Source organism: Aquabacter sp. (assembly GCF_965279295.1).
Classification (GTDB): domain Bacteria; phylum Pseudomonadota; class Alphaproteobacteria; order Rhizobiales; family Xanthobacteraceae; genus Aquabacter.
On record NZ_CBDIHQ010000016.1, the window covers coordinates 414,317 to 470,368 of the forward strand.

The following is a 56,052-nucleotide window of genomic DNA, read 5'->3' on the forward strand; positions in this document are numbered from 1 at the left end:
GATCGGTGCGTCCGCCGGGCACGGTCCAGGCCGCCGCACCGTCCACGCGGCTGCTTTCGGTGCAGAAGTCCCTGGCCCGCCTCGGCTACGGCCCCATCAAGCTTGACGGACAGCCGGGCACGGAGACCCGCCTCGCCATCCAGCGGTTCGAGCGCGATCGCAACCTGCCCATTACCGGCGATCTCAGCGACCGCATGGTGCAGGAGTTGGCGACCGTTTCCGGGACGCCGATCAACTGATGCGGCTCAAGAGCGCGATCTTCGTCTCGGCCATCGTGCGGACCGCCAATGGGGCAGGCGCGTTCGCGGCCGTGCGCCGGCGCGGCGCAGAGGAGGCCGGCACAGTCTTCATCAAGGTGAGCACGCAGGACGGTCTCGCGACGCTTTACGGACCGGCCCCGCAAAGCGATTTCGATGAATCCTTTCCATCCGACCGCCGTTTCCGCGTCCTGGTCGCCACCGGAAGCACCGAGGCGGACTGCGAGGCGCGCATGGTCAAGGAGATGCGGTTCGATCCCGACCTGTGGTTCGTGGAGATCGAGGACCGCCAGGGTCGCCACTTCATCGATCTGATCGCGGACTAAATTGCCGCACCGCAAACGAGGCTTAAGCTCTAGGAAACTATATTCGTGCCATTAGCGTTCTTATCGCACGGCTCTCATATGAGGGAGAGGGTGATGGGCACGGTTGTTGCTTTTCCCGTTGAGCGGTTCTCACGTCCGGCTGGCATGCCACCGGAAGGGATCTGCGCGCGAATTTTCATTCTTCCAGTGATCCGCATCGAGCGGCATGAGGTTGCGGGCGCTTCGGTGGCCGGTGCGGTATCAGCGGCGCCTGTTGCCACCAATCGCCCAGTGACGGGTACGCCGCGGCGCCTTCTCCCCTGATTATCAGGTGGAGGGTGTGCAGCTTGCTGCTTCCAGTTGGCGGCGGATGGTTGTCCGCGTGTCGCCATATCGCGCGTAGGCGCGGATCAGGACGATGCCCTTTTCCTTGGGCGATTCCACCACGAGCCGATCGGCTGCGGTGATTTCTTCATCCTCGGGCAAAGCCGCCCGCTGGTTGGGAGAGAGCAAGTCCAACTCGATCACGCGCCCCGCCGCCTGATCGCTCAGCGCATAGAAGGGCACGCCGCCCGCCGTGTAGAACGAGACGGACGTATAGTCCGCCGTCGCCGGCACCCGCACCCGCAGCGGACGCTCCGAGAGATCATACAGACAAACCGCACTGACGAATGCCGGGTCGGTCATGGGCAAAATCATGTCCGTGGGCGTGGCATCCGGGAGCAGCGTGAGCTGGTTCGGCTTGGCGATCTCGGACAGGCGGAGATAGGCGCTGCGCTGCGCCAGATCCGGCATCGCGAGTATGGACACCAGATGGGTGATGCCTGCGAGTACGACGATGCAGGCGAGCGGCAGCAGCACCGCCTCCGGCATGGCGGCGGGCAGGCGGCTGATCGCGCGCCGCAGCCGCCGCCACACAGGGGCCCGCCCGGTGCGGGGCAGCGTGGAGCGGCGGCGCCAAAAGAAGGGCCCCCAAGAGACGCGTGACCAAGAGAACGGGGAGCGCGAAGACGCGCGTTGCGTGCGGCCTGGGCTGTTGGTGCGAACGCTCATGGGCACCGCTCCGTGACGATGCGCGGAAGCTGCGAACTCTCGCCCGTGGCCGAGGAGAAGCTGAACGGCGCATCATAGAGCCGCAGCGCCACCTTCACCCGGCCGCGTCCGCCCGAGGGCACCCAATTGCCCGGCTGCGCGCGCGGGGCGAACACCACGTCGATGTCCCCGTCCGGCCGGTAGACCAGTTCGTTGCTGGTGAAGCCGTGCCGTTCCGCTTCGTTTGGAATGAGGTGGCCGTCTTCATCGGTGAGCGTGATGGTCCAGATCCGGGCCTGGGGCAGGCTGCCTGCAATACGGATGTCGCAGCGCCCGTCCAGCGGGGCGCCGGCACTGTCCTGGGCGGCGAGGAAGAGAAGCCCGTCCGCCAGTTCCAGCGGCAGTTCGCCGGATCGGCTGAAGGCGGCGCGCGCGTAGGGGTCGGCCTGCGGTGTGCCGGAGCGGGGCCAGCCTTGCCACGCGCCCGACCGCACCGCATCCATGCCGCGCGAGTGGGTGACGGCGAAATAGGTCGCGCCGAGACCGAGGGCGGCGGCGGACGCAAGCGTGAAGGCGAGGGGCAGGAGGCGCACGGCTTGCGGTCAATTTGCCTGGAGAGGGGCGGAAATCGCGGCGGTCGGCCCTGTCGGTGTGGCGGGCATGGGCGCGGCCTCCTTGAACAGGCGCTCCAGGCGTCCCAGCCGGTCGGCGGCGCGGGGAGACAGGGTGATGGGCCGCTCGGTGGATTCGAGACCGGGAACATCGAGGGGGGCGGGGGCCTCGTCCAGCTTGGGCGCGGGCTGGTTGCCGATGCCGGGGATGTATTTCGGCTCGATGCCCTGGTGGGCATAGGCCATCACCTTCTGCCACGTCATCGCCGGCAGGGTGCCGCCGGTCATGCGATTGAGCGAGGTATAGTCGTCGTTGCCGAACCAGACGCCGCCGACATAATTGCCGGTGAACGCCATGAACCAGGCGTCACGATAGGCATTCGTGGTGCCGGTCTTGCCTGCGACCTTGACGTTGGGCAGCCGCGCCCGGCGCCCGGTGCCGTTCTCGATCACGTTGTTCAGCATGGGGTTGATCATGTCGATGACCGAGGGCGGGATCACCTGCACCGGGCGGGGTGCGTCGCGGTCGAACCGCCAGAGCACATCGCCGTTGGCGATGCGCATTTCCACCACCGCATGGGGATAGACGCTCTTGCCGCCGTTCGCGAACACCGAATAGGCCGTGACCATATCCACCACCGTCACCTCGGCGGCGCCGAGCGGCAGGGGCGCGCTGGGGGTGAGGGTGGAGGAGATGCCCATCTTGTGGGCCAGCTCGATGATCTTGGCGCGGCCGAACCGCTCCGCCAGCCGCACCGCCACCGTGTTCAGCGAATGCTGAAGGGCGGTCGTGAGGGTAATGGAGCCCATGTAGCTGCGGCCGTAATTCTGCGGGCACCAGTTGCCGAGGCAAATCGGCGCGTCCTGGACGATGGTGTTGGGCTTGTAGCCGTTCATCAGGGCGACCGTGTAGACGAACGGCTTGAAGGAGGACCCGGGCTGGCGCAGCGCATCGGTGGCGCGGTTGAACTGGCTCTCGCCATAGTCGCGCCCGCCCACCATGGCGCGCACCGTACCGTTGGGTTCCATGATGACGATGGCGCCCTGGCTCGCCTTATAATCCTTGCCGAACTGGCGCAGCGACTGGTCGAGCGCCGCCTCCGCCACCTTCTGGATGTTGGGATCAAGGCCGGTGCGCACCAGGAAGCTGCGCTCGCTGACGCTTTTGGGCAGGTTCTCGACCAGCTTGCGAACCTCCAAGAAGGCGTAGTCGAGATAATAGTCCGGCACCGCCATGTCGCGCCGGTCGATCGGGGTGGCGGGATTGCGCCGCGCGCCGAACACCTGACCCTCGGTCATGAAGCCGGCATCCACCAGATTGTCGAGCACCGTGGAGGCGCGCGAGCGGGCGGCCGGCAGGTTGACGTGGGGCGCGAATTTGGTCGGCGCCTTGAACAGGCCCGCCAGCATGGCGGCTTCTGCGAGGTTCACTTCCCGCACCGACTTGCCGAAATAATATTTCGCCGCCGCATCGACCCCGTAGGCGCCGCCGCCGAGGTAGGCGCGGTCGAGATAGAGCTTGAAGATCTGGCTCTTGGTCAGCCGGCTTTCCAGCCAGAGCGCGAGGAAGGCTTCCTTGACCTTGCGCTCGATGGTCCGCTCATTGGAGAGGAACAGGTTCTTGGCCAACTGCTGGGAGAGCGAAGAACCGCCCTGGCGCACCCCGCCGGCCCGCGCATTGGTCACCACTGCGCGCATGGTGCCTGCGACGTCGATGCCGAAATGCTCGTAGAAGCGCCGGTCCTCGGTGGCGAGAACGGCCTTCAAGAGATAATCGGGGAAGTCCTCCAGCGGCACCGTGTCGTTCTGCTTCACCCCGCGCTCGCCCAGCACATTGCCGTAGCGGTCCAGGAAAGTGACGGCGAGTTCGGTGCGCTTCAGCCAATCGTCCGAGGTCTCGCGGAACGCCGGCAGGGCGAGGGCGAGCAAAGCGATGGCGCCCACCGTGCCGAGGGTGAAGCCCTCCGAGCCCATGCCCACCAGAAAGCGCCGCCAGCCGGAGAGCGAGAAGCGTTCCATGAAGGCGGAATAGGACGACGCCACGCGGGCGATGAAGGTGCCGGCCCGGTACAGGGTGCTGTCGATGCGTGCGTCCGCGTCCAGCCACGCATTGCGCAGCCGGCTTTTAGGCCGGGGTGCCTCGGACAGGGGGGGCTCGCTCTCGCTCACAGTGCCGGCCGGTCTCATGCTTCGGAAGCCGGGCATGTCCATGGACGCGCACCGGGGCAAAAACGCGGCAGGGCCGGTTCAGGTCCACATATAGCCTGTCACACGTCACCCGGCGAGAGGGCGCACTTCCCGCCATCGTGATCGCGGTTTAGGAAAGCTTATGTCCGACCTTCCCTTCTGGCGTCGCAAGACCCTGTCCGAGATGACCGCCCCGGAATGGGAGAGCCTGTGCGACGGCTGCGGGCGCTGCTGCCTCGTGAAGCTGGAGGACGAAGACACCAGCGCCATCGCCTACACCGACGTCGCCTGCCGCCTGCTCGACGTGGGGGCCTGCCGCTGCGGCGATTACGAGAACCGTCAAGCGAAGGTGCCGGACTGCGTGCGCCTCACCCCTGAGGCCGTCGACACCATCTCCTGGCTTCCCCCGACCTGCGGCTATCGCCTGGTCGCGGACGGCAAGGACCTGCCCTGGTGGCACCCCCTGGTCTCCGGCTCCCCCGAAACCGTCCATACCGCCGGCATCTCGGTGCGCGGACGGGTGGCCGGGCTCGAAGGGGCGTTCGGCCTGTTTGAGCTGGTGGACCAGATCGTCTCCTGGCCGGTGAAATGGCCGAAAGGCGCGAAGGGGCGGGTGAGGAAGGGGTGAGGATTAATTAGGAATATTGACCTAGGATTTATTTCTGATACTCTGCTGTCCGGCTTTGTCATCACCGGACGCATTTCATGTCGTGGACATCTGACGACCTCGAGTTTTTCAGACGAGCAAGGTGGGAGCTCGATAAAGTAACCACCGAGTTCAGGCTTCTCCGCGCTCATATCAGGCGGAAGGCCGGCTATGATCCCAATCAACCGCGGATTCCTGTCGGAACCCCAGGTGGCGGAAGGTGGAGCGGCGAGGGTGGGAATTATATCCTGCTCGCGCAGAATACGCCGCGTGGCCCCCGGCCCGGAAACACCGCTGCTCGATGGCCCAATGCAACGCCCGGCCAACAAGCGGAATTGGTTGCTGCCCAAGCACGGGCTGATGCGGCTATTGCGCGGGTGCGAGAGCGCCTGCCGAATTGGCAACCAACACCTAGTTTTTATGAGACAATTAACGGTGCAGTTTCCGCTAATCGGGCGATGGCCGCTGAGGCGGAATCTTATCTAAGACTTCTTCAAGATATTGGAATTGGACCAGGGCGATATGCTGATGGCTATTACATAGTGCGCCGTCCTGGGTATAATTATTCGGTGGAAGAAATAAATATAAATAACAGAAATGGATATGAAGGAGGGTGTCACACTTGCGGTGTTCGGGAGCCGGGAACGAAAAATAGAAACTGGATTCACGATCACCAAGACCCTACATCCCTTAATATATTGGGAAAAGAGCAAAGGGTATACCCTCAGTGCGCCGCATGCAGTGCACGCCAAGGAGGGTGGATTCGCCAAAATAAGGATAGAAATAAATGACTATTCAGAATATTAAAATGGCACCTCAAAATTCGATGTTCTTTATATCTGATATTCGCGGAGGTGAAGTTCCAGAATATGTAGATGGAAAATTTATACTATATAATAATTCGACTATAATGGTTCGGTGTCTTTCGAATGTCGATGGGGAGACCGATTTAACTATCGGCGCAGCGAATAAGGTTAATGCTGGTTACTCGCCAGCGTTCGACGGCGTCCTCGATACGCCGAGCTTGGTCGTGGGGATTTCTACTGCGCGGGACGAGAATATACTTCGGTACGATGTTCAGGCGGTGAGGACGCGCGTTCGAGTGTGGGTCAATACGCCTGTTGAGCCAGACAGGATAATTTTTGGTTTTGGTTGAGGCGTAATGTGTTGCCGGGAACTTTGCCGCGCGCGCTTTTCCTCACCCACCCTCCGCAAACGCCCGGAACCCGCCATAGCTGGTGATGTCCTCGCAGCCGTCGATGCCGGCGGCTTCGCAGAGGAAGCCGGTGACGTCGCTGCCGTCCGCCAGCGTTACGCTGCCGAGGCCGAGGGGGGCGGGGATGCGGGCGAGGAGGCGGCCGACGCCGGCGAAGGGCAGGGACCACACCTCCGCCGCAAGAGCCGCGCCGCCGCTGGCGACGCGCACCACGCCCGGCCGTGCCACCGCGCCCTTGAGCAGCGACATGCGGTAGATCGGCGCCGTCTTCACGGGCGCCACGAGGCGGCCGCCGAGTTCCAGAAGCTCGCGGTTGAGGCCCATGCCTGAGAGATGCGCGCCGAACACGCATACGTCGAGCCGCCCTTCGCTTGAAGGGGCTGGCAAAGCCGGGGCTGGCGGAGCCGCTTCACCGCTGGCGCCGAGCGGCAGGTCGCCGGCGGCGACGAAGGCACGGGCGATGGAGGCGACCTCGGCGTCGCGCCCGAAGGGGGCGAGCAAGGTGATGCCATAGGGAATGCCGGATGCGGCGATGGCGGCTGGCACGGCGGTGCCGCACAGGTCCATCAGATTGACGAAGTTGGTGTAGGTGCCGTTGCGCGAATTGAGGCGGATGTTGTCCGCCAGAACCGCCTCCAGCGTATAGGCCGTGGGGGCGGTGGGCAGGATGATGGCGTCGAGGTCGGCGAGGATCGGCGCCGCCTTGGCCCGCAATTCGCGCAGCCGGTACATGGCGCGGAACGCATCGGCGGCGCTCGCCTTGGCGCCCGGCTCGGTGATGGCGCGGGTGACGGGGTGGACGCTGTCGGGGTCGCTGGTCAGCAGCTTCTCCGCGACGATCCAGCGCTCCGCCACCCAGGGGCCTTCGTAGAGCAGGCGGGCGGTTTCGGCGAAGGGGGCGTAATCGAAGGGCACGAGGTCGGCACCCATCGTCTTGAAGCGGGCGAGGGCGCCCTCATACGCTGCGGCGGCGTCGGTATCGCCGAAGAATTCCCGCTGATCCGGCGGCAGGAAGCCGAGGCGCGGCTTGGTGGCGAGCGTGGTGAGTTGGCTCAGCGGCAGATCGCGGGAGAAGGCATCGGCGGCGTCGAAGCCGGCTATCACATCCAGCACAGCCATGGCGTCGTCCACGGTGAGGGCAAACACCGAGATGCAGTCCAGCGACTTGCAGGCGGGCACGAGGCCGGTGTTGGGCACGAGGCCGAGGCTAGGCTTTATGCCGACGATGTTCTGAAGCATGGCGGGCACGCGGCCCGAGCCGGCGGTATCGGTGCCGAGCGCGATCGGGACGAGACCGGCCGACACCGCGCTCGCGGAGCCTGAGGAGGAGCCGCCCGGCACGAGGTCCGCATTAAAGGCGTTGCGCGGAATGCCGTAGGGCGAGCGGGTGCCGACGAGGCCGGTGGCAAACTGGTCGAGATTGGTCTTGCCGATGATCAGCGCGCCGGCCGCCTTCAGACGGGCCACGACGGTGGCGTCGGCGGTGGCGTCATAGGCGAAAGCCGGGCAGGCGGCGGTGGTGGGCAGGCCGGCGACGTCGATATTGTCCTTCACGGCCACCGGGATGCCGTAGAGCGGCAAAGACGTGTCGGCGGCCGCTTCGAGGGTGGCGGCGTCTGCCAGCACGTCGGCCTCGGGGCGCAGGGTGATGAAGATGGCAGGGTCGGCGTGGACCGCGATCCGCCGATAGGTCTCGCGCACGGTATCGCTCGGCGTGCGCCGGCCCTCACGATGGGCGGCGAGAAGCGTTGCGAGCGTGTCCATGGCGGCTCCTGAGGGGCGTTCGGCGGCTTAGCAGCCGCCAAGTGGCGTTTCCCTTCCCTAAGCACGAACCGCGCCAATGAGAGACGCGGCCTGAAAGCGGCAAGATATCCTGTGAGCGCTTGATTCAAGCGTGTGGAGCGGAGCGCTGCTGCTCATCCGCCGCCGTCAGCATGCCCGGAATTATGGATAAATTATCATCATGTGATTAATATATATGCACATATAGACGTGTTGCATGCATATGATGGCGTGTGTGAACGATGGCGGCCACCCCGCGCTACTATCGCCCGGGGGTGGCCGATGCGGGGAGATTGGAGGCGGCGCTCTCCGATGGCTGAGGGGTGCCACGACCGGAGAACATGACCGCCGCGCCGAGCGCGGCGGCGAAAATGACCGCGCCGATCATCAGGTTGAACGACCGGTTGGGTGAGGGGGTGGGCGACAGGCTCATGGCGCTTCCTCTTTGTTCATTACCTAACGTAATGTAACGCAGGGGAAGGCATTCTGCCAGCCGGTCGGCGCCCGGACTGGCCCGCTGGCCGCATCGCTGGACTTCAGTCGCGGAAGACGACGGTCTTATGGCCGTTCAGCAGCACCCGGTCTTCCAGGTGCCAGGAGAGGGCGCGGGCGAGCACGCGGCGCTCGATGTCGCGTCCCTTGCGCACCAGATCGTCCGGGCTGTCCTGGTGGCTGATGCGCTCCACGTCCTGCTCGATGATCGGGCCTTCATCGAGGTCGGAGGTGACGTAGTGGGCGGTGGCGCCCATCAGCTTCACGCCGCGCGCATGGGCCTGGTGATAGGGCTTCGCACCCTTGAAGCCGGGCAGGAACGAGTGGTGGATGTTGATGCACTTGCCCGAGAGCTTCGCCGACAGCCCGTCCGAGAGCACCTGCATGTAGCGCGCGAGCACGGCGACTTCCGCGCCGGATGCCTGGAAGACGCGCCACACTTCCGCTTCCTGCTCCATCTTGGTGGCCTTCGTGACCGGCAGGTGATGGAACGGGATGCCTTCAAAATCCAGGTGCGCGTAAGTCTCTCGGTCGTGGTTGGAGACGATGCCCGCGATTTCCATGGGGATTTCGCCGATCCGCCAGCGATAGAGCAGGTCGGCCAGGCAATGGTCGAACTTGGAGGCGAGCAGCAAGACGCGACGCTTCTCGGCCTTGTCGCGCAGGCTCCAGGTGAGGGAGAGCGACTGCGCGACCGCGCTGAAGCCGCTGCGGATGTCCTTGGCGCTCGCCTCACCCTGCACGACGTTGAACATGACACGCATGAAGAAGCGGCCGCTTTCAGTGTCGTCGAACTGCTGGGCCTCGAGGATGTTGCATCCCTTCTCGAACAGGAACGTCGAGACGCCCGCGACGATGCCGGGGCGGTTCGGGCAGGAAAGGGTGAGAATGAACTGGTCGGTGGGCGCGGTCATGAAGGGCTCGGGCAATGGAGGAAAGCTCAGGTAACGGGAGAAAGCGCGCGGCACGCCGCCGTCAACCTCGCCCGGTGCCCCTGATCTCGCAGCCGAACTCGGCGGCGCTGGCCGTGAGCGCGCGCAGGAAGGCGGGGCCGAACGAGCGCGGCACCGCGAAGCGATAGGCGGGGCTGTCGTTCAATTGCCAGAACAGCAGCGGAATCAGCGCCACCGAAGTCGTCGCCGCGTCGCCCGGCCCGAACACGCTCGGGTGCAGATCCACCGAGACGAGCTTGATCAGCGTGTCGACGACGCGTGGGCCGAAGATGTCGAGCACGAGGTTGCCATCGCTCTGGTCGGCGATGGCGGCGCTGTCGCCGAATGCCTCGTGAAGGTGGGTGAGCAAAAAGTCGGAGGACCCACCCTTCGCGGCCAGCCAGCGGCCGGGGCCGGTGCCGATGAAGGAGAGATCGCCCAGGAAGCTCACTTTGGGCGCATCGGCCAGCGCGATGCCGAAGCTTCCCATCGCCCCTGCGCTGATGCGCCCAACGGCGCCCTTGCGGGCGACGACAGTGGCGAGCGCAAGGCCGGTCAGCACCTGTGCCGTCACGCCAGGTGCGCCGTCGTGCCGCCCGTGGCGGCCTTCCGGCACCAGGTCGGTGACTTCGATTTCAGACAAGATCTCAGACACGCAGCCGCTCCCCTTCCGGATCGACGAAGGCGGGATCGCAGATTTCCACGGGAATGTCGCCGCCCCGCACCGGGTCATAGGCGCGCACCGTCTCGCCGATCCGCGCGCGCCCCCTGGCAATGAGCCCGAGGCCGATCCAATGGCCGAGCACCGGCGAGTAGGCGACCGAGGTCATGTAGCCCTCGTCATTGGCGGTGGTGGCACTGTGCCCGTGAGGCAGGAAATGCGCCCCCGCCCGCAGCCGGTCGCTCGGGTCCACTGGCTTGAAGCCGACGAGAATGGGCCGGTCCGCTTCGAGAAAGCCGGGCCGCTGGGCAAGGACCCGGCCGATGAAGTCCTTCTTGGTGGAGGCCATGCGGCCGAGGCCGAGATCGCGCGCCGAGGTCTGCCCGTTCAACTCATTGCCCGAGACGTGGCCCTTCTCGATCCGCATGACGCCCAGCGCCTCGGTGCCATAGGGCGTGATGCCATAGGGCGCGCCCGCCTTCATCAAGGCCCGCGTCAGTGCCACGCCGTGGCGGGCGGGCACCGCGATTTCGTACCCCAGTTCGCCGGAGAAAGAGACGCGGAAGATGCGCGCCTTGACGCCGCCGATCACATGCCCTTGGGCAACGCCCATGTAGGGCAGGGCGGCGTTGGAGATGTCCAGGCTCTCCACGACGCCCGCCAGCACGTCGCGAGCGCGCGGGCCGGCGATGGAAATCTGCGCCCATTGCTCGGAGACCGAGGCCATCTGCACGTCGAGTTCGGGCCACAGCACCTGAAGGCAGAATTCCAGATGCTGATAGACCTTCGCCGCGTTCGCGGTGGTGGTGGTCATCAGATAGTGGCTGGCGCCAAGGCGCGAGACGGTGCCATCGTCCATGACGATGCCGTCCTCGCGCAGCATCACCCCATAGCGCGCCTTGCCCACCGCGAGGGTGGAGAAGGTGTTGATATAGACCCGGTCGAGGAAGGCGCCGACATCCGGGCCCTGCAAGTCGATCTTGCCGAAGGTGGAAACGTCGATCAGCCCCACGCCTTCGCGGGTGGCTTGCACCTCGCGGTTCACGGTCTCCAGCCAGTCAGTTTCGCCCGGTTGCGGGAAATACTGCGCGCGCAGCCACAGGCCGGTCTCGACGAAGACTGCGCCGTTTTCGCGCGCCCAGGCATGGGTCGGCGTCGGGCGGGTGGCGCGGAAGTCCTTGCCGCGATGGTGGCCGGCGATGGCGCCGATGGCGACGGGCGTGTAGGGCGGGCGGAACAAAGTGGTCCCGGTCTGCCCCACGTCCTGGCCGGTGAGGGCGGCCATGATCGCAAGGCCGGTCACGTTCGAGGTGCGGCCCTGGTCGGTCGCCATGCCGAGCGTGGTGTAGCGCTTCAGCAATTCCACCGCGCGGAAGCCCTCGGCATGGGCGATGGCGATGTCCTTGGCGGTGACGTCGTTCTGGAAATCGACGAACGCCGCGCCCTTCGAGCCCTCCACATGCCAGAACGGCGTGATGGTGACGGGGTTGTCACGGCCCTGCGGCACGGGTGTCGCATACGCGGTGAAGCCGAGATCGGTGGCAGCCTCGGCGGCGCGCGCGGCGCCATCGGCAAGGCAGCGCGCCAGCGAGAATTCACCGGACGCGGCACCGGCCACGCTCATGCCGGGGGGCGGGGCGCCCGGCACGAAGCCGGCGATCTTGGCATCGTAAACCGGCTTTCCCCCGAAATGGCTGGTGAGGCCAAGATTGGGGCTCGACCCGCCGGAGATGGCGAGGATCTGCGTCGAAATGGTCTGCGTCGCGTTTCCGGTGCGCACCACGATCGCGGACAACAGCTTGCCGGATGTGGAGATCACCTGGCTGCCCAGGATCACCCGGATGCCGCGCTTCTGCGCCCGCTCCAACTGGATCGCCGGCACCTCGGGGCGGGTATCGACGATGGCGGCGATCGTCACGCCGGCATCCGAGATGTCCATGGCGGCGGACCAGGCATAGCCGTTGTTCGCGAACACCACCGCCGGTGTGCCCGCCGCCACGCCGTAGCGCACCGCATAGGTCCGCAGGGCCTGCACCGACATCACGCCCGGCCGGTCGTTGCCGCCGAACACGATGGGGCGATCGGTGGAGCCGGCGCAGAGGATCGCGCGCTTCGCGACGATCTTCCAGAAACGCTGGCGCGGCGTGAACGCGGCGGGCACGGCGAGATGATCTCCCACCCGCTCGATCGCGCCGTATGTGCCGCCGTCATAGGCCCCGAAAATCGTGGTACGGGGCATGAGGGTGACATTGGGGAGCGAAGCTAACTCCGCCTGCGTCTTGGCCACGAAGTCGAGGCCCGGCAAATCGTCGATGGAGCGATTCTCGGAATTGAGCCGCCCGCCCAGGCGGAAGTCCTCGTCGGCCAGGATCACCCGCGCGCCGCTGCGCCCCGCCACCAGCGCCGCCATGAGCCCGGTGGGACCCGAGCCGATGACCAGGAGATCGCAGAACGCGAATGCCTTTTCGTAGCTGTCCGGGTCCGGCGCATCCGCCGCGCGCCCGAGCCCCGCCGCGCGGCGGATCACCGGCTCGTAGAGCTTTTCCCACAGGGCGGCCGGCCACATGAAGGTCTTGTAGTAGAAGCCAGCGCCCAGGAACGGCGAGACTAGGCCGTTGACGGCCTGGAGATCGAACGCGAGCGAGGGCCAGCGGTTCTGGCTGGTGGCGTCGAGGCCGTCGTAAAGCTCCACCGTGGTGGCGCGGGTGTTGGGCTCGCGCCGCGCGCCGGAGCGCAGTTCGACGATGGCGTTTGGCTCCTCCGAACCGGCGGAGAACACCCCGCGCGGGCGATGGTATTTGAACGAGCGGCCCATCAGCCGGACGCCGTTGGCGAGCAAGGCGGACGCCAGCGTATCGCCGGCGTATCCGGTGTAGGGGCGCCCGTCGAACGAGAAGGCGAGGGGCTTGCGGCGGTCGATCTGGCCACCTTCCAGCAGGCGGCTCATGGCTGCGCTCCCTGCGTGAATTCTGCGCCTGCGATTTGGTGGGTGCGGGTGTCGCGCGTCACCACCAGCCAGCGGCGGCATCCCGCGCCATGATACCAAAGCTCGCGAAACGTCCCCGCCGGGTTGTCGCGCAGATAGACATAATCGTGGAACTGGTCGGCCGCGTCCGGCGCGGCTGGGTCGGGGCGCACGGGGGTCGCGTCTCCCAGATAAGAGAATTCGTGGGCATCGCGGAGGCCGCAATAGGGGCAGGGGAGGCGCATGGTTCTGGCCTTAACTCAGTGCAGGTTCGGCTGTGCGCCGACGCCTTTTTCATCGATGGCATGGCCGGTGCGGAAGCGGTCCAGCCGGTAGCCGGCGTTGAGCGCGTGGGGCGCATCCTTCGCCAGCGTCCAGGCGAAGCACCAGCCGGAGGCGGGCGTCGCCTTGAACCCCCCGTAGTTCCAACCGCAATTCAGGTAGAGGCCGGGAATGGGCGTGAGATCGATGATCGGCGAGCCGTCCATGGACATATCCATGACGCCGCCCCAGGAGCGCAGGGTGCGCAGCCGCCCGACCTGCGGCATGAGGGCCATGCCGGCCTCGCACACATCTTCCACCACCGGCAGGTTGCCGCGCTGGGCGTAGGAATTGTAGCCGTCGATGTCGCCGCCGAAGACCAGACCGCCCTTGTCCGACTGGCTGACATAGAAGTGTCCCATGCCGAAGGTTACGACGCCGGGCACCATGGGCTTCAGCCCCTCGGAGACGAAGGCGGTCAGCACATGGCTCTCGATCGGCAGGCGCATGTCGAGGTGCTTGGCTAGCCGAGAGGTTGAGCCGGCGACCGCCAGCCCCACCTTGCCCGCGCGGATCGGCCCGCGCGTGGTCTCGACGCCGACCACCGCGTCGCCCTCGCGGATGAAGCCGATGACCTCGCAATTCTGGATGATATCTACGCCCAACTGGTCGGCGGCGCGGGCATAGCCCCACACCACCGCGTCATGCCGGGCCGTGCCGCCGCGCTTCTGGTAAAGCGCGCCGTGGATGGGGAAGCGGGCGTTGCTATAATTCAGGAATGGCGCGATTGCCCGCACCTGGTCCCGGTCCAGCAGTTCGGAATCGGCGCCCGAGAGCCGCATGGCATTGCCGCGCCGCGCGAAGGCGTCGCGCTGGGCATCGGAATGGTACAGGTTCAGCACGCCGCGCTGGCTGACCATGGCGTTATAATTGAGGTCCTGCTCCAGGCCCTCCCACAGCTTCATCGACCATTCGTAGAACGGCTGGTTGCCGGGCAGGAGATAATTCGAGCGGATGATGGTGGTGTTCCGCCCGGCATTGCCGGAGCCGATATGCCCCTTCTCGATCACCGCGACGTTGCGGATGCCGTGTTCCTTGGCAAGGTAATAGGCGGTCGCGAGCCCATGTCCGCCGCCGCCGATCACCAAGACGTCGTAGGCCGGCTTGGGCTGTGCGTCGCGCCAGGCGGGCGTCCATGCGTTGGGCCCGGAGAAGGCCTTGGCGATAATGCTGAAGAGCGAATAGCGGCTGGGCATCGTTGGTTGCTCGACCCTTTCAGGCGGTGCGGCACGGGGCATTCTCCCCAAGCGGGGATTGGAAAGCCTGGATGACCACACCTATCCTCAATGCATAGCTCACCGCGAAAGAAGCCATGATATAAATCTTTCTTATAGTAGAGAGGGACCCTTCCCATGGCGCGCAGCGAGGCAATCCCGTTCGATCTCAGAACCCTGGAGGTCTTCCTCTCGGTCTGCGACGTGGGCTCCATGGCGGGGGCGGCGCGCCAGCTTGGTTTGACCCAGCCGGCGGTCTCCCAGGCTGTGGCGGAACTGGAGGGGCGGACCGGTACGGTGCTGTTCGACCGTTCCCAGCGGCCGCTCGGCCTCACGCCGGCGGGCGGCGTGCTGCGCCAGCGGGCGAGCGCGCTCATCACCGAAGCGCGGCAGATCGCGCCCATGCTGCGCGAGACCCAGAAGAGCCGATTGCCCCTGCTGCGGGTGGGGCTGGTTGATTCCCTCTCCCGCGCTCTTGCCGCGCCATTGGGCGCCCATTTGATGGCGCTCGCGGACGAGGTTTCGGTGCTCGCCGGCCTCACCGCCTCCCACGCCACCGCGCTGCTGACGCGGCAGCTCGATATCCTGCTTGGCGTCGACGAACTGGAGGATGTTGAAGGGCTGGAGCGGTTCGGCGTCCTCACTGAGCCCTATATCCTGCTCACCCCGCGCGGCACGCCGCGCCCGGAGCGGATGGAGGATGTGCGCGCGCTCGCCGGCACCATGCCGTTCGTGCGCTATTCCGCGCGCTCGAAGACCGGCATCGAGGTGGAGCGGCACCTGAGGCGCATGAAGCTCGACCTGCCACGCCGGCTGGAGTTCGATACCCCGCAGGGTGTCACCTCCGTCGTGATGCGCGGCGAAGGCTTCGCCATCTCGACGCCGCTCTGCTGGTTCGAGTCGCGAGTCTCGCACGAAGGCATGGCCTGCTGGCCTCTGCCCGGCCCTGCGGTGCTGCGAAACGTCGTGCTGGTAGCGCGGCGGCAGGAACTGGGTCGTCTGCCACGGGAACTGGCCGCGTTCTGCCGCGCCGCGCTGGCTACGGAGGTGCGTCCCGCCTTGGTGGAGGCGATGCCCTGGCTTGAGGCGAGCTTGCGGGTGGAGGTGTGAGGGAGGTGGATGACGTGGGACCGCACGATGACCGCATCAAGCTGATCGCCAGGGGGACGCCGGAATCGGCGGCCATGGCTGCCGAGGTCAAGCGCGCGATGCGGATTACGGCAGCTCTCAACCGTTTGACGTTCGAGGATGCGGACAAGGTCCGGGCGTTGTTCAGCGAACTCATCGGCAAGACGGTGGACGAGAGCTTTTGTCTGATCCCGCCGTTCTACGCGACCGGTGGGGCCGGACTGGTCGTCGGGCGTAATGTCTTCATCAACCAGAACTGCACCATTTACGATCTCGGCGGGGTCGAAATCGGCGACGACGTGATGATCGGCCCGAATGTGAGCCTGATCACCTCCGGCCATCCCATCGAGCCGTCTCAGCGGCGCGCGGGCGTGACCGCAAAGCCAATCGTGATCGGGAGAAACGTCTGGATCGCTGCCGGCGTGATCGTCATCGGCGGTGTGACGATCGGCGAGAATTCTGTCGTCGCGGCGGGATCCATCGTCACGCGAGACGTTCCCGCGAATACTCTGGTTGGGGGAAATCCCGCGAGGATCATTCGCTCGATCGCGGAATGAGGCAATCCCGGTTGCGTGCGGCCCAAAGGTCGCACAAAGTCAGGCGTCTTTCCCCTGCGGAGTTCGGTTGATGACGGACGCGAAATCCTCCGATCTCACGCCTCGCCTCTACCACACGTTTTCTTCCTATTATTCGATGATCGCACGCCTCGCGCTTGCAGAAGGCGCCATCGCTTATGAGAAGGTCTTCGTCGACATTCACTATCACAGGGCCCAACAGGATCCGGATTATGTTCGGATCAACCCCGGCATGACGGTGCCGACCCTGGTGCTTCCCGATCGTACCCTCGTTCAGAGCCGGGACATCGCCGAATACGCGCTGCGCGTCAGCGACGCCACGCTCGATCCCGAGACCAAGGCGTGGCTCGACCTGCACTATGCCTATCCCATCGAGGAGCTGACGTTCGGGGCCCTGCTGTCAAAGAACCCCATCGCGCGCGTCATGGTGCCGAGGCACCTCGACTCCATCCGCCGCGACCTCCTCGCGCGCGCTGCCAAGAACCCCGATCTCGCCGATGTCTACAAGGCCCGCGCGGAGGTGTTCGCCGAGCGTGTGCGGACGTTCGAGCCCTCGACCGTCATCCGTCTCTCGGAGCGGCGGCGGGCCGAGGCGTTCGGCTTCATGGATCGTCTCGACGCGACGCTCAGCGATAGCCGCCCTACACTGGTGTCTTCAGGCTACGGCCCCGCCGATGTGGTGTGGACGGTGTTTCTCGGGCGCATGGAATTCGCCGGCCTGGGCGGCGAGATCCCCAAGCGCCCGGCGCTGGCCCGCTACTGGCGGGAGATGCAGGCGCGGCCCAGCTTCGGCCCGGCGGAAATCTGGACCAAGGTGCGTCCGCTGCGCCTGATCGGCGGCATTCTGGGCGTCGCGCGGTAACGCCCAGGCAATGGCGCCGCCGGGCGTTTAGATATCCAGCGTGTTGTCACGCTCCCACTGGGTGAGATGCCGGGAATAGGCGTTCCATTCCTCGCCCTTCAGCTTGAGATAGCCGGAGACGAAGCTCTCGCCCATGGTGCTCTTGAGAACCTTGGACTTCTCCAGGGCGCGCAGCGCATCCAGCAGGTTCAGCGGCAGCAGCTTGGCGCCCTTCACCTTGTGGCCGTCGGTGTACATGTTGATGTCGAGGCGCTTGCCGGGGTCGCGCGAGTTGTTGATGCCGTCGAGGCCCGCCGCCAACACACCCGCCTGGAGCAGATAGGGGTTCGCCGCGCCATCCGCGAGGCGGAACTCGAACCGGCCGGCATCGGGAATGCGGATCATGTGAGTGCGGTTGTTGCCGGTATAGGTGACGCTATTGGGCGCCCAGGTGGCGCCTGACAGGGTGCGCGGGGCGTTGATGCGCTTGTAGGAATTCACCGTGGGATTGGTGAGGGCGCAGAGCGCGTCGGCATTGTGGATCAGCCCGCCGATGAAATTGTAGCCCAGCGCCGAGACGCCCAGTTCGCCCTTCGGATCGGAAAAGGCGTTCTTGCCCTTCTTCCATAGCGAGACGTGGACATGGCAGCCGGAGCCGGTGAGGTTGATGAAAGGCTTCGGCATGAAGGTGGCGCGCAGGCCGTGCTTCTCGGCGATGCTCTTGACCATGAACTTGAAGAAGACATGCCGGTCGGCGGTGAGCAGGGCGGTGTCGTAGTTCCAGTTCATCTCGAACTGGCCGTTCGCGTCCTCGTGGTCGTTCTGGTAGGCGCCCCAGCCCAGGGACAGCATGCTGTCGCAGATCTCCTTGATGACCTCGTAGCGGCGCATCAAGGCGGACTGGTCGTAGCAGGGCTTTTCGGCATTGTCGGACGCATCCGAGATCGCCTTGCCGTCCGGCGAGATCAGGAAATATTCGCATTCGACGCCGGTCTTCATGTCGAAGCCGAGCGCGGCGGCGGTGGCGAGCTGCTTCTGCAACACGGAGCGCGGCGCCTGCTCCACCAGCTTGCCCTCCATATAGAGGTCAGAGGCCAGCCAGCCGATCTCCGGCTTCCAGGGAAGCTGGATCAGCGAGGAGGCGTCGGGCACGGCGAACAGGTCCGGATCGGCCGGGGTCATGTCCAGCCAGGTGGCGAACCCGGCGAAGCCCGCGCCCGCCTTCTGCATTTCGGCGATGGCTTGGGCCGGCACCAGCTTGGCGCGCAAGCTGCCGAACAGATCGACATAGGAGATCAGGAAATATTTGATGCCTTTTTCTTGCGCGACCTTCTCAAGGTCGATCGCGGTGGCTGCATCGGCGCGGCCCTCGGCCGCCCGCGCGGGCTCTGGCAAACGGATCATCGTCACGTCCCCTGAAGTATCTGGTCTGGTCGGTTCGGGTATTTTTGAAAAGCCGCGCCTCTGCGGGCGCGGTGTTAAAACTGTGTCAGTAGCTGCCGGGCTGGCCGGGTATCCAATTGGTGCCCGCGAGCGGCACGCCGGCCATGGCAGCGGCCTCGATGGTGAGGGCCACGAGATCCTCCGGCTCCAGATTGTGCAGGTGGCTCTTGCCGCAGGCGCGGGCGATGGTCTGGGCTTCCAGCGTCAGCACGCCGAGATAATTGGCGAGGCGACGCCCCGCCTTCACCGGATCAAGGCGGGACCAGAGGTCCGGGTCCTGCGTGGTGATGCCGGCGGGGTCGCGGCCTTCGTGCCAGTCGTCGTAGGCACCGGCGGTGGAGCCGAGGGCTTCATATTCCGCCTCATATTGCGGGTCGTTGTCGCCCAGCGCCACCAGAGCTGCGGTGCCGATGGCCACCGCGTCGGCGCCCATCGCCAGCGCCTTCGCCACATCCGCACCGGAGCGGATGCCGCCGGAGACGATGAGCTGCACCTCGCGGTGCATTCCGAGGTCCTGGAGCGCCTGAACGGCGGGGCGGATGGCCGAGAGGATGGGGATGCCCACATTCTCGATGAACACGTCCTGGGTCGCGGCGGTGCCGCCCTGCATGCCGTCTAGCACCACCACGTCCGCGCCGGCCTTCACGGCGAGCGAGATGTCGTAATAGGGGCGGGAGGCGCCGACCTTCACATAGATCGGCTTTTCCCAGTCGGTGATCTCGCGCAATTCCTCGATCTTGATTTCGAGATCATCGGGGCCGGTCCAGTCGGGGTGGCGGCAGGCGGAACGCTGGTCGATGCCCTTGGGCAGGGTGCGCATGGCGGCGACGCGGTCGGAAATCTTCTGGCCCAGGAGCATGCCGCCGCCGCCCGGCTTGGCGCCCTGGCCGATCACCACCTCGATGGCATCCGCCTTGCGCAGATCGTCCGGGTTCATGCCGTAGCGGGAGGGGAGATACTGGTAGACCAGGATCGAGGAATGCCTGCGCTCCTCGCTCGTCATGCCGCCATCCCCCGTCGTGGTGGACGTGCCCATGGCGGACGCACCGCGCCCCAGCGCCTCCTTGGCCGGCGCCGAGAGCGCGCCAAAGCTCATGCCGGCGATGGTCACGGGGGTCTTCAGGTGGATCGGCTTCTTGGCGAAGCGGGTTCCCAGCACCACGTCGGTGCCGCACTTCTCCCGGTAGCCCTCCAGCGGATAGCGCGAGACCGAGGCGCCGAGGAACAGCAGGTCGTCGAAATGCGGCAGCTTGCGCTTCGTGCCGCCGCCCCGGATGTCATAGATCCCGGTCGCCGCCGCGCGGCGGATTTCCGCTAGCGTATGCGGGTCGAAGGTGGAGGAAAAGCGGGGCAGGGTGCGCGGGGGGGTGGAAGGGGCGGTCATGTGATCCTCACGCGAGGAGAAGCTTGAAGCGAAACCGGGGACACTCCCTCTCCCGCTTGCGGGGGAGGGCTGGGGAGGGGGCTGTCCGGGCTGGTGAACAGGGGCGCCGTCTGGATAGGCACCATTTCCCCCTCCCTAACCCTCCCCCGCAAGCGGGAGAGGGAACGAAACTCAATACGCATCGGCATTGTCGATATGGAAATTGTAGAGTTTGCGCGCCGAGCCGTAGCGTCGGAATTCGCCGATATCGACGGTGCCGGCGACGCCCGCCGCTTCCAGCTTCTCGGCGATGATGCGCCTGTGCTCGTCGCGCATGTCTTTCTCGATGCAGTCCGCGCCGAGGCTTGCCACGCTGCCGCGCACGAACAGGCGGGCCTCGTAGAGGCTGTCGCCCAGCGCCTCGCCCGCGTCGCCGAATACGATGAGGTTTCCCGCCTGCCCCATGAACGCGCTCATATGGCCCACCGAGCCCTTCACGATGATATCCACGCCCTTCATGGAGATGCCGCAGCGGGCGGAGGCGTTGCCGTCCACCAGCAGCAGGCCGCCGTGGGCGGTGGCGCCGGCCGCCTGGCTGGCATCGCCGCGCACATGGACAAAGCCGCTCATCATGTTCTCGGCAACGCCGACCCCGGCATTGCCGTGGACGATGATGCTGGCTTGCTGGTTCATGCCGGCGCAGTAATAGCCGACATGCCCCTCCACCTCGATGGTGAGCGGGGCGTTCACCCCCGCCGCCAGCGCGTGGCGGCCGTTGGGATTGAGCACGCGCCAGCGGCGGGTGTTGCTCTCGGCGGTGGCCTTGTGGAGCGCGCCGTTCAGTTCACGCAGCGGCGCCTCGGCCAGATCGAAGGTGATATCTGGGCTGACGGCGTTCATGCGGCACGGTCCCAGAAATAGACGGTGGCAGGTTCCGGCTCGAAGACCTTGGCCTTGGCGATGCCCGGCAGGTCCACCAGCGCGCGGTATTCCGAGCCGAAGGCGACATATTGCTCGGTCTCGGCCATCACGGCGGGCTTGCAGGCGATGGGATCGCGCAGCACGCCGAAGCCGCTTTCGGTGCCTACGACGAAGGTGAAGAAGCCGTCCAGGTCCTTCAGCCCCGCTTCCAGCGCCTCGCCCAACGATGCCCCCTGGCGCATGCGCCAGGTGAGATAGCCGGCGGCGACTTCGCTGTCGTTGTCAGTGGCGAACGAGATGCCCTCGCGCTTCAGCCCACGCCGCAGGTCGTTGTGGTTGGAGAGCGAGCCGTTGTGCACGAGGCACTGGTCGCGCCCGGTGGAGAAGGGGTGGGCGCCGGCGGTGGTCACGGCGCTCTCGGTTGCCATACGGGTGTGGCCGATGCCGTGGGTGCCGCTCATCCGGGGCAGGTCGAAACGCACGGCCACGTCGCTCGGCAGGCCGACCTCCTTGAAGATCTCCATGCGCGTGCCGCTGCCGACGATGGCGACCTCAGGGTGGCGGGCCAGCGCGACGCGCACCTCGGCCTCGTGAACGGCCGGCACTTCGAGGATGGCGTGGCTGGCGCGGACGGAAACGCTCGGCGTGCCGCCGGACGCGAGCGGGATGGAATTGGCGAGGCGCTGGAAGTCATAGCCCTCTGCGGCACGGAGCGAGAGCTTCACATGCCCCTTGTCGCCGTTGCCGTAGATCGCGAAGCCAGCGCTATCAGGCCCCCGGTCGGTCATCACGCACAGCATGGACGAGAGCATGGCGCCAAGCTCCGGCTCAAGCTTGGGGTCCTTCAGGAATATTCCGACAATGCCGCACATTCACGCGCTCCGGAGCGGGCTGAATTCTGCCCGATAGGTACGCCGCTTGCGTGAACTCGTCAATATTCCGCGAATAAAATTTTCTTCTGAAGAAACCAATCTGCTCTGTTCAGCGCCCGTCACGGGCATACACGATCACCGAGAGATATGTCATGGGCCGCACGATCAGATGCTCCGGCCCATGGGCCGCACCGGAATCGAACATCAGAGAATCGCCCGGTCGCAAGTGATAGGCCCGGTCGGCGTGGCGATAGAGCACCTCACCACTGAGCATGTAGAGGAACTCCACCCCGGCATGGCGAAACTCGGTGTACGGCGCTGCTTCTTCGGACAGGGTGATGAGATAGGGCTCGACCACGATGTCGCCGCCCAGGCCATGGCCCAGCAGTTCGTATTGGTGGCCGACTTTGGTGCCGCGCCGCTCAATGATCACGCCCTGGCCGGAGCGCACGAAGGAGCAGTCGCGCCGCTCCTCGAACGCCGAGAACAAGGTGGTGATCGGCACATTGAGCGCCTTGGCAATGGCTTGCAGGGTCGCCAGCGAGGGGGAGATCTGCCCGTTCTCGATCTTCGAGAGCATGCCCACGGAAATGCCGGCGGCGCCCGCGAGATCGGACACCGTCAGGTCAAGCTGACGCCGGATGGAGCGCACCTGGACGCCCAACGCGTCTTCCAGAGTGCCCGGCGTCGCGGCCGGAGCGCCGGAGCCGGTGATATAGTCCGCCGGATCACCCGTCTCGCCCGCCGCCTTTGTCTTGCGGTCAGCCACGCTTGCCTCACGATGGTTTTCTACAGAAGAAAAACGCTATCCGTGAATGCAGAGCTTGGGAAGCATTAAGGCCCTTGGGCGCAATAGAGGGCAGTGGACGGAGCCTTATTCGTCCTGGCGGCGTTACCTATAGTGAGATCAGGGGGCATCGATCATGAAAATGCGCCAAAGGGATCGGGCAGGCGGCATCGTCGCTGCAATGGTCATCGGCATCATCTTCGGTGCCATAGGTGCGCTTGCCCTGGTGTGGCTTCTCTCCGGTGCCCGCTCCGCCGGTGTCGGGGGATAATAATCGGGTGCGTGACGCGCTAACTTAAGGTCAGCGCCTTTTCCTCGCTCGCGCTCAGCAGGCGATCGAGATGGCTGCGGATGTGGGCGGCTTCGGCGGCCGTGTTCGCCAGGGCGATGGCCCGGTCGAAAGCGATCCGCGCCTCCTCGCGGCGGCCAAGCTGAAGCAGCAGTCCGCCCTTCAGACCGAAAAAGTGAAAATAGCCTGAGAGTTGCGGCGCCAGCGGCTCCACCATGGCGAGCGCGGCTTCCGGCCCGCGCCCCTTGGAGACCGCCACCGCCCGGTTGAGCGTCACCACCGGCGAGGGCTGAAACCGCTCCAGTGCGCCGTAAAGCAGATCGATCTGCTCCCAGTCGGTCTCCTCGGGCGTCGTGGCGCGGGCGTGCAGCGCGGCGATGGCGGCCTGGATCTGGTAGGGAGCGGGTTGGCGATGGCGCAGCGCCTTGTCGATCAGCGCCAGACCTTCGAGGATCATCTTGCGGTTCCACAGCCCCCGGTCCTGGTCATCCAGCAGCACGACATTCCCCGCCGCGTCGAACCGGGCGGGCAGACGGGCATGCTGGAGCAGCATGAGGGCGGCAAGGCCGAGGATTTCGGGCTCGGCGGGAAACAGGCGCAGCAGCAGGCGCGCCAGCCGGATCGCCTCGTCGCACAACGGCGCACGGGCATCGCTCTCCGCGCTGCCGGCGGAATAGCCCTCGTTGAAGATCAGGTAGACCACGGCTGCCACCGCCGCGAGCCGTTCCGCGCGCTCAATGGCGCCCGGCGTCTCGAACGGCACTTCGGCGGCGGCGATGCGCGCCTTGGCGCGGGTGATGCGCTGCTCCATCGCGCTCTCGCCCACCAGGAAGGCACGGGCGATCTGCTTGACCGAGAGGCCGCAGACGATGCGCAAGGCGAGGGCGATCTGCTGGGTCGCCGGCAGTTGCGGGTGGCAGCAGACGAACAGCAGCCGCAGGATGTCGTCGCGGTAATGGGCATCGTCCAGCCGCTCGGCGATGCGTTCTTCCTGGTCGTCCAGGTCCGAGACCTTCTCCTCGTCGGGAAGCTCCACTTGCCGGGCGCGCTTGCGCACTCCGTCGAGCGCGGCGTTTCGGCCCACCAGGATCAGCCATGCGGCGGGGTCGCGCGGCGGGCCGTTCTTAGGCCAATTGCCGAGCGCGCGCAGGCAGGCGTCCTGATACGCCTCCTCGGCGGTGTCGAGATCGCGGAAATAGCGCAGCAGCGCCGCCACCACCTGGGGACGGGCGGATGTGAGGGCTGCGTTGATCCAGTCGATGTCGGTCACGCCGCACCCGGCCCAGGATAGAACAGGTCGATGGGGCGCAGCTCGTAGGAGCCACCGGGATTGGCGCGGCCAAGCTCGCGGGCGATGTCGAGCGCCTCTTCCAGGTCGAGCACGTTCACCACGTAGAAGCCGAGAAGCTGCTCCTTGGTCTCGGCGAACGGCCCGTCGAGCACCAAAGCGGGTTCCCTGTCCTTGCGCAGCGTGGTGGCCGCCGTGGTGGGCAGCAGCCGCGCCACCGGCCCGAGCTTGCCGGTGCGGATGAGCTTTTCCTGAACCACGCCCAGCCGCGCCATGACGGCATCGTCCTCTTCCTTGCTCCAGGCGCAGACGACATCCTCGGAGTGGTAGCAAAGTATGGCGTACTGCATGCCGGGTCGCTCCTTGTCTTTCCCTAGAACGAATGAGTAGCGCCCGCGCCGACATGGCGTCGACAGAAACCCTGAAGAGGTGGGCGCTTACGAAAGGTCAGTCGAAAAGGCGACGGTCTGAAAACTAAGGTATTACTTGCCTAAGGGAAGGTGTTCGACCTGTCTTTCAGCTGTTGCACATCGGCTACGCTCGCGTCATAGAAGCATCGTGACCACTTTTTGCACCGGCGAGTGAAGCCTATGCGTCGTCCCCTTCATAAGATTCTTTACGTCCAGGTCCTGGCCGCCGTGGCACTTGGCGTGCTGCTCGGCGCCATCTTCCCTCACGTCGGGGAATCCATGAAGCCGCTGGGTGATGCCTTCATCAAATTGGTGAAGATGATTATCGCGCCGGTGATTTTCTGCACCGTCGTGGTCGGCATCGCCGCCATGGGCGACATCAAGAAGGTGGGGCGAGTCGGCGGCAAGGCGCTGCTTTATTTCGAGGTGGTCTCCACCCTGGCCCTGATTATCGGCCTTCTGGTCGGCCGCACGCTTCAGCCCGGCGCGGGCTTCAACGTCGATCCCGCGACGCTCAACGGCAAGGCGATTGCGAATTACACCAGCCAGGCCGCGCATTCCTCGATCGTCGATTTCGCCCTGCATATCGTTCCCGACACGCTGGTCGGCGCGCTGGCGAATGGTGAAATCCTCCAGGTGCTGTTCATCGCCATCATCACCGGCTTTGCGCTGAGCGCGCTCGGAGCTTCGGGCGAGCCGGTGCTCAACGCCATCCGCACCATTGAAAAGCTGGTGTTTGCCATCGTCGCCATCGTCATGAAGGCGGCGCCGGTTGGTGCGTTCGGTGCCATGGCCTTCACCATCGGCGCCTATGGCCTCTCCGCCATCGGCAATCTTCTGTATTTGATTGTCACCTTTTACGTGACTGCGCTGTTGTTCGTGATCGTCGTGCTTGGCCTCATCGCCAAGTTCGTCGGCTTCAACATCTTCAAGCTGCTCGGATTTATCCGCGAGGAATTGCTGATCGTGCTCGGCACCTCCTCCTCGGAGAGCGCCCTGCCGGCCTTGATGCGCAAGCTGGAGGCGGCGGGGGCCTCGAAATCGGTGGTCTCGCTGGTGGTGCCCACCGGCTATTCCTTCAACCTCGACGGCACCAACATCTATATGACGCTGGCGACCTTGTTCATCGCCCAGGCGACCAATACGCCGATCACCCTCGAGCACGAGCTGATGATCCTCGCGGTGGCCATGCTCACCTCCAAGGGCGCGGCGGGTGTGACCGGCAGCGGCTTCATCACGCTGGCGGCGACCCTCGCGGTGGTGCCGCAGATCCCGATCGCGGGCATGGCGCTGATCCTCGGCATCGACCGCTTCATGTCCGAGTGCCGCTCGCTGACCAACTTCATCGGCAACACGGTGGCGACGCTGGTGGTGGCGCGGTGGGAGGGCGAACTCGACCTCGAACGCCTGAACGCGGTGCTCGACCGTAAGATCGACATCGACGCGCCGGTTCGTCTCGCGGCGTAATCCGATCTCGTGATGTCCAGCACGCGTGGCGGGGAATGGGGCAGCCCATCCCGGCTATGCGGGCAACGGCAGCGAGCAGCGAAGCGTCAGCCGCGCGTCCAGCGTTCCGCGGCCTGATCGTCGGTGTCCTTGGCCGCCACCCAGCCCCCGGAGACGCCGCGCTCCTCCTTTTTCCAGAAGGGCGCGCTGGTTTTCAGCCAATCCATCAGGAAGGCAGCGGCCGCGAATGCGGCGTCGCGATGGGCCGATGCGGTGACGACGAGCACGATCTGCTCGCCTGGGACGATGCGGCCGAAGCGGTGAATGATCCGCGCGCCCATGAGGGGCCAGCGCCCGCGCGCCTCATCCAATAGCCGCTCCATCTCGGCTTCAGCCATGCCGGGATAATGTTCCAGAACCAGGGCCGCGAGCGGCTCCCCGTCCGCCGCACCGGCGTGCTTGTCCGCGCGGCAGAGGCCGGAGAAGGACACCACGGCGCCGACATCCCCATCGCCCGACAGGGCCGCGATTTCCGTGGCGACATCGAACGGTTCGGCCTGGACGCGGACGTCGAAGGGCAGGGCGAGGCTCACGGCCTAGCCCCCGGTCATGGGCGGAAAGAACGCGACCTCGCGTGCCCCGGCAAGCGGCGTGTCAGGTTTGACATGCCGACGGTCCAGCGCGGCGCGGACGATCTTGGGATCGGCGAAGGCGTGGGCATGGGCGGCATCGCGGGTGGCGAGCCAGGTGGTCAGATCGGCGATGGTCGCAACCTCGCCCGGCAGGTCCACCTCTTCCTCGGCAAGCCCGACGCGTTCGCGCAGCCAGGCGAAATAGAGCACCCTCATCAGGCGCTCCCGACCAGATGCCGCCCGCCCGCGCGGAAATAATCATAGCCGGTATAAAGCGTGAGGACCGCCGAGACCCAGAGCAGGCTCAGCCCCGCGAAGCTGATGCCGGGAACGATGCGATCGCCCGCCGGCCCCGCCAGCAGGAAGGCGACGGCGATCAATTGCAGCGTCGTCTTCCACTTCGCCAGCCGCGAGACCGGGACGCTGACACGCAGTTCCGCCAGGAATTCCCGCAGCCCGGAGACCAGGATCTCGCGGCAGAGGATGACGACGGCCGCCCAGAGCGACCAGCCGCGGATGGTGCCGTCGGAGGCGAGCATGAGCAGGCTGGTGGAAACAAGCAGCTTGTCGGCGATGGGGTCCAGCATGCGGCCGATCGCCGATTGCTGGGACCAGACCCGGGCCAGATACCCGTCGAAGAAATCGGTGACCGCGGCGGCGATGAACAGGCCGAGCGCAACCCACCGCAGCCAGGTGCCGCCGTGCAGGATATCGGCCCAGAACAGGCAGGCCGCCACCAGCGGCACCGCAGCGCAGCGCGAATATGTGAGGATATTAGGCAGCGACAGGGCGTTCCCACGGCCGCTTCCGGCGGGGGTCTCGGAGGCGGGGCGGGTCGCGGCGTCTACCATGTCCATACGGTCTTGCTCTTGGCTCGGATGAGATCCGGGCGGGGAGGTCGGTTCAACAATGCACCCCGAACCTGGCGAGGTCGAGGCGCGCTCGTCATTCCGGTTCAGTTCGCCGGCCGCTCGTGGAAATAACCGTATATGGCCAGCGCCGTCGAGGCATTGATTCCATCGACCTGCTCCAAATCCGCCAGCGACGCCCGCTCGATGGCCTTCAGCGTGCCGAAATGGCGGAGCAAAGCGCGCTTTCGCGCGGGGCCCACCCCTGGGATCGCCTGCAATCCGGCCTCCGTAATATCTTTCTTGCGCCGGGCCCGATGCGAGCCGATGGCGAAGCGGTGGGCCTCGTCGCGCAATCTTTGGATGAAATAAAGCACGGGGTCGCGCGGCTCAAGCCGGAATGGCTGGCGTCCGGGAATATGGAACAGTTCGCGGCCCGCCTCGCGGTCCATCCCCTTCGCGATGCCCACCAGCGGGAGATCGGTGATGCCGAGTTCCTCAGCGATCTCGCGCGCGGCATTGAGTTGCCCGAGGCCGCCGTCGATCAGCACGAGGTCCGGCCAGGGCTGCGCCGCGTCAGGCAAGGCCTCCTCCACGGCATCTGGTGTTGCTTCAGGGGCCGGCTGGGCGCGGGGCGCCTCCTTCAGCAGGCGCGCGAAACGGCGGCGCAGCACCTCGCGCATCATTCCGTAGTCGTCGCCCGGCGTCAGGTCGGCGGATTTGATGTTGAACTTGCGATACTGGCTTTTTAAGAAGCCTTCCGGCCCGGCCACGATCATGCCGCCCACCGCATTGCTGCCCATGATGTGGGAATTGTCATAAACCTCGATGCGGCGGGGGGGAGCGGACAGGCCGAGCGTCTTCGCCACACCGTCCAGCAGCCGCGTCTGGGTGGCGCTCTCCGCGAGTTGGCGTCCCAGCGCCTCGCGCGCGTTCTGCAACGCGTGGTCCACCAGGTCGCGCTTCTCGCCCCGTTGGGGCGCGGCGATCTCGACCTTATAACCGGAGCGCTCCGACAACGCCTGGGCGATCAGATCCTGTTCCTCCACCGCGTGGCTGAGAAGCACCAGCCGTGGGCATGGCTTGTCCTCGTAGAATTGCGAGATAAACGCGCCCAGCACCTCGGCCTCGTCCAGCGAGCGGTCCGCGCGCGGGTAATAGGCGCGGTTTCCCCAGTTCTGCCCGGTGCGGAAGAAGAACACCTCGATGCAAGTGGCCCCGCCCTGCTGGGTGCAGGCGAAGACGTCCGCCTCCTCCACACCGCGCGGATTGATTCCCTGACTACCCTGCACCGCTGAGAGCGCCGCGAGGCGATCGCGCAGCCGCCCGGCGCGCTCGAACTCCAGCGCCTCCGATGCCGCCTCCATTTCACCGGCCAATTCTTCTTTCACTGCGCGTGACCGCCCGGAGAGAAAGGCCCGCGCCTCGCGCACCAGTTCGGCATAGTCGGTGTGGTTCACCTCGCCGGTGCAGGGGCCTGAGCACCGCTTGATCTGGAACAGCAGGCAGGGGCGGGTGCGATTCTCATAATAAGAATCGGTGCAGGAGCGCAGCAGGAATGCGCGCTGGAGGGCGTTGATGGTGCGATCCACCGCCCAGACGCTGGCGAACGGCCCGTAGAAATGGCCCGTGCGGGTGCGTGCGCCGCGATGCTTGAGAATCTGCGGCGAGGCGTGGTCGGCGGTGATGAGGATGTAGGGAAAGGATTTGTCGTCGCGCAGCAGCACGTTAAAGCGCGGCTTAAGCTGCTTGATGAGGTTGGCCTCAAGCAGCAATGCCTCCGATTCTGTGCGGGTGGAGACGAACTCCATGGCGGTGGTCGCCGCGATCATCCGGGCGATGCGGTTGGTGTGGCCGACCGGGCGCGTATAGCTGAGGATGCGCTTCTTGATGCTCTTGGCTTTGCCGACATAGAGCACGGCCCCGTCCGCCGCGATCATGCGGTACACGCCAGGCCCCGTGGGCGCATGGCGCGCCGCCTGGGTAATGGCGGCACGGCCGGTCGCGAGCCGGCCCTCGGGCACCGCCCCCTCATCCTCCGAAACGAGAATCAGCGTCGCCTCATCCTCGCCCGCCTCGATATCGTCGACGGCGATATCCTCTGCGGGGAGATCCTGCGTTGGGACGTTCTGCGTCGGGACGTCGGACGTGGGGAGATGGGGGAGGCGGGGGCTCATGGGCGGAAAATAGGGTGTCGCGCCGCCAAGGACCAGTGGCTCAGGGCCACCTTTACCTTTGCTTCACCACGCCTGCACACGTTCGGTTCACCATGCCAACGCATTGCCGCAGAACTGCTCTTGGTGGCCAGACTTCATTTGCCATTTGGCCCTAACCCTTGGCTCAAGCGGGCTTGAACCGCTGCTGATGCCGCAACCCGGCCTTGGTAAAGGAGTTGAGGATGAAGTACCGCCTTCTGGCGGGCCTGGTCACGGCCGGCGCGCTTGCGCTTCCGGCGGCCGCCGCCGACGTTAACGCCAATTACGGCTACGGGTACGCGCCCGCAGCCGCGACGCCGATGTCCTGGACCGGATTCTTCATCGGCGCCAACGCCGGCTATAGCTGGGGCACGGCGGGGGCTTATTCGCCCGGCGGATTCCTGGGCGGCTTGCAGGCCGGATATAACTGGCAGTTCGCCGGCTCGCCCTTCGTGGTGGGAATCGAAAGCGACTTCGATTGGGGCGGAATCAGCGATGGTCCCTACACGCTGAGCTATCTCGGCATGATCCGGGCGCGTGTGGGCTTCGCCTTCGAGCGTATTCTTGCCTACGGGACGCTCGGCTTCGCTTATGGCTCCGGCCAGTACGAAGTCTTTGGGTTGAGCAACAGTCAAACCCAGACCGGGTGGACGATCGGGCTCGGAGCAGAGTTCGCGTTGGATCGGAATTGGAGCGTGCGCGGGGAATACGCGTACGTTGATCTTGGTAGTTCCAACTACAATTCTTTGACCGGCCCGGCCTCTTTAGGTTTTGACGGGAACATTCTCCGAGGAGGTGTGAACTATCGTTTCTGAACCGTTAAGCTGCAAACTGTGCGAATTGCCATGCTTGCAAAGGATTTGTGACCAGTCTTGAACGGTTTTGTGTTCAGATATAGACTGTTAACCACATTCCTGCCTCGTTTTCTGAGGCGAGGTGTTGCAAGCGGGTGACAGACGTCCAAGCCGACACGGTGTATATCCGTGTCATCTGTTTCGTATCTCAATGAAGGAAGTACCCATGTTGAAGCGCGCTCTCGCCGGGGTCTCCGCCCTGGCTCTCCTCGGCGGTGCGGCCTCTGCGGCTGATCTCGCCACCAAGTACCCCGTCAAGGCTGCTGTCGTGGTTCCCGTGTTCTCTTGGACCGGCTTCTACATCGGCGGCAACATCGGCTGGGGCTGGTTGAACACCGACCTGAACATCTCGCCCTTCTTCGGCGCGCCTGCTACCGGTGTTAACGTTGGCAGCGCCAACGGGTTCCTCGGCGGCTTCCAGGCTGGTTACAACTGGCAGTTCGCCAACAACGTGGTTCTGGGTGTCGAAGCCGACATCGACTGGACCGACCTTGGCGGCAACAGCGTCGTGATCTCCGGCCCCGGCGGCCTCGCTTCCGGCCAGCTCGACTATTTCGGCACGATCCGCGCTCGCGTCGGCTACGCCTTCGATCGCGTCCTGCCGTACATCACGGCCGGCGCTGCCTGGGGCCAGACCAACTTCGGCACCCTCTACGGCATGGGCACCTCGTCCACCAATTGGGGCTACACGGTCGGCGCTGGCGTGGAATACGCCTTCACCAACAACATCACCGCCAAGCTCGAATACCTGTATGTCGACCTCACCGGCTCCGACTACACGATCCCCAGCACTGGCGGCTCGATCAACACCGACACGGACATGAGCGTCCTCAAGGTCGGCCTGAACTACAAGTTCTGATCTTTAGTCCTTCCGGACTGAAGCGAACCCCGGGCGAAAGCCCGGGGTTTTTCTTTGCCTACCTCCTGCCCGGCGGGAACAATCCGAGCATACAAGGCGTCCATTCCCATGTGTCATGGAGTGACCTTGGCCTTGCCACGGGTTTGCCTTTTCGGAGTCACCCCACCGCCAGGGTGCTCCGGCAAAGGTGTCGCTGGACGATCAGTGAGGTGTGTTGATGAAATCGGTTCTTCTTGCGGGCATTGCGATCGGCGCGTTGGTGTCGGCCCCCGCATTCGCGGCGGACCTCGCCCGCGCTTCCGCCATGCCGGTGAAGGCGCCGGTGACGGCGGCTCCTCCGGCCTTTTCGTGGACCGGCTTCTATATCGGTGGCAACACCGGCTATGCCTGGGGCAGCGGCAGCGGCGCGACTGAGTCATACGGGATACAGACCGACGGCTGGTTCGCCGGTGGCCAGGTCGGCTACAACTACCAGTTCCAGAACAACGTGCTTGTGGGCCTGGAAACCGACATCCAGGGCGGCGACATGACCGGCGGCGGCAACGGCCTCACGAGCAAGCTGGACTATTTCGGCACCGTGCGCGCGCGCCTTGGATATGCGTTCGATCGCGTGCTGCCTTATGTGACCGGCGGCATGGCCTATGGCCGAAACACCATCAACGCCTATGGTCTGGATTCCTCGAACACCCATGTGGGCTGGACGGCGGGTGCCGGGCTTGAGTATGCGATGACCAATAATTGGACCGCCAGGGCGGAGTATCTTTACACGGATCTTGGTTCCAAGGCCTACGACAACATAGGCACTGATGCCGGCGTGACGGCGTCCACCGCGCGGCTTGGCGTGAACTATAAGTTCTAAAGATCAGGACATCGGTATGCGGGCGCGCTTTCCTCGGAGCGCGCCCTTTTTCTTGGGCTGTGCAGCGAATCCGGCGGGGCGAGCGACCGGGGAATTACCCGTCACGCGTAATATGCCGACGCAATTGTTGAACGTTCCGGTGCAACCAGACGGGGCTGTGCGTCTCGCCCCTGCACTTTGCCCGTGATAGAGCCGTCTCTGAAAATTGCAGAAGCGAGGATTCGCATGGCTCTTCAAACGGCCACGACGGCCGGGCGCCCGGTGCGGGTGGGTGTCACGGGAATCGGGATCATGGGTTCGAACCATGCCCGCGTGCTCGCCGAGCTGGCCGGTGCCGAGCTTGTGGCTATCGCCGATCCCGACCAGGCCCAGGCCGAGCGGGTCGCGGGTTTCCTCGGTTGCGGGGCGGTGACCGACCACCGCGCGCTTCTCGATCTCGGGCTCGATGCAGTCATCGTCGCGGCGCCGACCCATCTGCACCATTCCATCGCGCTTGATGTGATCAATTCCGGCACCTCGGTTCTGGTCGAAAAGCCGGTGGCGTCGACGGTGGCCGAGGGCCGCGAAATCGTCGCTGCCGCCCGTGCCAAGAACGTCACGCTGATGGTCGGCCATGTCGAGCGTTTCAATCCCGCCGTGCAGGCGGTAAAAGATGCGATCGCTGGGGAGGAACTGCTCTCCATCGCCATTACCCGCGTCGGCCCGTTCCCGCCGCGCATGTCCAATGTCGGCGTGGTCATCGATCTCGCGGTGCACGACATCGACCTGATTCGCTGGTTCACCGGCTCCGATATCACCGAAGTGCAGCCGCAGACCTCCTCAGCCATGGCCGAGCGGGAAGACATCGCGCTGCTTCAGTTCCGCACCGCCTCCGGCGTCCTGGCGCACATCAACACCAACTGGCTGACGCCCTTCAAGGCGCGCACGGTGCATGTGGCGACCCGCAAGAAGTACGTGATCGGCGATCTGCTGACCCGGCAGGTGACAGAATGCTTCGATTACCGCCCGGACGGTTCCTATTCCATGCGCCACCTTCCGGTGGCCTATGCGGAGCCGCTGCGCGCCGAGCTTGAACAGTTTCTGAGCGCCGTTCGCACCGGCAAGCCACCGGCGGTCACGGGTGATGAAGGCGTTGCAAGCCTCGAAATCGCCATCGCCTGCCTGACCGGACGCTCCGAAGGCAGCCACCGCAGCTCCGCCGACCGCAAGCGCGCGGCGGGCTGACCTTCCATTTGCCCAAGGCACCTGAATGACCACCCATGTGAAGACTCCCATGACGCCGATTCCCTTCATCGACGTGGCGACCCAGCGCGCCCGGCTCGGCACGCGAATCGACCGTGCGGTGGGCTCGGTCCTGGATAGCTGCCGTTTCGTGAACGGGCCGGAAGTCGCGATCCTCGAGGAGCAACTGGCCGCCTTCGCCGGCGCCAAGCACGCCATCTCCTGCGCCAGCGGCACCGACGCGCTTGCAATGATTCTCATGGCCTGGGGCGTAAAGGCGGGAGACGCGGTATTCTGCCCCGCCTTCACCTTCTGCGCCACCGCCGAGGTGGTGCCTTGGGTCGGGGCGACGCCGGTGTTCGTCGACGTGAAGGCTGACACCTTTAATATGGACGCGGAAAGCCTGGACCGCGCAGTGGCTGTGGCCAAGGCCGCCGGCCTGACGCCCAAGGCGGTCATCCCCGTCGACCTGTTCGGGCAGGCGGCGGACTATGACGCCATTCTCGCGGTGTCCCGCAAGCATGGCCTGAAGGTGCTGTGTGATACCGCTCAGGGGTTCGGCTCCGCGTGGCGCGGCCAGCGCACCGGCAGCATTGGCGATGCGTCCGCGACCTCTTTCTTCCCGGCCAAGCCGCTGGGCTGCTATGGCGACGGCGGCGCGGTCTTCACCGAGGACGACGACCTCGTGCCGATCCTCAAGAGCGTGCGCGAGCACGGGCAGGGGGTCGACAAGTACGAGAACGTCCGCATCGGCATGACGGGCCGGCTCGACACCATCCAGGCGGCTGTGCTGCTGGAAAAGCTCGACATTTTCGAGGACGAGATTGCCGCGCGCGGGCGCATCGCGGAGCGTTACAACGCGCTTCTCGCGGATGTTGCGACGGTGCCGCTGGTGGCGGAGGGCGCGACGTCCGTCTGGGCGCAATACACCATCCGCCTGGCGCCCGGCCGCCGCGACCCGCTCGCGGAGGCGCTGAAGCAGGAAGGCGTGCCCACGGCGGTCTATTACCGAATTCCGATGCACAAGCAGCCCGCCTATCGCCATTTCCCGGGCGACGCGGCGCCGGTCTCCGAGGCGCTGTGCGCCGAGGTCATCAGCCTGCCCATGCACGCCTATCTCGATGATGTCACCCAGGACCGCATCGTCGACGCCGTTCGCCGTTCACTGGCGAACTGAAGACCGTTCGCATGGATCCTGAGGCGGCGCCGGGCTTTTGTCCGGCGCGCTTTGCGCCGCGCGCGATCCGGCTCTAGCCTCGCGCGGACCCTCGCGAATCGTTGCACCCATGTTCCGCTCGATACTATCCGTTGGTGGATTGACGCTGCTCTCGCGCCTCGCCGGCTTCGTGCGGGACGTGGTGATGGCGGCTGTGCTGGGTGCCGGCCCGGTGGCGGACGCGTTCCTGATCGCATTTCGCCTGCCGAACCATTTTCGCGCGATCTTCGCCGAGGGGGCCTTCAACGCGGCCTTCGTGCCGACCTATGCTCGCTTGAAGGAACAGGGCGGAACGTCCTCCGCCCGCGCGTTTGCGGACGAAATCCTCACCGGGATGGCGCTGGTCCATGGGGTGCTGCTGGCGCTGGCGCTGGCGTTTACGCCGCAATTCGTCGGCCTTTTGGCGCCGGGCCTGGCGGATGACCCGGAGCGCTTCTCGCTGGCGGTCACACTCACCCGCATCACCTTCCCCTATCTCGCGCTGATTTCGGTGGCGACGCTGATTTCGGGGGCGCTCAATGCCTCCGATCGCTTCGCCATGGCTGCGGCATCGCCGATCCTGCTCAATGTCTGCATGATCAGCACGCTTCTGTGTGCGGCGCTGTTCCCGACGGCAGGGCATGCCGCCGCATGGGGCGTGCTGATCTCCGGCGTCGCACAGGTGATCCTGCTACTTTGGGATTCGGAACGCTCCGGCATCGGCCTGAGGTTCGGCCGTCCGCGCCTCGACCCCGGTACCAAGCGGTTCCTGAAGGCGTTGGGGCCGGCGATCATCGGCTCCGCAGGCGTGCAGATCGCGCTGTTCGCCGACACGATCATCGCCACGTTCCTGCCGATCGGCGCGCTGTCCGCGCTGTATTACGCCGACCGCATCAATCAGCTTCCCATCGGTGTGGTGGGCATCGCGGTGGGCACCGTGCTGCTGCCGGAGATGTCGCGGCGGCTGGCGGCCGGGGACGATGCGGGCGCGGCCCAGGCGCAGGCGCGAGCGGTGGAATTCGCAGTCCTGCTGGCCGCCCCTTTCGTGGTTGCGGCGCTGCTGATCCCCGATCTCACCATGCGTGCCCTGTTCGCACGCGGCGCGTTCACGGTGGCGGATGCCAGCGAGGCCGCCGCGACGTTGCGGGCCTATGGGATTGGTCTCATCGCCTTCGTGGTGCTGCGCGCCTTCATCGCGCCGTTTCATGCCCGCAGCGACACGACCACGCCGATGATCGCCTCGCTGAGCGCGGTGGCGGTGAACGTTGCTCTCAAGTTCGCCCTCATGGGCACGCTCGCCCAAGTCGGCCTCGCGCTTGCCACCGCCATCGGCGGCTGGATCAATCTCGGCCTGCTCATCTTGTTCGCCTATCGCAGGGGCCTGCCATTGGGCGATCCGCTCCTGGCGGGGCGCATTGTCCGTCTGCTCGTGTGCGCCCTCGCGCTGGCCGCCACGCTTCTTGCGGCCGAGCCCGCCGCGCGGATCATCACTGCCCGGCTCGGTTTTGCCCGGGAGGAACTGGTGTTCCTGATCGTGGTCTTGTCGGGCGGACTGGTCTATATGATTGCCGTTGCGGCACTTCTTGGCCGCAATGTTCTGGCGCCGTTGCTGCGTGGCCGTGCATCCAAACGCCCCCCAGCCCCGCCGAATTGATCAACCGGCCATTTTGCATTGCGATAAGCTGTGCTATGCGACCCGTTGCGGAAGCGGCGCGTCAGTTGCGGGTGACGTCGTTTTCGTACCTGACACCCCTCGCGGTGCCCTTTTGGGTGCCCGATCGGAGCCAAAAAATGTTGGTCACCCCGCGCCTGTCCGCCGCCCTCGTCCTTGTCGGACCTCTTCTTCTAGCCGCTTGCGGGCAGCCTCAGCAGCAGCAGGCAGCCCCGCCGCCGCCGACCGTGACGGTCGCGAAGCCGCAGACCCGTACCATCACCGAATACGACGAATATGTCGGGCGCTTCGTTGCCATCAACAGCGTCGCGGTGAATGCCCGCGTTTCGGGCTATCTCGAAAAGATTTCCTTCACCGACGGCCAGATGGTGAAGGAAGGCGACCTTCTCTTCACGCTGGACCAGCGGCCCTACAAGATTGCGCTCGATCAGGCGCAGGCGAACCTTGCTCTCGCGAAGGCGAACCTCGAATTCGCCACCACCGATCTCGAGCGCGCCCGCACCCTGATCGAGGACAAGACCTCCAACGCCATATCCAAGCAGGCGTTCGACCAGCGCACGCAAAGCCAGAAGACCAATGCGGCGACCGTGCAGGCGCAGACGGCGGCTGTCGAGCAGGCAAAGCTCGACCTTCAGTTCACCGAGCTTCGTGCCCCCATATCAGGCCGCATTGGCGACCGCCGCGCTTCGATCGGCAATTACGTCATCGGCGGTACCGGCGCCTCGCCCACCCTGCTGGGCGTGATCATTTCCCAGGACCCGATCTATTTCGAGTTCACTTTCGATGAAGCCTCGCTGCTGCGCTACAAGCGGGCCACCGTCGGCGCGGATGTCGCCGGCGCGCCGGTGAGCCTGAAGCTTATCGATGACAAGGGCTTTCCCAACCAGGGGAAGATGGACTTCCTGAACAATGTCGTCGACCGCGAGACCGGCACGATCCGTGGCCGCGCCATCTTCGACAATAAGAGCGATCTGTTCCGGCCGGGCATGTTCGGGCGCATCAGGCTCGCCTCCTCCGCGCCCTACCAGGCGCTCACGCTCCCCGACACCGCCATCGGCAGCGAGCAGTTGCAGAAGTTCGTCTATCTGATCGGCCCTGAAAATACCGTGCAGATTCGCCCAGTGGTTCTCGGCCCTCTGGACGGCGACCGGCGCGTGATCAAATCCGGCCTCACCGCCGACGATGTGGTGGTGGTCAACGGCCTGATGCGCGTGCGTCCCGGCGTCAAGGTGAACCCGCAGGAAGAGAAGCCGCCGGCCCCGGCTCCCGCAACAGCGCCTGCCGCAACCCCCGCGGCATCGCCACCTGCCGCGACACCAGGGGCCGCAGCGGCTCCGGCTAAGTAGGGGGAGGCAGCACCATGCGTCTCTCTCATTTCTTCATCGACCGCCCGATCTTCGCCTGGGTTGTCTCCATCGTCATCCTGATCCTCGGCGGCATTTCTTATCTCCGCCTGCCGGTCGCGCAGTATCCTGAGATCGCGCCGCCGGTCATCAACGTGACCGGCCAGTATCCCGGCGCCAGCGCCGAGACGGTCGCCGACACCGTGGTCGCGCCCATCGAGCAGCAGATCAACGGCGTGGAGGGGATGCTTTATGTATCCTCGAACTCCACCGCCGACGGCCGGTTCTCGATCGCCGTCACCTTCGACCTCGGCACCAATCTGGATATCGCCCAGGTGCAGGTGCAGAACCGTGTGGCCACAGCGCAGCCGCGCCTGCCGCAGGAAGTCCAGCAGGTCGGCGTCGTCACCGCGAAGTCCTCACCCGATCTGATGATGGTGGTGAGCCTCTATTCGCCGGACGGCTCGCGCGATCCGCTGTTCATCTCCAATGTGGCCAACGTCCAGATCAAGGATGTGCTGTCCCGCATCGATGGCGTCGGCTCGATCACCGTGTTCGGCGGCCGCGACTATGCCATGCAGGTCTGGCTCGACCCGACGCGGCTCCAGACCCTGAACCTGACGGCCGGAGACGTGATCGCAGCGCTGAAGGCGCAGAACGTCCAGGTGGCGTCCGGCATCCTCAACCAGCCACCCGTGAAGGACCAGCGCGCGTTCCAGGTGGCGGTGCGCACCCTGGGGCGTCTTAGCGATCCCGCGCAGTTCGAGAATGTCGTCATCAAGCAGACCGAGACGGCGCTGGTGCGGCTGAAGGACGTGGCGCGCGTTGAAATCTCGGCGCAGGACTATTCCTCCACCTCCTATCTCGACAAGGACCTGTCGATTTCTCTGGGCGTGTTCCAGCGTCCGGGCTCGAACGCGCTCGCCACCGGCAACGCGGTGGTGGCTGCCATGGAGCAACTCGGCAAGGAACTGCCGCCGGGCGTGAAGTACGCGATCTATTACAACCCCACGCAATTCATCCAGCAGTCGGTCGAAGCGGTCATTCACACCATCTTCGAAGCCGTCATCCTGGTGGTGATCGTGGTGATCCTGTTCCTCCAGACCTGGCGCGCCGCGATCATTCCCATCGTCGCGATCCCGATCTCGCTGGTGGGTACCTTCTTCTTCATGTCGCTGTTCGGCTTCTCGCTGAACAACCTGTCGTTGTTCGGACTCGTGCTCGCCATCGGCATCGTGGTCGACGACGCTATCGTCGTGGTTGAGAACGTGGAGCGAAACATCGAGGCGGGCATGTCGCCGCGCGATGCCGCTTACCGAACCATGGACGAGGTGGGCGGGGCGCTGATCGCCATCTCGCTCGTGCTGGCGTCGGTGTTCATCCCGAGCGCCTTCATCACCGGCATTTCGGGCCAGTTCTACCGGCAGTTCGCGCTCACCATCGCCGGTTCCACCATCATCTCCCTGCTGGTGTCGCTGACGCTGTCGCCCGCCATGTGCGCGCTGCTGTTGAAGCCCCATCGCACCGGCCACAAGGTGCCGTGGTATGCCCGGCCGGTTACCGGCTTCTTCCGGCTTTTCAACCGGGGCTTCGAGGGGCTGGGCAACGGCTATGCCTGGCTCACCGGCCGTCTCGTGCGCATCGTCGCCTTGATGCTGATCGTGTATGCGGGCGTGGTGGCTTTCGGCGGCTATCTGTTCGTGACCACGCCACAGGGCTTCATTCCGCAGCAGGATCGCGGCTACCTCATCGTCGTTGCCCAATTGCCGCCCGGCGCCTCGATGCAGCGCACGGAAGCGGTGATGCAGCGCGCCGCCGACCAGGTTTTGGGCACGCCCGGCGTCGGTCATATCGTCAATATCGCCGGCTTTTCTGGTGCAACCTTCACCAATGCGCCCAATGCCGGCGCGATGTTCGTCATCCTTGAACCGTTCAGCGAGCGCGGCGGCGATCCCACCCGGACCGCGACCGCCGTGCAGGGCCAGTTGTTCCGCAAGCTCGCCTCGATCCAGGAGGCTCTGCTGATCGTCGTGCAGCCGCCGCCGGTGAACGGCATCGGCAATGCCGGCGGCTTCCGCATGATGGTGGAAGATCGGGGAGGGGCGGGATATCCCGCGCTCCAGGGCGCGGTTTACGCCATGATGGGCGCCGCCGCGCAGACCCCGGGGCTGATGCAGGTCTACTCCCTGTTCGAGACCTCGACGCCGCAGATGTTTCTCGATATCGACCGTGCCAAGGCGCAGTTGCTCAAGGTGGACATGGCGAATGTCTTCGGCGCGCTACAGACCTATATCGGCTCAAGCTATGTGAACGATTTCAACCTGTTCACCCGCACATTCCGTGTGCAGGTGCAGGCTGATGCCGCGTTCCGCATGGACCCGAACGATATCCTGCAAATCCGGGTGCGCAATTCCACCGGCGAGACGGTGCCGATCGGCTCCTTCGCGACGATCAAGGACCTCACCGGCCCCTACCGCGTGCCGCGCTACAACCTGTATCCCGCCGCCGAATTGGACGGTAGCCCGGCCGCCGGTTACTCGCAGGGGCAGGCAATGCAGATCATGCAGGGTCTTGCCGCACGCATTCTGCCACAGGGCTTCGCCTATGAATGGACCGCGCTCGCCTATCAGCAGCAGCGGGCCGGCAACACCGCCATCTTCGCCTTCGTGCTTGGCGTGGTGTTCGTGTTCCTCGTGCTGGCGGCACAATATGAGAGTTTGACGCTGCCTCTGGCGGTCATCCTCATCGTGCCGATGTGCCTGGTCGCGGCGCTTGTCGGCGTGCTGATGCGAGGTCAGGATAACAACATCCTGACCCAGGTGGGCTTCATCGTGCTCATTGGCCTGGCCGCCAAAAACGCCATCCTGATCGTCGAGTTCGCCAAGCAACTGGAAGACCAGGGGCAGGGCAGGCAGGCGGCGGCGGTGGAGGCATCGCGGCTGCGCCTTCGGCCTATCATCATGACCTCGCTCGCCTTCATCCTCGGCGTGGCGCCACTGGTGTGGGCGATCGGCGCCGGCGCGGAATTGCGCCAGTCGCTCGGTACCACGGTGTTCTCAGGCATGATCGGCGTGACGCTGTTCGGCCTGATTTTCACACCGGTGTTCTACGTCTTCGCCCGCTGGCTCGCCTCGTTCGGGGAAAAGCGACGGGCACGGCGTGACGCCGCCGCGGGCGACGACCACACGCCCTCCGGCAACCATCCGGCGCCGGCGGAGTAGGGCGCTCCAAAACACGACCGTCATGGCCGGACATTTCCGGCGATGGCGGTCGTTGGCATTTTCCGAGACAGCGACCCATGCAGCCCACCGCCACCGGCCTTCCGTTCGACGACATCCGCCATCTCATCTCCACCATGCCAGGTCCGCATGATGTGGCGCGGGACGCGGCGCTTCACCGGCAGGGCCAGTTGCTCAAGCCGCCCGGCGCGCTGGGACGGCTGGAGGAGATCGCGCTCCACCTCGCGGCATGGCAGGGCCAGTCCTTGCCCACCGTCGACCGGCCGATGGTGGCGGTGTTCGCCGGCACCCATGGCGTGACCGAGCGCGGCGTCTCGCCCTATCCCGCCTCCGTGACCAAGGAGATGCTGGCGGCCTTCACCGCCGGCCGCGCGGCGGTCAACCAGATCTGCGCCACCTTCGATGCCGGGTTGCGGGTGTTCGATCTCGCCCTCGACATTCCCACCGGCGACATCACATGCGAGGCGGCGCTGGACGAGCGCGCCTGTGCCGCCACCATGGCGTTCGGCATGCAGGCGATCGCCGGCGGGGCCGATGTGCTGGTGCTCGGCGAGATGGGCATCGGCAACACCACGGTCGCCGCTGCCCTCTGCCATGGGCTCTATGGCGGGGTCGCTGAGGACTGGGTGGGCGCGGGCACCGGCGCCTCCGGTGATGTCCTGGCGCGCAAGATCGCAGCCGTGCGCGACGCGGTGGCGTTCCACCGGACCGGCCTGTCCGATCCGCTGGAAGTGCTGCGCCGTCTCGGTGGCCGGGAATTCGCCGCCATCGCCGGCGCCATCCTCTCGGCACGCCATGAGCGTGTCCCGGTCATTCTCGACGGCTATGTGGTGACGGCGGCCGCCGCCGTGCTGCACGCCCTTGAGCCGTCCGCCCTCGACCATTGTCTCGCCGGCCATGTCTCTGCCGAACAGGCGCATGGAAAGCTGCTGGAGCGGCTCGGCCTGAACCCGCTGCTCGATCTTGGGATGCGGCTCGGCGAAGGCTCGGGCGGCGCACTGGCCATCGGCATCATCAAAGCGGCCGTGGCCTGCCACAAGGGCATGGCGACCTTCGCGGAAGCCGGCGTTTCAGGCGCGGACTGAGTCTTCGCTGGTCGCGCTCGCGCGTGCCTCTGCCGGCGCCAATACCCGTGTGATCGGGAAGACAATGCTGGCCCGTGTGCCGCCGCCGGGCCGCGAGGCGAGCGTCAGGCAGGCCTCATGCAGATGGGCCAATCCCTGAACGATGGTAAGTCCCAGCCCGGCGCCCCGGCCGGTGGTGGGGTCCAGGGTGCTTTCCCGATGCCGCGCCGATAGGTCCAGCGGCAGTTCCGCCTCGCCCAGACCCGGCCCGGTATCCTCGACGGCCATGAACGGCGCGCCATATTCGTCGGCGCCGACAATGAGGCGAACCTCGCCGCCCTGGGGCGTGAATTTCACCGCGTTGGTCAAGAGGTTCAGCACCATCTGGCGCAACGCCCGCTCGTCCGCCCACACACGCGGCGCATCGCTTTGTGGGGCACACACAAGATTGATCGCGCGCCCAGCCGCCGCGAGGCGCATCATGTGCGCGCAATCCTTTGCGAGATCGGCAAGCGGAACCGCGGTTTCGAGCAGGGCACGATGCCCGGTCTCGATGCGGGCCAGGTCCAGGATATCGTCCGCCAGCGCCAGCAGATGCCGCCCCGAGGCGTGGATGTCGCGGGCATAGTCACCATAGGTCGGTACCGAATGGGGCCCGAACACCTCGTGGCTCATCATCTCCGAGAATCCGATGACGGCGTTGAGCGGGGTGCGCAGTTCATGGCTCATTTCCGCGAGGAAACGCGATTTTGCCGCGCTTTCCGCCTCGCTTCTGGCGACCACCGTGCGGGCATGGCGGCTTTCGTCTTCTGCCGTCCGATCCATCTTGTGGAGCAGCGGCAGCAAAGCGAGGACGGCCCCGCCTGCGCCGGCCGCGATGCCGGCCAGGAGACCCAGGGCAGGTAAGGACAGTGCCAACGCCGTGCCGCCCAATGCGGCTGCGCCTGCCAATGCGAAGAGGCCGGCGTTGCGGAGCCAACCCACCCGGAATCCGCTCTCAAGTGCCGCCGCCGTGGAAACGGACGGGACACCGGGTGCGCCAGAGTGGAGGGGATACGTCATGGCCCTCAGCTTCCGCGCCCCCAGCGGCGAGTGAGTCTCGCCGCAAGGAGGTTCGATATGGACTCGTGCGCCAATAGGGTTAGCGAAAGGTTAACGCCGCAAACCCTTGCACCGACTCAATCCCTCACGAAACGGCCTGGGCCGCAAGCACCGCATCCACCGCCGCTTCCAGGGCGTCGAAATGGTCGATCACCCGGTCGGCGCCGAGTTGCTGCGCGGGGGTCTCGGTGTAGCCGAACGTCACCGCGACGGACGGCACGCCCGCGGCCTTGGCTGTCGCGATGTCGGTGGCGCTGTCGCCAACCATCACCGCGCGTGGCGCGACGCCACCGCTGGCCGAGATGGTGGAAAAGAGAGGTCGGGGATTGGGCTTGGCCACCCCATAGGTGTCCGCGCCCGTGATCGCGGCGAAACGGCGGGTGAGATCGAGCCGGTCCAGCAGAAGGCGTGCGAGGCGCTCGGTCTTGTTGGTGCACACGGCCAGGCGCATGCCGCGCGCCTCCAGAGCATCCAGCGCCCGGTCCAGGCCGGGAAAGGGGCGGGAGACGTCGGCGATGTGGGCTGCGTAATGCTCGATGAAACGCTTGGTCATGGCGTCCATCTCGGCCTGGGACGGCACAACGCCGGCCCGCTCCAGCGCCCGCACCAGCAACTGGCGCGCGCCCCCACCGATCATGTTGCGCGTGGCGTCCCGGTCCACCGGCGCAACATTGTATTCATTGAGGATGAAATCCAGCGTGTTGAGCAGGTCCGGGGCACTGTCCACCAGGGTGCCGTCGAGGTCGAAGACGATCACGAGCGGAGACGTGGGCATGCGGATCATCCTTTTTCACGGTCTGGCGCGTTTAGGCGTGGGCGCCGATATATGCCCTGCGCCCAGATGCCTACAATCCTGCCGCTTTTTCTGTCCAGCCTGTTTCTAACGGGTTGAACCTCACGGGAGCATGCTCATGGTCAACGGGTCGGGTCTGATGCGATGTATGGTTGGGTCGGCGGCCGTGGCGGGTGTCTTGTTTCCTGTGCTCGCGGCGGCACAGGACGCATCGCAGGGCGCCTATATGTTCAGCGCACCGCCGTCCGCCCAGGCCAATCGCGTCTATTCGGTCAACCGCAAGACCGGCGAGATGAATGCCTGCCAGTTCGAGCGGCCCGATAGCAGCCAAGTCGGCGTCACCCGCTGCTTCACGCGCGGCGAGGGTGCGGGCGCTGTGTCTGCTGGGAACTACCAGCTTGTCCCCGACGCAATATGGCGGCGAGACCGGTATTTTCCGGGTCAATATCGACACCGGCGAGATGAGCATCTGCTATGTGCGCGAACGTGCCGAAGACCGGCGGCGGGCGGCAATGAAGCCAAGATCCTTTGCACCCCTCCGGGCAAGTGAGGCCTGCCCGCCTTGCCGGGCGCCCCGAAGGACGTTAGCAACCCTCACCTTTTCCTCTGCGCGGGATGTCCATGTCAGACGCTGAAGCCCTGAAGCGGCAGGCTGCCGCCCGTGCGCTCGAATTCGTGACCGACGGCATGCGGCTCGGTCTCGGCACCGGCTCGACCGCGAAACATTTCGTGGATCTGCTGGCCGAGCGGGTGGCCGGCGGCCTCAAGGTGGTGGGCGTGCCGACCTCGGTTCGCACGCGCGATCAGGCCCTGTCTCTGGGTGTGCCGCTGGCGACGCTGGACGACGTTCCCGCGCTCGACCTGTGCATTGATGGCGCCGACGAAGTCGGGCCGGATCTCGCCCTGGTAAAGGGCGGCGGCGGGGCGCTTTTGCGCGAGAAGCTGGTGGCCAGCGCCGCGCGGGAGATGATCGTCATCGCCGATTCCAGCAAGCATGTTGATGTGCTTGGCCGCTTCCCGCTGCCGATCGAGGTGGTGGATTTCGGCCTGCCTGCCATGCTGCCCCGCATCGAAGCGGCCATCGCCCAGGCGGGATGCGTCGGCCCGCTGGCGCTGCGCCGCGACGCGGCCGGTGCGCCTTATGTGACCGACCAGGGAAATCTCATTCTCGATGCGCGCCTCGGGCGCATTCCCGATCCGATCCGTCTTGCAACTGCGCTGGACGCGGTGGTGGGTGTCGTGGAGCACGGCCTGTTCCTGGGTTTTGCCCGGCGGGTGGTTCTTGCCGATCCCAGCGGCATCCGGATCCTTGAGCGGGCCGGCTGAGGCTTCCCACCGGCCGCATCTCGATCTAGAACCATCCAAAATGGAGAACGCCATGCGCCGCTCGACCGCCAGCCGCCTTGCACTCGGGAGCGTCTTCCTGATGCTCGCTTTCGCTCCCGCCTCTGCCCAGCAGCCGCCGGCCATGGCCGCACCCGCGCCGGTGATTGCCGCCCCCAGCGCCGCTGCCGTGCAGGCTGCGCGCGACTTGGTGCTCGCCAATGGCGAGGCCGGCGCCTTCAACGGCGTTCTGCAGAATGTGGTGGATGGCGCGGCCATGGGCTTTCTCCAGACCAACCCTGACCTTGCCCCGCAGCTTCGCGATGTCGCCGTCGCCCTTCGTCCCGAATTCGAGAAGAAGCAGAGCGAAATCATCGACATCCTGGCGAATGCCTATGCCGGCCATTTCACCGAGGACGAGTTGAAGCAGGCTCTGGTCTTCTTCAAATCGCCTGTGGGCCAGAAGCTTGTCGCCGACCGTCCGGCCATCGTCCAGCAGGCCGTGCAGACGATGCAGCAGTGGGGCGCCCGGATTAACGCCGAGGCCATGGAGCGCATCCGCGCCGAAATGAAGAAGAAGGGCTACGACATCTGAGGCGTTCGCTTGCGCGGCTCACCCCTTGAAATTTCAGGGGTGAGTGCCGCCGTGCACCACCTCGTCGGTGCGCGGCTCACGGTCGCCATCGGGGGCCTGGGCCAGCGCCGCGTAGAGGCTGGTTCGGGAGAGGTTGGGATTATAGTGGGGGTCAACCAATTCCCTCACGCCCCACAAATCCTCCATCCGTCGCCGCTGCGCCTTCAGCCGATTGCGATGCGAACGCCTGCGGCGTCGGCCGCGCGAGGCTGATTCGTGATGCACCAGCAGAGCAAATGGCGTCCAGACCACCTCATAGCCGGCGCTGCGGGCTCTCAGGCACAGGTCGATATCGTTGCAGTCCTCAGCGAACCGCTCGGCATCCAGCCGGCCGATCTCGTTCCAGCAAGAGCGGCGGATCATCAGGCAGGCCCCGGTGACCGCGCTGACATTGTTACGGCAGACAAGGCGTCCGAACGGCCCTGGCGCATCCTCGGCCGCATGGGCGAACCCGTGGGCGGCATAGCGGAACAGGCCGACCAGCACGCCCGCATGCTGGATGGTGCGGTTGGGAAACAGCAGCTTGGCACCGACGATGCCGGTGCGCGGCTGCATCGCCAGCGCCACCATCTCGTCCAGCCACTCGCCTTCCACCACCTCGATATCGTTGTTCAGAAGGCAGATCAGCGCGCCCCTTGAGGCCGCGACGCCGGCATTGCAGATGCGCGGGTAGTTGAACGGACCATCGTCCCGAACCACACGGGTTTCTGGCCAACTCGCTTTGATCTCCTCGAACAATGCCTGCGTCTCCGGCTCGACCGAGCCGTTGTCGACGATGACGATCTCGAAGTTGCGATAATGGGTTACGCCGATCAGCGAGCGCAGCGCCATTCCCATCAGATCCGCCCGGTCGCGGGTCGGGATCACGATCGACACTAGCGGCGCCGGTTCCAGCATCGGAACGTGCGGACGAAGCCGCCCGTCGGGCCGGATCTCCACGGGCTGGCCCAGGACCTCCTCCAGAGCGCGCGCCGCTTGCTCGGCGTCAGGCGTTGTGCCGGGAATTTGCCCGGTCTCCGTGGCGCTGAAGGCAATCCGGGGGATATGGCGCACGATGGTCGAAGGCCCACTCTCCAGCGCCCGCAGGCGCAGATCATAGCCGGCGGCGGCGCCAAACGCGGGGCGCAGGCCACCCAGGCTATTCAGGAAGCCAGCGCGGAAGGCGACGATATCGCCGAGATAATCGCCCGCTCGCAGCAGATGGCGATTGAAGGCCGGCTTGAACACCCCGCCCATGGGCAGGCCACCCGCGTCGCACCGCTCCTCGTCGGTATAGACAACCTTGCAATCCGGGTGAGCGTCGAAAGCGGCGCGGATCATCGCCACCGCATCGCGGGTCGGGCGCCCTGTGGTTGGCAGGTAAGCGACCAGTCCGCCGTCCACAGCCCCCCCGTCCACAGCCCCCAGGACCGCGTTCAACGCGGCGGCGCCTGATGCGTCCGTCGCCAGCAGGCGGACGCGGGCCTCAGTGGCGAGATGCGCGCGCGCCCATGTGGCGAGGGGTGTGGGGGCGTCGGGCGGCAGGGCGATGATCCAGAGCCACTCGGGATCGGTTTGGCCTTTGAGCGCCGCGAGGCGCGCCTCTGCGTCCTGCGCTGGACCTTCAAGGAGGCTCAGAAACGTCAGCGCGAGGTCTGCCCGCGGGGCGATGACGGTTCGGAAATCCTCGACATAGGACGCGCGGTAGCGACGGTATTCGATCGCCTGTTCTTCGTTGCGGGCGCTTGAGCCCTCCAGGGCGACCGCATGGATCCCCCGGAGTTCGCGGGCCGCCGCCCCCGCAACCGACCAGCGGCGATGGAGTGGCAGGCCGGGAAAAGCACCGCTCAGGAAAGCGTGCAACTTCAGCCCGACCTTGCTGCGCGGGAAAATGCCCACCCTCAGCCGCCCCGGTGCGCGCACCGCAATGGCGGCGGTGCCGCGTGGAATGAAGGCGGCGATCAGCGGGCCGGTTACATCGCTCTGGCTGAGAACGCGCCCGCCGTGGCTGAGGCATTGAAGTGTCGCATGAAGCGGGCTGTCGCCGGGCGAACCGTCGGCCTGCACCAGTTCCATGGGCAGGAGATAGCCCTCCCAGGCGAGCCTGAGTTTCAGCAGAAGAGGCAGGTGAAAGCGTGGTGCGCCGTCCACCGGCGTGCCATCCCGCAGCCAGAACGGGGAGATCTCCCAGGGCGGAAACTGCGCATCCTGGGGGGGCGGGGTGTCGGTCCTGGTGCCTCGGGCCATGCTCGCGTTGAAGCATTCCCGGCTGCATCCCGCAAGTCGCGGCAACGCAAGGCGCTCGGCGCGCTTGACGCGGGCCATCTACGGCGCTTGAACCTGTGCGACCCGTAGACGCGTGAGGCGATGTTATGTCCGAAACCGAGGTGGATCTGTTCGTGATCGGTGGCGGCTCCGCCGGCGTTCGTGCTTCGCGCATCGCGGCGCGGCATGGGGCGAAGGTGATGATGGCGGAGGAATACCGGGTCGGCGGCACCTGCGTGATCCGCGGCTGCGTGCCGAAGAAGCTGTTTGTCTACGCCTCCCGCTTCGCCCATGACCTTGAAGACATGGCGGGATTCGGCTGGAGCGTGGAGGGCGCCTCGTTCGACTGGCCGACCTTGATCGCCAATAAGGACCGGGAAATCGCCCGACTGGAATCCATCTACCGCGCCAACGCCCAGGCGGCGGGGGCGCAGATCGTCAATTCCCGCGCGGTCGTCGAGGGTCCCAATTCCGTTCGAATCCTTGCCACCGGCGAGGTGGTGAAGGCGAAATACATCCTGGTCGCGACCGGCGCCCATCCTGCGCTGGGGCCGGACATTCCCGGTTGTCGGCTGGCGATTACCTCCAACGAAGCCTTTCATCTCAATGCTTTACCCAAGCGCGTCCTGGTCCAGGGCGGCGGATACATCGCGGTGGAATTTGCCGGAATGTTCCGCGCGCTCGGCTGCGAGGTGGCGCTGGTGCAGCGGGCGGACGTGATCCTGCGCGGCTTCGACGACGAGGTGCGCAGCCATCTCGCGGCTGAGATGGAACGCTCTGGAATCAAGATGTTATGCGGTCGGACGCTCTCCTCGATCGAGGAGGTGGCTGGCGGCAAGCGGGTGGTCTTGTCCGACGGCACCGAGCTTGAGGTGGACGAGGTGCTGCTCGCCATCGGCCGGATTCCCAACACCCGCGACCTCGGGCTCGAGGCAGCCGGTGTGGAACTGGACGAGATCGGCGCGGTCAAGGTGAGTGTGGATTCGCGCACCAATGTGCCCTCGATCTACGCGGTTGGCGACGTCACCAACCGGGTTAATCTGACCCCGGTCGCGATACGTGAAGGTCATGCGGTGGCCGACACCCTGTTCGGCGGCAAGCCGTGGGTCGTCGACCATTCGCTGATCGCGACGGCGGTATTCTCCGAACCTGAGGTCGGGGTGGTGGGTCTCTCGGAGGCGGCCGCGCGCAAGCAGGGTCGGGCGCTGGATATCTACAAGACCTCGTTCCGGCCGCTCAAGGCGACGCTCTCGGGCCGTCAGTCGCGGGTGTTCATGAAGCTGGTGGTGGAGCAGGTCACCGATAAGGTGCTCGGGGTCCACATCGTCGGGCCGGATGCCGGCGAGATGATCCAGCTTGCCGCCGTGGCGGTGGGAATGGGCGCGACCAAGGCGGACTTCGACCGCACGGTGGCGGTGCATCCGACCTCGGCGGAAGAACTCGTCACCCTGCGCGAAAAGGCCGCGTAGGCCCTTCTTCAGTTGATTTTCCCGGTGGTTGCGCCATCGACAGGGGCGGCGATCAGCGCCGCTTCTCATCATCTTCCGGAGGCCCCCGTGCGGACCCATCTCCTGGTGCTTGCCAGCCTTCTCGCGACGCTCTCAGGTGCCGTGGCCGATCCCATCGTCCCGGCCCAGGAGAAGGCCGGATCGCTCATGAAATATCAGGCGCTGGTGACCCAGGACCGCCGCGCGACACTGGAAGCCTTCACCGGAAAGTCGATGAAGAACGCCACGGTGTTTGAGAACCTTGACGCCTGCACCCTGCGCCAAACCACCGAGGACGGCGCCTCGTCCATGCGGGTCTCCAAGGCGATCGCCGGCTGCGTCAAAGAACTCGGCATCTGAGGATGGAGCAGCGCCGCGCCATCTCCGGCGGGTGCCGCTTCAGGCCGCGAACAGGCGGCCCTTCTCCGACCACAGCACGATAAGGATGGCCAACGCCCCCAGCACGAAATAGCCCATGCTGAGGGGCAGGACCGTGCCGTCGAACGTCCGCCCCACCAGCATGCCGAGCCCTGCGGCCAGCAGGGTGGTGTAGAAGCCGATGAAGGACGATGCGGTGCCTGCCACCGCGCCCAGCGGCTCCATGGCTATGGAGTTAAAGTTGGGCACCGTGAGCGCGAACAGCGCCTGGGACAGGGCCAGAAGCCCGCAGTAGAGGACGATCGGCGGCGGCCCGTCGAACGCCAGCGCCGCCACCACCTGGGCGAGGCCCATAAGCGTGAAGCCGATCATGCCGAAATGCGACAGCCGGCGCATGCCGACGCGCCGCACCAGCTTGGCATTGATGAAGGACGCCAGCGCCATCACGCCAGCCACTACGGCGAACACCACCGGAAACAGCAGGCCGAGATGGTAGATGCCGTTCTCGAAGGTCTGCTGGCACACGGCGATATAGGCCATCAGGCAGCTCATCATGAGCCCGACGGCGGTGGAATAGCCGAATGCCCGGCGGTTTGTGACCGTCAGGCGCATAGCGGCGAAGATGGCCTTCATGGAAAACGGCACGCGGAATTCCGGGTGCAGGGTCTCCGGCATGCGCAGACCAAACCAGATGGAAAGGATCAGGCACAGCGTCAGCATGGCGCCGAAGATCATGTGCCATTCGCCGAGGAAGAGGATGCCGCTGCCGATGCTGGGCGCGATCACCGGGATGATCAGGAACACCATCATGCTGAAGGACATGACCCGCGCCATGTCGCGCCCCTGGAAGCGGTCGCGCACGATGGCGACCGCAAGCACGCGTGCGGCGGCGGAGCCGAGACCTTGGATCGCCCGCGCCACGAGCAGCATTGTGAAGCTGTCCGCCAGCATCGCGATCACGCAGCCGGCGGCATAGATGACGAGGCCTGCCATCAGCGCCTTCTTGCGGCCGATGACATCGGAGATCGTTCCGAACACGATCTGCATCACGCCGAAGCCGACCATGTAGGCGGTGACGACAAGCTGGAGGTTGTTGGGCTCGGCGACGCGGAAATACGCGCCGATGTGACTGAAGGCGGGCAGCAGATTATCGATAGAAAAGGCCGTGATGCCCATCATCAGGGCAATGATGGCGACAAATTCCGTAAAGCCCGGCGCGGCGGCTGCCGTCTGCCCGGACCGATTTTTGAAGATCATGAGTGAAAGCTCAAAGACGCCCGCGCGCGGCGGCGGGCCGGAAACGTCCCCGCCTTCTAGACCCTGCATCCCGAGATTTGAAGGCCCTTCACCGCCGCAGCGCCTCAATTTGCCGGCACCGCGCGATGTCTTTGGGTGAGGTCTGTCCTGGGGAGAGGCTTGTCTCGAGCATAAGAGTGCATAGCGCGAGCAAGCGGGCGAGGGGGGCGGAGTGCGCTGTCTCGTCGATGCACCGCCGTGTTCAAGCCGGCATCGCGGATGGGTTGAAGCGCCTTCGGCGGTCCCTTGCGTTGGACCCCGGCTCGGCGCTCCGGCTGCACCGTCGCTTGGCCGGGGAAAGGCGATCAGGGAACCCGCCAGGGAACGGCCAGGAAAGCCGCGCCAGGGAACAACGCCCGAACGTCAACCTCAGCGCGCAGCCACCGGGGTGGGGCGGTTGATACCGAAGCGGACCTGGTAGACGTTGTAGTTCTCGACCACCCGCTGGACGTAATTGCGGGTCTCGGAGAACGGGATGCACTCCACCCAGTCCACCGGATCCACGTCCTTGTCGCGCGGGTCGCCGTAGCGGGCGAACCATTTGCGGACGCTGCCGCGCCCGGCGTTGTAAGCGGCGAACACGAGGACGGGGTTGCCGCCGTAGTTTTCCACCAGTTCGCCAAGCTCGGCAGCACCGAACTGCACATTATAGGACTGGTCCGTCATGAGACGGGATTCGCTGTAGGTGGCGCCGGTCTGCTTGGCGACCTCGCGGCCTGCCGCCGGTGTCACCTGCATCAACCCCATCGCCTGAGCGCTGGACAGGGTGCGCGGATTGAACTGGCTTTCCTGCCGGGCCACCGCATAGATCATCGCCTTATCCACCGGGTTGCCGATGGAGGTGTAGCTGGGAAGCCCGAACGTGGGGAAAGCGGCGGCATCAAGGGGATGGCCCTCGAACACGCTTTCCTTGCCCACCACCAGCGCGCCGCGTGCATCACTGTTGGCTTCCGCGAGTTGTGCCAGCAAGGCAAGGTGCCCGCTGTCCTCCATGCGCCACGCCATGTCGTAATAGATGGTCATCGTGGTGTCGCGGTCGCCGATGGCATAGAGCAGCTTGATGGCGCGAACCGCCTCGATCCGGTCGAACGTGCCGCGCTGGCTGGCCGTGTCGGGTGCCCGGCGCAGCGCGACGGGCGACTGGCCCATGCGGACGCGGGCGAGTTGGCCGTAATAGGTGGTGGAGAAGCGCCCCGCCGATTCATAGCGGGCGCGGGCGGTCCCGGTGTCGCCCATGGCTTCCGCGGCGCGGCCCTGCCAATAGCCGGCGCGCGACAGGGTGATGGGGTTGGTCTGTTCGTCCGCGATATGGGCGAAATGAGCCATGGCAGTGCGCGGCTCGTTGAGGAAGCGCAGCGCGATCCAGCCGGCGGTGAAATGGGACTCGGCCCGGTAATTGTCCGCCGTCGGCGTCGCCGCGTCGGCCGCCACCTTATAGGCCAGCCGGCCATTGCCATCGTCGATCAGTTCACGCGCCACCAGGCGACGCTCGATCCACCATTCGTCGGTGTCCACCTGCGCGGCCGGCTTGTCGGAGGCTGAAAGCAGGGCCTGCGCGGCCTCCGCCGGCTTGTTGGCCCGCCGCAGCAACTGCGACTTGGCGAACAGATAGGCTGGGTCATTGTTGAGCGCGAACGGGACATCGGCCAGCAGCTTCTGCCCGTCTGGGTCCTTGCGGGCGATGGCGAGACGCGCGCGGGTCAGAGCGACCACGTCCGAGCCGGCGCGCGCTGCGGCACGCATGGCGCGGTCGGTATCCGGCTTGTAGCTGAACTTGTCGGCCCGCGCCTTGTGGTCGGCGCGCGAGAGCAGCGTGCCGAACTGGGTCATCACCGCCTGTTCGGTGCTCTCGGACAGGTCGTCGCTGCGCCAGGCGTCGCGCACCAGAGCGGCAGTCATCTCGCGGTCGCCGGAGGCGGCGAAAGCGCGCGCTAGCGCGATCTTGCCGGGGCCGGTCAACGGGGCCTGGTCGCCGAAGAAGTCGCGCACCACGGAGGGCGAACGGTTCTCCGCAAACAGCACCGCCTCGGCCTTCTTGCGAAGGGTCGTCTGGGTCGGCCAGCCGGGCTTGTCGCGCATGAAGGCGACGATGCCGTCGAAGCCCAGATCATTGGCCGCGTTGCGGATCACCAGCCAGGTCACGAGCGAGCGCGCCACCGGGTCGTCCAACTGCTGGGCCGCGGAGAGGGCGTCCCGGCCCTTGCCGCTCTTGGCCAGCGAGACGGCGGAGCGCAGCGCGGACAGGTCGCCGGTGAGCGCCGGGCCGGGAGCGGCGGAAAGTGTCGGGGCAGGGCCCTTGGAGACAGCTTTGGGCGCCGGCTTGGCGGCGGGCTTGGCAGCCGCCTTCTTGTCCGGTGTCTTCGACTTGCTGTCGGTGGCCTTGGCATTTGCGGGCTTGGAGGAGGATGCCGTCTTCGCCTTGCTATCGGCGGTATCGGTGGCCGCCGAAGCCGGTACGGCGCAGGCAAGGGCAATCGCCAATGCGGTGCGGGAGATCAGGCTGGTGGCAGACGGCATTCCGGGTCCTCGTGCCAATGGGAAGCTGGTTCGTTGCTATTTGTCGTTCACCTGAATTGACGAAACCCTAAGGCCGGTCGAATTCAGCTGAGAACGGCACCGCCGTTTATCTCTCGCGCAAGGTATTTTTACTGTTTTCTGGTGGACGCCGCGCGCCCTTAACTCAAGCGTGGCCTTGGTTTCCCGTACGATCACGCTCTATTGAGCGATCACATCCAAAACGGGCGAAAGCAGGGCCGGCTTCCTATCTTTGCAAAGCGGCACTCTTCCCGCCGGGGCCGCAACAGTTTATTTGATGCGGTCCGCCGGGGTGTCATCGTTCCGGCGCAACGCGAATCAAAGCAAGGCATAGGTCATGTCCACCCCCACGTCCCTGGACCGCTTTCGGGGCTCCTTCACTGCCCTCGTCACGCCCTTCCGCGACGGGGCGCTGGATGAGAAAGCCTTTCGTGGCCTGGTGGACTGGCAGATCGCTGAAGGCACGCACGGGCTGGTTCCGGTTGGCACCACCGGTGAAAGCCCGACGCTGAGCCATGACGAGCACCACCAGGTGATCGAGTGGTGCGTCGATCAGGCGGCGGGCCGTGTACCTGTCATCGCCGGCGCCGGCTCGAACAATACCGCCGAGGCGGTGGGCTTCGCTAAGCACGCCGAGCGCGTCGGCGCCGACGCCGTGCTGGTGGTGACGCCCTATTACAACAAGCCGACCCAGGAAGGGCTCTACCAGCACTTCAAGGCGATTTCCGAGGCCATGAGCCTGCCGATCTTCATCTACAACATCCCGAGCCGCTCGGTGATCGATATGTCGGTGGAGACCATGTCCCGGCTCTATGAACTGGACAATATCGTCGGCGTGAAGGATGCGACCGCGAACCTCGCACGGGTTTCGCTTCAGCGTCAGGCGCTGGGGTCGGATTTCATCCAGCTTTCGGGCGAGGATGCCACCGCGCTCGGGTTCAACGCCCATGGCGGCATCGGCTGCATCTCGGTGACGGCGAATGTTGCGCCGCGCCTGTGCTCGGAGTTCCAGACCGCGTGCCTCGCCGGGGACTATGTCACCGCGCTGAAGCTCCAGGAAAAGCTGCTGCCGCTGCACACCTCGCTGTTCGTGGAAACCAATCCGGTTCCCACCAAGTTTGCCCTTGCGACCCTCGGCAAGATCGCCGAGGACGCGCGCCTGCCCATGGTGCCCGTCTCCGAAACCACGCGCGCCGTGGTGCGGCGCGCCATGGTGCATGCGGGCCTCATCAACTGAAGGCATGCGGGGCGGCTTCGCCCTGCCGGTGAGAGATGACCGAGAAAAAGAAAAAGGAACTGCCGCGCAAAGTGGTCGCCGACAATCGGCGGGCGCGGTTCGACTATGAGTTGGGCGAGATATTCGAGGCCGGCATCGTCCTGACCGGGACGGAGGTGAAAAGCCTGCGTTCCGGGCGGGCGACGGTGGGCGAAAGCTATGCCGCCGCCAAATCCGGGGAGATGTGGCTCTACAACGCCTTCATCCCGGAATATCTCGAAGCCAACCGCTTCAACCACGAGACCCGCCGGCCGCGCAAACTGCTGCTCAAGAAGCGCCAGATCGGCAAGCTCGCGAACGCGGTAGAGCGCGAGGGCATGACCCTGGTCGCAACCAAGATCTATTTCAACGAGCAGGGCCGCGCCAAGGTCGAACTCGCCATCGGCAAGGGCCGCAAGAGCCACGACAAGCGCGAGGCCGTGAAGGAACGCGACTGGTCGCGCGACAAGGCGCGGTTGATGCGGGATCGCGGATAGGCCTTCACAGCGTTGCGCAGCTAAGCGGGGAGTGCTCTACCGGTAGCAACAAGACCGGTGGAGGAAACCATGCGCGCGGCGTTCTATACCAGCCAGGGTGCGGCTCGGGATGTGCTTCAGATCGGCGAATTGCCGAGCCCTCAGCCCGGTCCCGGCGAGGTGCGCGTCAGGCTCGCAGTGAGCGGCGCCAATCCCTCCGACTGGAAACAGCGCAAGGGCGGCTTCCGCGCGATGCCGGCGCCGCTGATCATTCCCCATAGCGACGGCGCCGGCGTGATCGACGCCATCGGCTCCGGCGTGTCGCCGACGCGCCTGGGCGAGCGGGTTTGGACCTGGAACGCCCAATGGAAGCGGGCCTTTGGCACCGCCGCCGAATTCATCGCCCTCCCGTCCGCCCAGGCAGTGGCGTTGCCTGACGATGTGAGCTTCGAGGTAGGCGCCTGCCTCGGCATTCCCGTCTTCACGGCGCTCCAGGCGGTGCGCACGGCCAATCCCCATGCCGGCGACACGGTGCTTATCGCCGCCGGCGCCGGCTCTGTCGGCC

Annotated in this window: 52 protein-coding genes (2 of these 52 only partly in view); 26 read left to right on the forward strand and 26 right to left on the reverse strand. The window is 65.7% G+C overall.

Annotation, left to right across the window (positions count from 1 at the left end; genetic code table 11):
* On the forward strand, window positions 1–239 hold the final stretch of the coding sequence (locus tag ADADO0_RS14360) for a peptidoglycan-binding domain-containing protein (RefSeq protein WP_511305833.1). The gene continues 685 nt to the left of window position 1, outside the view; 239 of the gene's 924 nt are visible here — the last part of the coding sequence; its start codon lies beyond the left edge, outside the window; the stop codon is at window positions 237–239.
* Window positions 239–583: a DUF1491 family protein gene (locus ADADO0_RS14365; protein ID WP_511305834.1), complete on the forward strand. Its 345-nt coding sequence runs from the start codon at window positions 239–241 to the stop codon at window positions 581–583. The genes ADADO0_RS14360 and ADADO0_RS14365 overlap by 1 nt, the downstream gene beginning before the upstream one ends.
* Before the next feature lie 306 nt (window positions 584–889).
* On the opposite strand, the gene ADADO0_RS14370 is transcribed toward ADADO0_RS14365, so the two are convergent.
* The 3 genes from ADADO0_RS14370 to ADADO0_RS14380 form a co-directional block, all read right to left on the reverse strand.
* On the reverse strand, window positions 890–1,480 hold the full coding sequence (locus tag ADADO0_RS14370) for a DUF1254 domain-containing protein (protein WP_511305835.1): 591 nt from the start codon (window positions 1,478–1,480) through the stop codon (window positions 890–892).
* A 131-nt stretch (window positions 1,481–1,611) separates the two neighbouring features.
* Window positions 1,612–2,187 (reverse strand): DUF1214 domain-containing protein, encoded by a 576-nt coding sequence (locus tag ADADO0_RS14375; protein ID WP_511305836.1) that lies wholly within the window; start codon window positions 2,185–2,187, stop codon window positions 1,612–1,614.
* 9 nt (window positions 2,188–2,196) lie between these two features.
* Window positions 2,197–4,392, reverse strand: a complete 2,196-nt coding sequence (locus ADADO0_RS14380) for a transglycosylase domain-containing protein (protein WP_511305917.1) — start codon at window positions 4,390–4,392, stop codon at window positions 2,197–2,199.
* Window positions 4,393–4,534: 142 nt separating this feature from the next.
* Between ADADO0_RS14380 and ADADO0_RS14385 the strand changes: the two genes are divergently transcribed.
* Window positions 4,535–5,020 carry a YcgN family cysteine cluster protein gene (locus tag ADADO0_RS14385; RefSeq protein ID WP_511305837.1) on the forward strand — a complete coding sequence of 162 codons (486 nt, stop codon included), beginning with the start codon at window positions 4,535–4,537 and terminating at the stop codon, window positions 5,018–5,020.
* 805 nt (window positions 5,021–5,825) lie between these two features.
* On the forward strand, window positions 5,826–6,194 hold the full coding sequence (locus ADADO0_RS14390) for a hypothetical protein (protein WP_511305838.1): 369 nt from the start codon (window positions 5,826–5,828) through the stop codon (window positions 6,192–6,194).
* Between the two features lie 42 nt (window positions 6,195–6,236).
* On the opposite strand, the gene atzF is transcribed toward ADADO0_RS14390, so the two are convergent.
* The 7 genes from atzF to ADADO0_RS14425 all read right to left on the reverse strand — a co-directional run bounded on the left by atzF (window position 6,237) and on the right by ADADO0_RS14425 (window position 14,603).
* The gene (atzF, locus tag ADADO0_RS14395) at window positions 6,237–8,018 is read right to left on the reverse strand and encodes an allophanate hydrolase (protein WP_511305839.1); all 1,782 of its coding nucleotides are present in this window, start codon (window positions 8,016–8,018) and stop codon (window positions 6,237–6,239) included.
* Window positions 8,019–8,298: 280 nt separating this feature from the next.
* A complete protein-coding gene (locus tag ADADO0_RS14400) occupies window positions 8,299–8,469 on the reverse strand; it encodes a hypothetical protein (protein WP_511305840.1) in 171 nt (56 codons plus the stop codon).
* 103 nt (window positions 8,470–8,572) lie between these two features.
* The gene (gene purU / locus ADADO0_RS14405; RefSeq protein ID WP_511305841.1) at window positions 8,573–9,442 is read right to left on the reverse strand and encodes a formyltetrahydrofolate deformylase; all 870 of its coding nucleotides are present in this window, start codon (window positions 9,440–9,442) and stop codon (window positions 8,573–8,575) included.
* A gap of 61 nt (window positions 9,443–9,503) precedes the next feature.
* Window positions 9,504–10,115 (reverse strand): sarcosine oxidase subunit gamma, encoded by a 612-nt coding sequence (locus tag ADADO0_RS14410; RefSeq protein ID WP_511305842.1) that lies wholly within the window; start codon window positions 10,113–10,115, stop codon window positions 9,504–9,506.
* Complete coding sequence (locus tag ADADO0_RS14415; RefSeq protein ID WP_511305843.1) at window positions 10,108–13,068, reverse strand: sarcosine oxidase subunit alpha family protein; 2,961 nt, start codon at window positions 13,066–13,068, stop codon at window positions 10,108–10,110. The genes ADADO0_RS14410 and ADADO0_RS14415 overlap by 8 nt, the downstream gene beginning before the upstream one ends.
* Window positions 13,065–13,331: a sarcosine oxidase subunit delta gene (locus ADADO0_RS14420; protein ID WP_511305844.1), complete on the reverse strand. Its 267-nt coding sequence runs from the start codon at window positions 13,329–13,331 to the stop codon at window positions 13,065–13,067. Before ADADO0_RS14420 ends, ADADO0_RS14415 begins: the two co-directional genes overlap by 4 nt.
* Before the next feature lie 15 nt (window positions 13,332–13,346).
* Window positions 13,347–14,603, reverse strand: a complete 1,257-nt coding sequence (locus ADADO0_RS14425) for a sarcosine oxidase subunit beta family protein (RefSeq protein ID WP_511305845.1) — start codon at window positions 14,601–14,603, stop codon at window positions 13,347–13,349.
* Between the two features lie 156 nt (window positions 14,604–14,759).
* On the opposite strand from ADADO0_RS14425, the gene ADADO0_RS14430 reads away from it, so the two are divergent.
* The 3 genes from ADADO0_RS14430 (at window position 14,760) to ADADO0_RS14440 (ending at window position 17,186) form a co-directional block, all read left to right on the forward strand.
* Window positions 14,760–15,731, forward strand: coding sequence for a LysR family transcriptional regulator (locus tag ADADO0_RS14430; RefSeq protein WP_511305846.1), 972 nt, complete (start codon window positions 14,760–14,762; stop codon window positions 15,729–15,731).
* A gap of 14 nt (window positions 15,732–15,745) precedes the next feature.
* Window positions 15,746–16,306 carry a sugar O-acetyltransferase gene (locus ADADO0_RS14435; protein ID WP_511305847.1) on the forward strand — a complete coding sequence of 187 codons (561 nt, stop codon included), beginning with the start codon at window positions 15,746–15,748 and terminating at the stop codon, window positions 16,304–16,306.
* 70 nt (window positions 16,307–16,376) lie between these two features.
* Entirely contained in the window at window positions 16,377–17,186 is an 810-nt protein-coding gene (locus ADADO0_RS14440; RefSeq protein ID WP_511305848.1) for a glutathione S-transferase family protein, read from the forward strand.
* Window positions 17,187–17,213: 27 nt separating this feature from the next.
* Here ADADO0_RS14440 and glnT read toward each other — a convergent pair whose 3' ends face one another.
* From glnT to ADADO0_RS14465, 5 genes are all read right to left on the reverse strand, one after another.
* Entirely contained in the window at window positions 17,214–18,569 is a 1,356-nt protein-coding gene (gene glnT / locus ADADO0_RS14445) for a type III glutamate--ammonia ligase (RefSeq protein ID WP_511305849.1), read from the reverse strand.
* A gap of 85 nt (window positions 18,570–18,654) precedes the next feature.
* Complete coding sequence (locus ADADO0_RS14450; protein WP_511305850.1) at window positions 18,655–19,992, reverse strand: FMN-binding glutamate synthase family protein; 1,338 nt, start codon at window positions 19,990–19,992, stop codon at window positions 18,655–18,657.
* Window positions 19,993–20,163: 171 nt separating this feature from the next.
* Complete coding sequence (locus ADADO0_RS14455; protein ID WP_511305851.1) at window positions 20,164–20,871, reverse strand: protein glxC; 708 nt, start codon at window positions 20,869–20,871, stop codon at window positions 20,164–20,166.
* Window positions 20,868–21,764: a class II glutamine amidotransferase gene (locus ADADO0_RS14460; protein ID WP_511305852.1), complete on the reverse strand. Its 897-nt coding sequence runs from the start codon at window positions 21,762–21,764 to the stop codon at window positions 20,868–20,870. Before ADADO0_RS14460 ends, ADADO0_RS14455 begins: the two co-directional genes overlap by 4 nt.
* Before the next feature lie 109 nt (window positions 21,765–21,873).
* Entirely contained in the window at window positions 21,874–22,533 is a 660-nt protein-coding gene (locus tag ADADO0_RS14465) for a helix-turn-helix domain-containing protein (protein WP_511305854.1), read from the reverse strand.
* Window positions 22,534–22,687: 154 nt separating this feature from the next.
* Here ADADO0_RS14465 and ADADO0_RS14470 point away from each other — a divergent pair, with 154 nt between their 5' ends.
* On the forward strand, window positions 22,688–22,822 hold the full coding sequence (locus tag ADADO0_RS14470) for a hypothetical protein (RefSeq protein WP_511305855.1): 135 nt from the start codon (window positions 22,688–22,690) through the stop codon (window positions 22,820–22,822).
* A gap of 19 nt (window positions 22,823–22,841) precedes the next feature.
* On the opposite strand, the gene ADADO0_RS14475 is transcribed toward ADADO0_RS14470, so the two are convergent.
* Window positions 22,842–24,110, reverse strand: a complete 1,269-nt coding sequence (locus ADADO0_RS14475; protein ID WP_511305856.1) for an RNA polymerase sigma factor — start codon at window positions 24,108–24,110, stop codon at window positions 22,842–22,844.
* Window positions 24,107–24,478 carry a YciI family protein gene (locus ADADO0_RS14480; protein WP_511305857.1) on the reverse strand — a complete coding sequence of 124 codons (372 nt, stop codon included), beginning with the start codon at window positions 24,476–24,478 and terminating at the stop codon, window positions 24,107–24,109. Before ADADO0_RS14480 ends, ADADO0_RS14475 begins: the two co-directional genes overlap by 4 nt.
* A gap of 240 nt (window positions 24,479–24,718) precedes the next feature.
* Here ADADO0_RS14480 and ADADO0_RS14485 point away from each other — a divergent pair, with 240 nt between their 5' ends.
* Window positions 24,719–26,005, forward strand: a complete 1,287-nt coding sequence (locus tag ADADO0_RS14485; protein WP_511305858.1) for a dicarboxylate/amino acid:cation symporter — start codon at window positions 24,719–24,721, stop codon at window positions 26,003–26,005.
* Window positions 26,006–26,091: 86 nt separating this feature from the next.
* Here the strand turns inward: ADADO0_RS14485 and ADADO0_RS14490 are convergent, their stop codons facing one another.
* The 4 genes from ADADO0_RS14490 to uvrC all read right to left on the reverse strand — a co-directional run bounded on the left by ADADO0_RS14490 (window position 26,092) and on the right by uvrC (window position 29,641).
* Window positions 26,092–26,577, reverse strand: coding sequence for a molybdenum cofactor biosynthesis protein MoaE (locus tag ADADO0_RS14490; protein ID WP_511305859.1), 486 nt, complete (start codon window positions 26,575–26,577; stop codon window positions 26,092–26,094).
* Between the two features lie 3 nt (window positions 26,578–26,580).
* Window positions 26,581–26,832, reverse strand: a complete 252-nt coding sequence (gene moaD / locus ADADO0_RS14495) for a molybdopterin converting factor subunit 1 (RefSeq protein ID WP_511305860.1) — start codon at window positions 26,830–26,832, stop codon at window positions 26,581–26,583.
* Window positions 26,832–27,467, reverse strand: coding sequence for a CDP-diacylglycerol--glycerol-3-phosphate 3-phosphatidyltransferase (gene pgsA / locus ADADO0_RS14500; protein WP_511305918.1), 636 nt, complete (start codon window positions 27,465–27,467; stop codon window positions 26,832–26,834). The genes moaD and pgsA overlap by 1 nt, the downstream gene beginning before the upstream one ends.
* Window positions 27,468–27,571: 104 nt before the next feature.
* A complete protein-coding gene (uvrC, locus tag ADADO0_RS14505) occupies window positions 27,572–29,641 on the reverse strand; it encodes an excinuclease ABC subunit UvrC (protein ID WP_511305861.1) in 2,070 nt (689 codons plus the stop codon).
* Between the two features lie 221 nt (window positions 29,642–29,862).
* Here uvrC and ADADO0_RS14510 point away from each other — a divergent pair, with 221 nt between their 5' ends.
* From ADADO0_RS14510 to cobT, 9 genes are all read left to right on the forward strand, one after another.
* Entirely contained in the window at window positions 29,863–30,474 is a 612-nt protein-coding gene (locus ADADO0_RS14510; RefSeq protein WP_511305862.1) for an outer membrane protein, read from the forward strand.
* 205 nt (window positions 30,475–30,679) lie between these two features.
* Window positions 30,680–31,372, forward strand: coding sequence for an outer membrane protein (locus tag ADADO0_RS14515; RefSeq protein WP_511305863.1), 693 nt, complete (start codon window positions 30,680–30,682; stop codon window positions 31,370–31,372).
* A 217-nt stretch (window positions 31,373–31,589) separates the two neighbouring features.
* Window positions 31,590–32,231, forward strand: coding sequence for an outer membrane protein (locus ADADO0_RS14520; protein WP_511305864.1), 642 nt, complete (start codon window positions 31,590–31,592; stop codon window positions 32,229–32,231).
* Between the two features lie 225 nt (window positions 32,232–32,456).
* Window positions 32,457–33,455, forward strand: a complete 999-nt coding sequence (locus ADADO0_RS14525) for a Gfo/Idh/MocA family oxidoreductase (protein ID WP_511305865.1) — start codon at window positions 32,457–32,459, stop codon at window positions 33,453–33,455.
* Window positions 33,456–33,480: 25 nt separating this feature from the next.
* Entirely contained in the window at window positions 33,481–34,629 is a 1,149-nt protein-coding gene (locus ADADO0_RS14530; RefSeq protein ID WP_511305866.1) for a DegT/DnrJ/EryC1/StrS family aminotransferase, read from the forward strand.
* Window positions 34,630–34,738: 109 nt separating this feature from the next.
* The gene (murJ, locus tag ADADO0_RS14535) at window positions 34,739–36,301 is read left to right on the forward strand and encodes a murein biosynthesis integral membrane protein MurJ (RefSeq protein ID WP_511305867.1); all 1,563 of its coding nucleotides are present in this window, start codon (window positions 34,739–34,741) and stop codon (window positions 36,299–36,301) included.
* Between the two features lie 137 nt (window positions 36,302–36,438).
* Entirely contained in the window at window positions 36,439–37,665 is a 1,227-nt protein-coding gene (locus ADADO0_RS14540) for an efflux RND transporter periplasmic adaptor subunit (RefSeq protein ID WP_511305869.1), read from the forward strand.
* 14 nt (window positions 37,666–37,679) lie between these two features.
* Window positions 37,680–40,883 (forward strand): efflux RND transporter permease subunit, encoded by a 3,204-nt coding sequence (locus tag ADADO0_RS14545; RefSeq protein ID WP_511305870.1) that lies wholly within the window; start codon window positions 37,680–37,682, stop codon window positions 40,881–40,883.
* A gap of 77 nt (window positions 40,884–40,960) precedes the next feature.
* A complete protein-coding gene (gene cobT / locus ADADO0_RS14550) occupies window positions 40,961–41,986 on the forward strand; it encodes a nicotinate-nucleotide--dimethylbenzimidazole phosphoribosyltransferase (RefSeq protein WP_511305871.1) in 1,026 nt (341 codons plus the stop codon).
* Here the strand turns inward: cobT and ADADO0_RS14555 are convergent.
* Both ADADO0_RS14555 and gph read right to left on the reverse strand, forming a co-directional pair.
* Window positions 41,972–43,027 (reverse strand): sensor histidine kinase, encoded by a 1,056-nt coding sequence (locus ADADO0_RS14555; RefSeq protein WP_511305872.1) that lies wholly within the window; start codon window positions 43,025–43,027, stop codon window positions 41,972–41,974. The two genes, cobT and ADADO0_RS14555, sit on opposite strands and share 15 nt — an antisense overlap.
* A gap of 124 nt (window positions 43,028–43,151) precedes the next feature.
* Window positions 43,152–43,841: a phosphoglycolate phosphatase gene (gph, locus tag ADADO0_RS14560; protein ID WP_511305873.1), complete on the reverse strand. Its 690-nt coding sequence runs from the start codon at window positions 43,839–43,841 to the stop codon at window positions 43,152–43,154.
* Window positions 43,842–43,971: 130 nt separating this feature from the next.
* Between gph and ADADO0_RS14565 the strand changes: the two genes are divergently transcribed.
* The 3 genes from ADADO0_RS14565 to ADADO0_RS14575 all read left to right on the forward strand — a co-directional run bounded on the left by ADADO0_RS14565 (window position 43,972) and on the right by ADADO0_RS14575 (window position 45,777).
* Window positions 43,972–44,409 (forward strand): hypothetical protein, encoded by a 438-nt coding sequence (locus ADADO0_RS14565; RefSeq protein ID WP_511305874.1) that lies wholly within the window; start codon window positions 43,972–43,974, stop codon window positions 44,407–44,409.
* A gap of 71 nt (window positions 44,410–44,480) precedes the next feature.
* Complete coding sequence (gene rpiA / locus ADADO0_RS14570) at window positions 44,481–45,185, forward strand: ribose-5-phosphate isomerase RpiA (protein WP_511305875.1); 705 nt, start codon at window positions 44,481–44,483, stop codon at window positions 45,183–45,185.
* Window positions 45,186–45,237: 52 nt separating this feature from the next.
* Window positions 45,238–45,777 carry a DUF2059 domain-containing protein gene (locus tag ADADO0_RS14575; protein ID WP_511305876.1) on the forward strand — a complete coding sequence of 180 codons (540 nt, stop codon included), beginning with the start codon at window positions 45,238–45,240 and terminating at the stop codon, window positions 45,775–45,777.
* Window positions 45,778–45,810: 33 nt separating this feature from the next.
* Here the strand turns inward: ADADO0_RS14575 and ADADO0_RS14580 are convergent, their stop codons facing one another.
* Complete coding sequence (locus tag ADADO0_RS14580; protein ID WP_511305877.1) at window positions 45,811–48,120, reverse strand: glycosyltransferase family 2 protein; 2,310 nt, start codon at window positions 48,118–48,120, stop codon at window positions 45,811–45,813.
* 47 nt (window positions 48,121–48,167) lie between these two features.
* Between ADADO0_RS14580 and gor the strand changes: the two genes are divergently transcribed.
* Together gor and ADADO0_RS14590 are read left to right on the forward strand one after the other, a co-directional pair.
* Window positions 48,168–49,529 (forward strand): glutathione-disulfide reductase, encoded by a 1,362-nt coding sequence (gene gor, locus ADADO0_RS14585; protein ID WP_511305878.1) that lies wholly within the window; start codon window positions 48,168–48,170, stop codon window positions 49,527–49,529.
* Between the two features lie 87 nt (window positions 49,530–49,616).
* On the forward strand, window positions 49,617–49,907 hold the full coding sequence (locus ADADO0_RS14590) for a hypothetical protein (protein WP_511305879.1): 291 nt from the start codon (window positions 49,617–49,619) through the stop codon (window positions 49,905–49,907).
* Window positions 49,908–49,946: 39 nt separating this feature from the next.
* Here ADADO0_RS14590 and ADADO0_RS14595 read toward each other — a convergent pair whose 3' ends face one another.
* Together ADADO0_RS14595 and ADADO0_RS14600 are read right to left on the reverse strand one after the other, a co-directional pair.
* Window positions 49,947–51,182: a multidrug effflux MFS transporter gene (locus ADADO0_RS14595; protein ID WP_511305880.1), complete on the reverse strand. Its 1,236-nt coding sequence runs from the start codon at window positions 51,180–51,182 to the stop codon at window positions 49,947–49,949.
* Between the two features lie 408 nt (window positions 51,183–51,590).
* Window positions 51,591–53,738: a lytic transglycosylase domain-containing protein gene (locus ADADO0_RS14600; RefSeq protein ID WP_511305881.1), complete on the reverse strand. Its 2,148-nt coding sequence runs from the start codon at window positions 53,736–53,738 to the stop codon at window positions 51,591–51,593.
* A 355-nt stretch (window positions 53,739–54,093) separates the two neighbouring features.
* Between ADADO0_RS14600 and dapA the strand changes: the two genes are divergently transcribed.
* The 3 genes from dapA to ADADO0_RS14615 form a co-directional block, all read left to right on the forward strand.
* Window positions 54,094–54,993 (forward strand): 4-hydroxy-tetrahydrodipicolinate synthase, encoded by a 900-nt coding sequence (gene dapA, locus ADADO0_RS14605; RefSeq protein ID WP_511305882.1) that lies wholly within the window; start codon window positions 54,094–54,096, stop codon window positions 54,991–54,993.
* Window positions 54,994–55,028: 35 nt separating this feature from the next.
* The gene (gene smpB, locus ADADO0_RS14610; protein ID WP_511305883.1) at window positions 55,029–55,508 is read left to right on the forward strand and encodes an SsrA-binding protein SmpB; all 480 of its coding nucleotides are present in this window, start codon (window positions 55,029–55,031) and stop codon (window positions 55,506–55,508) included.
* 69 nt (window positions 55,509–55,577) lie between these two features.
* A protein-coding gene (locus ADADO0_RS14615) for an NADPH:quinone reductase (protein ID WP_511305884.1) crosses the window boundary here: on the forward strand, window positions 55,578–56,052 show its 5' portion. The gene runs 503 nt beyond the window's last position; only the first 475 of its 978 coding nucleotides appear in the window; it begins with the start codon at window positions 55,578–55,580; the stop codon falls past the right edge of the window.

Bases quoted from the DNA above. Each gene is read 5' to 3' on its own strand.
- ADADO0_RS14365 (WP_511305834.1), top strand. From the start codon at position 239: ATGCGGCTCAAGAGCGCGATCTTCGTCTCGGCCATCGTGCGGACCGCC.
- ADADO0_RS14380 (WP_511305917.1), bottom strand. From the start codon at position 4,392: ATGAGACCGGCCGGCACTGTGAGCGAGAGCGAGCCCCCCCTGTCCGAG.
- ADADO0_RS14385 (WP_511305837.1), top strand. From the start codon at position 4,535: ATGTCCGACCTTCCCTTCTGGCGTCGCAAGACCCTGTCCGAGATGACC.
- ADADO0_RS14390 (WP_511305838.1), top strand. From the start codon at position 5,826: ATGACTATTCAGAATATTAAAATGGCACCTCAAAATTCGATGTTCTTT.
- atzF (WP_511305839.1), bottom strand. From the start codon at position 8,018: ATGGACACGCTCGCAACGCTTCTCGCCGCCCATCGTGAGGGCCGGCGC.
- ADADO0_RS14400 (WP_511305840.1), bottom strand. From the start codon at position 8,469: ATGAGCCTGTCGCCCACCCCCTCACCCAACCGGTCGTTCAACCTGATG.
- purU (WP_511305841.1), bottom strand. From the start codon at position 9,442: ATGACCGCGCCCACCGACCAGTTCATTCTCACCCTTTCCTGCCCGAAC.
- ADADO0_RS14415 (WP_511305843.1), bottom strand. From the start codon at position 13,068: ATGAGCCGCCTGCTGGAAGGTGGCCAGATCGACCGCCGCAAGCCCCTC.
- ADADO0_RS14420 (WP_511305844.1), bottom strand. From the start codon at position 13,331: ATGCGCCTCCCCTGCCCCTATTGCGGCCTCCGCGATGCCCACGAATTC.
- ADADO0_RS14425 (WP_511305845.1), bottom strand. From the start codon at position 14,603: ATGCCCAGCCGCTATTCGCTCTTCAGCATTATCGCCAAGGCCTTCTCC.
- ADADO0_RS14430 (WP_511305846.1), top strand. From the start codon at position 14,760: ATGGCGCGCAGCGAGGCAATCCCGTTCGATCTCAGAACCCTGGAGGTC.
- ADADO0_RS14440 (WP_511305848.1), top strand. From the start codon at position 16,377: ATGACGGACGCGAAATCCTCCGATCTCACGCCTCGCCTCTACCACACG.
- glnT (WP_511305849.1), bottom strand. From the start codon at position 18,569: ATGATCCGTTTGCCAGAGCCCGCGCGGGCGGCCGAGGGCCGCGCCGAT.
- ADADO0_RS14450 (WP_511305850.1), bottom strand. From the start codon at position 19,992: ATGACCGCCCCTTCCACCCCCCCGCGCACCCTGCCCCGCTTTTCCTCC.
- ADADO0_RS14455 (WP_511305851.1), bottom strand. From the start codon at position 20,871: ATGAACGCCGTCAGCCCAGATATCACCTTCGATCTGGCCGAGGCGCCG.
- ADADO0_RS14460 (WP_511305852.1), bottom strand. From the start codon at position 21,764: ATGTGCGGCATTGTCGGAATATTCCTGAAGGACCCCAAGCTTGAGCCG.
- ADADO0_RS14470 (WP_511305855.1), top strand. From the start codon at position 22,688: ATGAAAATGCGCCAAAGGGATCGGGCAGGCGGCATCGTCGCTGCAATG.
- ADADO0_RS14480 (WP_511305857.1), bottom strand. From the start codon at position 24,478: ATGCAGTACGCCATACTTTGCTACCACTCCGAGGATGTCGTCTGCGCC.
- ADADO0_RS14485 (WP_511305858.1), top strand. From the start codon at position 24,719: ATGCGTCGTCCCCTTCATAAGATTCTTTACGTCCAGGTCCTGGCCGCC.
- moaD (WP_511305860.1), bottom strand. From the start codon at position 26,832: ATGAGGGTGCTCTATTTCGCCTGGCTGCGCGAACGCGTCGGGCTTGCC.
- pgsA (WP_511305918.1), bottom strand. From the start codon at position 27,467: ATGGTAGACGCCGCGACCCGCCCCGCCTCCGAGACCCCCGCCGGAAGC.
- uvrC (WP_511305861.1), bottom strand. From the start codon at position 29,641: ATGAGCCCCCGCCTCCCCCATCTCCCCACGTCCGACGTCCCGACGCAG.
- ADADO0_RS14510 (WP_511305862.1), top strand. From the start codon at position 29,863: ATGAAGTACCGCCTTCTGGCGGGCCTGGTCACGGCCGGCGCGCTTGCG.
- ADADO0_RS14515 (WP_511305863.1), top strand. From the start codon at position 30,680: ATGTTGAAGCGCGCTCTCGCCGGGGTCTCCGCCCTGGCTCTCCTCGGC.
- ADADO0_RS14520 (WP_511305864.1), top strand. From the start codon at position 31,590: ATGAAATCGGTTCTTCTTGCGGGCATTGCGATCGGCGCGTTGGTGTCG.
- ADADO0_RS14525 (WP_511305865.1), top strand. From the start codon at position 32,457: ATGGCTCTTCAAACGGCCACGACGGCCGGGCGCCCGGTGCGGGTGGGT.
- ADADO0_RS14530 (WP_511305866.1), top strand. From the start codon at position 33,481: ATGACCACCCATGTGAAGACTCCCATGACGCCGATTCCCTTCATCGAC.
- murJ (WP_511305867.1), top strand. From the start codon at position 34,739: ATGTTCCGCTCGATACTATCCGTTGGTGGATTGACGCTGCTCTCGCGC.
- ADADO0_RS14540 (WP_511305869.1), top strand. From the start codon at position 36,439: ATGTTGGTCACCCCGCGCCTGTCCGCCGCCCTCGTCCTTGTCGGACCT.
- ADADO0_RS14545 (WP_511305870.1), top strand. From the start codon at position 37,680: ATGCGTCTCTCTCATTTCTTCATCGACCGCCCGATCTTCGCCTGGGTT.
- cobT (WP_511305871.1), top strand. From the start codon at position 40,961: ATGCAGCCCACCGCCACCGGCCTTCCGTTCGACGACATCCGCCATCTC.
- ADADO0_RS14555 (WP_511305872.1), bottom strand. From the start codon at position 43,027: ATGACGTATCCCCTCCACTCTGGCGCACCCGGTGTCCCGTCCGTTTCC.
- gph (WP_511305873.1), bottom strand. From the start codon at position 43,841: ATGCCCACGTCTCCGCTCGTGATCGTCTTCGACCTCGACGGCACCCTG.
- ADADO0_RS14565 (WP_511305874.1), top strand. From the start codon at position 43,972: ATGCTCATGGTCAACGGGTCGGGTCTGATGCGATGTATGGTTGGGTCG.
- rpiA (WP_511305875.1), top strand. From the start codon at position 44,481: ATGTCAGACGCTGAAGCCCTGAAGCGGCAGGCTGCCGCCCGTGCGCTC.
- ADADO0_RS14575 (WP_511305876.1), top strand. From the start codon at position 45,238: ATGCGCCGCTCGACCGCCAGCCGCCTTGCACTCGGGAGCGTCTTCCTG.
- ADADO0_RS14580 (WP_511305877.1), bottom strand. From the start codon at position 48,120: ATGGCCCGCGTCAAGCGCGCCGAGCGCCTTGCGTTGCCGCGACTTGCG.
- gor (WP_511305878.1), top strand. From the start codon at position 48,168: ATGTCCGAAACCGAGGTGGATCTGTTCGTGATCGGTGGCGGCTCCGCC.
- ADADO0_RS14595 (WP_511305880.1), bottom strand. From the start codon at position 51,182: ATGATCTTCAAAAATCGGTCCGGGCAGACGGCAGCCGCCGCGCCGGGC.
- ADADO0_RS14600 (WP_511305881.1), bottom strand. From the start codon at position 53,738: ATGCCGTCTGCCACCAGCCTGATCTCCCGCACCGCATTGGCGATTGCC.
- dapA (WP_511305882.1), top strand. From the start codon at position 54,094: ATGTCCACCCCCACGTCCCTGGACCGCTTTCGGGGCTCCTTCACTGCC.
- smpB (WP_511305883.1), top strand. From the start codon at position 55,029: ATGACCGAGAAAAAGAAAAAGGAACTGCCGCGCAAAGTGGTCGCCGAC.